Below are 54,869 nucleotides of genomic sequence, written 5' to 3'. Positions count from 1 at the left end.
TTGAAAGAGTGCGTAATAGCTCACTGGTCGAGTGACTCTGCGCCGAAAATGTAACGGGGCTAAACACACCACCGAAGCTATGGCTTGATGCTTATGCATCAGGGGTAGGGGAGCGTTGAATGCGGGTTGAAGGTGTACCGTAAGGAGCGCTGGACTGCATTCAAGTGAGAATGCCGGTATGAGTAACGAAAAGATCTGTGAGAATCAGATCCGCCGAAAGCCTAAGGGTTCCTGAGGAAGGTTCGTCCGCTCAGGGTAAGTCGGGACCTAAGGCGAGGCCGATAGGCGTAGTCGAAGGACAACAGGTCGAAATTCCTGTACCACCGTAATCCGTTATGAGCGATGGGGTGACGCAGTAGGGTAGTGACGCGGACTGATGGATGTCCGTCTAAGCAGTGAGGCTGGTGTGTAGGCAAATCCGCACATCGTTAAGGCTGGGCTGTGATGGGGAGCGAAAATTGTAGTAGCGAAGGTCATGATCTCAGACTGCCAAGAAAAGCCTCTAGCCAGGAGAAGGTGCCCGTACCGCAAACCGACACAGGTAGGCGAGAAGAGAATTCTAAGGCGCGCGGAAGAACTCTCGTTAAGGAACTCGGCAAAATGACCCCGTAACTTCGGGAGAAGGGGTGCCTCGGTAGGGTGAATAGCCCGAGGGGGCCGCAGTGAAAAGGCCCAAGCGACTGTTTAGCAAAAACACAGGTCTGTGCGAAGCCGCAAGGCGAAGTATACGGGCTGACGCCTGCCCGGTGCTGGAAGGTTAAGGGGAGTGGTAAGCCCTTCGGGGCGAAGCTATGAACCGAAGCCCCAGTAAACGGCGGCCGTAACTATAACGGTCCTAAGGTAGCGAAATTCCTTGTCAGGTAAATTCTGACCCGCACGAATGGCGTAACGACTTGGGCGCTGTCTCAACGAGAGATCCGGTGAAATTTTAATACCTGTGAAGATGCAGGTTACCCGCGACAAGACGGAAAGACCCCATGGAGCTTTACTGCAGCTTGATATTGAATTTGGGTACGATCTGTACAGGATAGGTGGGAGCCGTTGAATCTTGAGCGCCAGCTTGAGAGGAGGCATCCTTGGGATACCACCCTGATCGTATCTAGGTTCTAACTTGGTACCGTGATCCGGTGCGAGGACAGTGTCAGGTGGGCAGTTTGACTGGGGCGGTCGCCTCCTAAAGAGTAACGGAGGCGCCCCAAGGTTCCCTCAGAATGGTTGGAAATCATTCGAAGAGTGCAAAGGCAGAAGGGAGCTTGACTGCGAGACCTACAAGTCGAGCAGGGACGAAAGTCGGGCTTAGTGATCCGGTGGTACCGCATGGAAGGGCCATCGCTCAACGGATAAAAGCTACCCTGGGGATAACAGGCTTATCTCCCCCAAGAGTCCACATCGACGGGGAGGTTTGGCACCTCGATGTCGGCTCATCGCATCCTGGGGCTGAAGTAGGTCCCAAGGGTTGGGCTGTTCGCCCATTAAAGCGGTACGCGAGCTGGGTTCAGAACGTCGTGAGACAGTTCGGTCCCTATCTGTCGTGGGCGTAGGAAATTTGAGAGGAGCTGTCCTTAGTACGAGAGGACCGGGATGGACGTACCGCTGGTGTACCAGTTGTTCCGCCAGGAGCACCGCTGGGTAGCTATGTACGGAAGGGATAAGCGCTGAAAGCATCTAAGCGTGAAGCCCCCCTCAAGATGAGATTTCCCAATTAGTAAGACCCCTTGAAGACGACGAGGTAGATAGGTTGGGGGTGGAAGTGCAGTAATGCATGGAGCTGACCAATACTAATCGGTCGAGGGCTTATCCTAAGCATAAAACGCAATGAGTTTCGGATCCAGTTTTCAGGGTGTAACCTTGAAGGTATGTACAAGTGACATACGACAAGCGCATGGCTATTCATTCACACGATAAGTGATGAACCGAATAACCATACGGTAGAATTTGCTCAACAAATTCATGTTTGGTGGCGATAGCGGAGGGGTTCCACACGTACCCATCCCGAACACGACCGTTAAGCCCTCCAGCGCCGATGGTACTTGGACCGCAGGGTCCTGGGAGAGTAGGACGTCGCCAAGCAGAGTTTTATGATTAATATTCCCTGATAGCTCAGTTGGTAGAGCACTCGACTGTTAATCGAGTTGTCACAGGTTCGAGTCCTGTTCGGGGAGCCATATGGAGAGGTGTCCGAGTTGGCCGAAGGAGCACGATTGGAAATCGTGTAGGCGCCAAAAGCGTCTCGAGGGTTCGAATCCCTCTCTCTCCGCCATAATTATTTTATTGTATGGCCCGTTGGTCAAGGGGTTAAGACACCTCCCTTTCACGGAGGTAACAGGGGTTCGAATCCCCTACGGGTCATAAGTAGTATGGAGGCTTAGCTCAGCTGGGAGAGCATCTGCCTTACAAGCAGAGGGTCGGGGGTTCGAGCCCCTCAGCCTCCACCATTTATTTAAATAGCAGTCCCTAATATTATCGCGGGGTGGAGCAGTTCGGTAGCTCGTCGGGCTCATAACCCGAAGGTCGCAGGTTCAAATCCTGCCCCCGCAACCAATTAACTTTTGAATGTAAACTGCTATGGAACTGTGGTGTAGAGGCCTAACATGCCTGCCTGTCACGCAGGAGATCGCGGGTTCGAATCCCGTCAGTTCCGCCATTTTTACAAAGTTATATTACCCTGTTGGGAGCCATTAGCTCAGTTGGTAGAGCACCTGACTTTTAATCAGGGTGTCGAAGGTTCGAGTCCTTCATGGCTCACCATTCATGAACTTATATGTCATGGATATAATGATATTGCGGACGTGGCTCAGCGGTAGAGCATCGCCTTGCCAAGGCGAGGGTCGCGGGTTCGATTCCCGTCGTCCGCTCCATATTTGCGCCCTTAGCTCAGCTGGATAGAGCGTTTGACTACGAATCAAAAGGCCGGGAGTTCGAATCTCTCAGGGCGCGCCATTAACTTCATAAGCCGGTGTGGCGGAATTGGCAGACGCGCGCGACTCAAAATCGTGAGGGAAACCGTGGAGGTTCGAGTCCTCTCACCGGCATCTATTTCGGGATGTAGCTCAGCTTGGTAGAGCACCTGGTTTGGGACCAGGGGGTCGCATGTTCAAATCGTGTCATCCCGATTCAAAAGAAAAGTCGCTGGAAGCAGCGGCTTTTTTGTTATATTAATATCTTTTTGTATAAATCAGTAATCGTCAGGTCACACTAACACAAAAAGTGGGACGGAAGGGATTACTGTGAAGCGATTAAGTTGGAAAAAACAGATGAAACGGCGCTGGAAACAGTGGAGAAGAACAGTGTGGGCTTGTAGCATTTTTGGTGCGGCTTGTTTGCTGGCAGGGTTGGGTATTCTGTTTTCGAATTATTTGCAGGCTATGTTGTCACAGCCACTCGCTACTACCGTCATGGCAGAGGAGAGCGTGGAGGAGGCTTCACATCTCAGTCCAACTGAAGATCACTCTTCACAGACGCAACTATTGCAAAGTATTCGTGCTTCCGGTATAAGCAGGAAGACCCGTCTATTAACCACCTACGTATGTGGTACGGAAACACTTTCCTTGGGAACACTAAGTTCACAGCAGCTAGAGACCTTACTGAAGCAACATCCCGATTGGAAGGGACGACTTAATACCAAAGGAGAGGTGTGGCTGGAGCGCAGGGTGGAAGACTTGTCAGAGTCATGCAAAGAGCGTGGATACATGGGTTTGAGCACTGACGGCCAGCTTACATTGTATGAAGGGCTACCTAAAAGAGAAAAAGTTATCCGCACTTTTTTTCAATTGGATGTGGGTTCCATGGAGACGGCCTTGCCAGAAGGGGTGTATAAACAACTTCAGCAGGGGATCCGTGTACAGGATATAAATGAGTATAACAGTGTAATCTCCACTTTTAGTGACTTTGCCGTGGAGCGAACACAAAGGGTATTAAAGCAGCACTATTGATTACAACTACGGAGACGTTAGGCATTGCCCATGAGGTGAGGCTTGAAGCGTCTCTTTTTATGTTTTTACTCACGTTTAAATTTTTTCCTCTATTAGATACAAAGTTTTGTTATAATGAAAAGAACGACACATATGTTCGCTTTATATGGTATTTGGCTATGATTATATGAAGAATAACGTCTGGCTATTGTTTAGTTACGCCATGTTTGAGCGATAGGGGAGAGATTTTTTTGCGTTTTTTAGGAATTGATCCGGGCATTGCCATTGTGGGCTTCGGATTTGTAGACAAGATTGGCAGCAAGGTAGTTCCTGTACAGTATGGCTGCATCCAGACGGAGGCCCATACACCGGAAGAAGAAAGGCTGCTTCATGTGTATGAAGGCATGTTGCAATTAATAGATAAATATAAACCTGATGCAGTAGCACTGGAAAAGCTCTTTTTTAATCGCAACGTTACAACCGCTATGTCTGTAAGTCAGGCACGTGGGGTGCTGGTACTAGCTGCAAAACAACGTAATTTGCCTATAGGTGAATACACGCCGATGCAGGTAAAGCAGGCTATTGTAGGGTATGGAAAGGCTGAGAAGAAACAGGTACAAGAAATGGTTAGAATGTTTCTAAAGCTTCAAATTGTGCCCAAACCGGACGATGTAGCGGATGCTTTGGCGGTGGCTATTTGTCATGCGCATTCTTATGGACTAAATTCAAAATTAAATGAGGTATTGCGAAAATGATAGATTTCTTGCGTGGTTCTGTAGCCCATTTGGAAAATGAATATGTCGTTTTAGATGTGCAGGGTGTAGGGTACCGAGTATTTTGTCCGAATCCTTACGCGTTCGCCAAAACTGAAGGTCCAGTGGTTATTTACATTCACCATCATGTAAGGGAAGATGCTATTTTACTGTTCGGTTTTCCGACCCGTGAGGAGCAGCAGCTGTTCCGTAAACTGATTGATGTATCTGGTATTGGACCGCGTGTTGCGCTTGGTATTTTAGGAGGCGGTACGCCTGCTCATGTGGTAACGGCGATTTATCAGGAGAATATCACATTTCTCACCAAGTTACCGGGGATCGGTAAAAAGACGGCACAACGTATGATTCTGGATTTGAAAGACAAGCTGGACGGTATTGGCTCGTTGGGAATGGCAACCGGATTGTTTGCTGAGCCTGTCGTAGAAGAAGGCGAAGGTTCATATTGGGGCGAGGCCCGTGAGGCGCTGAAGGCGCTGGGTTACACTGATGCTGAATTGGATAAGGTATGGAGCAGAATGAAGAAAGATGCGAAACCTGATGAATCTGCTGATATTTTGATGAAGCGGGCTTTGCAACTGTTGTTTGCCGGATAGGACGATGATGTCCGTTAACAAATGTCTGGTGGAAAGAGGAGCGATGGAATATGGATGACCGGATTATTTCCGCCAATTTGATGATGGAAGACCAGACGGCGGAGCTAAGCCTTCGCCCCCGTTATCTAAATGAATATATCGGGCAAAATCAGGTTAAGGAAAATCTGAAAGTATATATTGAAGCGGCCAAAATGCGTAAAGAAGCGTTGGACCATGTACTGTTATACGGACCGCCGGGGTTGGGTAAAACAACTCTTGCTAACATTATCGCCAATGAGTTGGGGGTTAATCTGCGTACAACTTCAGGTCCTGCAATTGAAAGACCGGGAGATTTGGCAGCGTTGCTGACCAATCTTCAAGAGGGTGATGTTTTGTTCATTGATGAGATTCATCGCCTTCATCGTACGGTGGAAGAAGTCATGTACCCTGCGATGGAGGATTTTGCGCTGGACATTATGATTGGTAAAGGCCCGAGTGCACGCTCGGTCCGTCTGGATTTGCCACCCTTTACCCTTATAGGGGCCACTACGCGCGCTGGGCTGCTCTCTGCGCCATTGCGTGACCGGTTTGGTGTTATTAGTCGTTTAGAGTTTTATACGACAGACGAGCTGGCTTACATCGTGTCCAGGAACGCGGATATTATGGAGATTGAAATTGTCGGTGATGCGGCAGAGGAAATCGCATTGCGTTCACGGGGGACACCGCGTATTGCCAACCGACTGTTAAAAAGGGTGCGTGATTTTGCCCAGGTTGCCGGAGACGGTATTATTCATTCTGAGTTAGCTGCAGAGGCGCTAAAGAGGCTTCAAATAGATCCACTCGGGCTTGATGAAATTGATCATAAAATGCTTAAGGCCATGATTCATTCATTCCGAGGCGGACCTGTAGGATTGGACACAATTGCTGCAACTATTGGTGAAGAGAGTCAGACAATTGAGGATGTGTATGAACCCTATTTGTTACAAATTGGTCTTTTACAAAGAACACCTCGGGGACGAACAGTGACTCCGGCGGCATATGCCCACCTTGGAATCCCGATGCCAACGGATCCACGGTGATTAGGAAACATGATTCACTTTTAAAAAAAATCATTGCATGGTTACACGCAAGTATGATGAATACGATATCGGCTGACGGATGATTGAGGGAAGTGAGAGTGTAAGTAAGATTCGAGCGGGTTCATATTTTGGTTTATTCCGCCGATGTATTTAGAGGGACAGACAAGGGTCGAGATCCCAATAAATTACGCAATATAAGTGCTAGACAGCTAGATTGGGGGAGCCAGAAATGAGTGGAGAAGCATTTAACCGAAAAAGTATTTTCGGTGCATGGATGGGCCGGGCCAAACGAGCAGCAGCGATTATGGTATTAGCTACAGTGTGCATACCTTGGTCTTCGGGCGTTCACGCTGCTGCCGCCCAAGAGGATATTCGAGTAGTGATTTTTGCGGATCTAGGTAGCAAATATAAAGCGACCGTCCCCGCTGTAACCTTGAAATCATCAGGAGGTCTGAGTGTTGGACAGAACAGTGGAGGCAGTTTTCAAACTTGGATGGGACTGCCAGACAGTACCGCTCGTTTTAGTGTAGACAGCTATCGGGTGAAGGTACTTGAAGGAAATGAAGCAGCGGCGATAAAAGCGGCCCAAGCCCTGCAAAAGACTAATGATAAACCTACGGTTTTTATCGGTTCAAAAAATGGTAGCTCTGTGTATCAAGTGTACGCGGGAACATATGCTAGTGAACAATCTGCGCAGGCTGCTGTACAGCGGATTTCCTCCGCAACCGGAGCGCAGCCCGAGGTTAAGGGAAACAAGCATTGGTCCACAGGAAGCTACGGAAGCGAGCAGGAAGCTAATCTCGTTCGAACGACAATTGCTGCGGCAGGCTTTGATGCTTTTACTGTGATTCAATCAAGGGGCCAGTATGCTGTATGGGTTGGAGAAGAAAGTAATGACAGCAAGCTGTCGGCTTTGAAAACAGAGCTGGAGAGCAAGCAACCAAGACTCACGCTGTCCAAAGTTAATGCTACTCAAACCGGCCTCATTATAAGACAGGAAGCAGGAGTCACGACCGGCTCGCAGGTGATGTCTCATTACATGCTAAGTGGTTCTGATAATAGCAAGGTAACTGTCAATGGCGGTAATAATGGAATACAAGTGATGGAGAGATCACAGCGTACATATCGCGGCCAGATGGAGATTGGCATGACGTCAGGCCAGCTGGCGCTTGTGAACGAAGTTCCTTTGGAGCAGTATTTGTATTCCGTGGTAGGAGCAGAGGTCTATTCCTCATGGCCAGATGAAGCGCTCAAGGCTCAAGCGGTAGCGGCTCGTAGCTACGCGCTTGCCCAAGGCAATCGGTTTCAGATCGGAAATGTAGTAGATGGTACGTTAAGCCAGGCTTACAACGGTAAGAGCTCGGAACATGCCAATGTCAATGAGGCTGTAGATGCAACAGCTGGTGAAGTCATTAAAAGTGGCGGCAAAGTGGTCGAAGCTGTATTTTCATCTAATGCGGGCGGTGTCACAGCAGATGCTTCCGAGGTGTGGAACAGTGGTGGCGAAGCCTTTGCCAGCGTAGACAGCTCGGGGGATACTTCGGCACAAAAAGGAGCACAGGAATGGTATCATGTACTTCTCTCCAGTGGCAAGACAGGTTATATTCGTGAGGATAATGCTAAGGAACTGGAGGGTGTCACAGAAGCGGGGTTAGACAAAATAACCGTCACTGCGGAAAATACAAATGTGCGTCCTATTCCCCAAATCCAATCGACAGTTACACCAATAGCCAAGGCGCAGCCGGGCGAAGAGATAATTGTATTGGAAAAGGTGCCTCAGTCCGGAGACTATGCATGGGTGCGGGGGCCCTTTACGTCAGCTCAGCTTGCTAAATCCCTGCAAGGGAAAGTCACGGGCACAGTGCCTTCCTCTATTAATCACCTCGATGTCACTAAACGTGGTCCATCAGGGCGAGTGTTGGAGGTTGAAGCGAACGGATCCCCTTTGAAAGTGAAATATCCGGATATGTTTCGCTCAGCGATGGGCGGACTCCCGAGCACACTGTTTGATATTGCGAGTACCGGAAGTTATACTGTATTAGGCGCTGATGGGGCTACTTCTCATGTAAGTGGTACACAAGGCACTCAAATCCTGTCCGCATCTGGCAGCAGTACTTCAAGTGGTAACGGGGTGATCGTCATGAATGAAGATCGTCATGCACGGGTCATTGACAAAACACAAAGCTTTATTTTTACAGGTAAAGGAAATGGTCATGGTTTGGGCTTATCCCAATGGGGTGCCAACGGTTTGGCCGAGCAGGGGTATGATTACAAGAAAATTTTGCAACACTATTACAAAAATGTGGATATAGTTAAGGACTGACCAATATATGAACGTAAACGACTACGATTTTGAACTGCCTGAAACATTAATTGCACAGACACCTTTGCTGGATCGGAGCGCTTCCAGATTACTGACGTTAAACAAAAATAACGGTGAAGTGGGTCATCATACGTTTTCGGATATTGTGCAGTATCTTCAACCAGGGGATACGCTGGTGTTAAACGATACGAGAGTGATTCCTGCACGCTTGTTTGGCATCAAGGAAGATACGGGAGCAAAGGCTGAAGTTTTACTGCTTAAGCAACTGCAAGGGGACCGATGGGAAGCATTGGTGAAACCTGGTAAAAAGCTGAAAAAGGGTGCTGTTATCGTTTTCGGTGATGAGCTTAAAGCAGTAATTGAGGAAGAAGGAGATATGGGCGGAAGGGTACTTTCATTTTCATATGACGGTATTTTCCAGGAGATCTTGGACCGTCTGGGGCAGATGCCGCTTCCGCCGTATATCAAGGAACAACTGGATGACCGCGAGCGTTATCAGACAGTTTATGCTCGGCATGAAGGTTCTGCTGCGGCTCCAACGGCAGGGCTGCACTTTACAGAAGAATTGCTGGACCAGATTAAAAAGAAGGGCGTTACCGTTGCCTTTATCACACTTCATGTTGGCTTAGGGACGTTCAGACCGATGTCTGTGGATACGATTGAAGAACATGTGATGCATGAAGAATACTATTCATTGTCACAGGAAACAGCGGATGTACTCAATGAAACCAAGGCGCGCGGCGGAAGAGTCGTGGCGGTGGGGACGACCAGTTGCCGGACGCTGGAAACGGTGGGCAATAAATTCCTAGATGGAGTATTAGAGGCCAGTAGTGGCTGGACACAGATTTTTATTTATCCAGGCTATGAATTCCGTGTGGTGGATGCGATGATTACGAATTTTCATTTGCCTAAATCCACCTTGGTTATGCTGGTCAGCGCACTGGCGGGCAGGGAGAATATTATGCATGCTTACCAGGAGGCGATTGACCGACAATATCGGTTTTTCAGCTTCGGGGACGCAATGTTCATTTATTAATTAAGGATGGTAGAGAAAATATGGCACCAGCAATAAGATACGAACATATTAAAACCTGCAAGCAATCGGGAGCCCGTCTTGGGCGTGTACACACACCTCATGGAGTTATTGAGACACCAACCTTTATGCCTGTGGGAACTCAAGCTACTGTTAAAACGATGAGTCCTGAGGAACTGAAAGCGATGGATGCTCAAATTATTTTGAGTAACACGTACCATTTGTTTCTTCGTCCCGGCCACGATATTATTCGTGAAGCGGGTGGACTGCACAAGTTTATGAATTGGGATCGCCCTATTTTAACGGACAGCGGTGGATTCCAGGTGTTTTCCTTAAGTGAAATGCGCAAGATTTCAGAGGAGGGTGTTCATTTTCGCTCTCATTTAAATGGAGATAAGAAGTTTCTTTCGCCTGAAGTGGCGATGGAAATACAAAACTCGCTTGGCTCAGATATTATGATGGCCTTCGATGAATGCCCGCCATTTCCGGCTGAATATGAGTATGTGAAAAAGTCACTGGAACGTACCAGCCGTTGGGCTGAGCGTTGTTTGGAGGCACACGCGCGTCCTCATGATCAAGGGCTGTTTGCCATTGTACAAGGAGGCATGCATGAAGATCTACGCAAGCAAAGCGCTGCGGATTTGACTTCCATGGATTTCCCGGGGTATGCTATTGGTGGACTGAGCGTAGGTGAACCGAAACATTTGATGTATGAAGTGCTAGATTACACGCTTCCTCTGCTTCCCACCAACAAGCCAAGATATTTGATGGGCGTAGGTTCTCCGGATGCCTTGATTGAAGGCGCTATCCGTGGTGTGGATATGTTTGATTGTGTACTTCCAACGCGAATTGCTCGCAACGGGACAACGATGACCAGCCAAGGTCGTCTTGTCGTTCGCAATGCCCAATATGCAAGTGATTTTGGCCCGCTCGATCCCGCTTGTGATTGTTATACCTGTCGCAATTATTCACGTGCTTACTTGCGGCATTTGATTAAAGCGGATGAAACCTTCGGGCTCCGACTGACAACGTATCATAACTTGCATTTCTTAATACAATTGATGCGTAATGTCAGACAAGCGATTATGGATGACAGGCTGCTTGATTTCCGAGATGAATTTTTTGAGCAGTATGGTCTTCATGATAATGATAAAGGCTTTTAAGTTTTAGGTAGAGTATACGAAAGGGGGATTTAACATGTTTCATTTTGCTACAGCCGCTGCTGCACCCGGTGGAACTGGCGGACTTTTTCAAATGATCTGGCCACTGGCTCTGATGTTTGTAATCTTCTATTTCTTGCTGATTCGCCCGAATCAGAAAAAACAAAAGCAGCGTCAAACGATGCTTCAAGCTTTGAAAAAGGGAGATAAAGTAATTACGATCGGAGGTCTTCACGGTACAATTGTGGAGATTACGGATGATGTAGTAGTTTTGCGTGTGAATGATGTCACGAAGCTGACCTTTGACCGCAGTGCAATTAGTAATGCGATTGCAAAAGACACGGCATCTGAGGAAGTTGTTTCCAAATCGTAAAATACTTCTGACCGTTATGCAAAAACCGAGCCTTTGAGGAGGCTCGGTTTTTTTGTGTTGTTTTATTACATGGATACAAACATTTTGATTACTTGCTGAGATTAATGCCAAACATCCCACCACCTGCACCTATGACAAACGCGAAAGCTAAGTGTAACAGGTCCTTGCCGTTCATGCCCGCATCCAATGCCAGAAAACCGACCAGCAAAACGATTAGTCCATACAGGATGCCTGTAATACCGCCTTGATACCAGCCTTTGTTTGTGGATCTTTTACCGGCGACGAAGCCGCCAGATAGCATGGCGAATGCGTGGACGATGTACGTATACAATGATAAGTCCTGTTCCTGCATCTGTGTCAGCCACAAGAGTAGTGAAAGAATCAATGCGCCAAGCAGCATCCATGCAAAAGCATAAAATAAGCCGGATAAAATGGGATGGGCCAGACGAAACGAACACCAGCGGCGAATGAGCTCCATTGATAATTCCTCCTGTACCAAGGTTTGAACTATTATCATTCTATGGCCAAGCCTCCCTGCTTAGTACCAAGTCGCAAGCAGTCTTTCTCTTTATTTCAATAATTTAGCCTTTTGTTTTTTGTATGAGCCAAGTGAGGAACGGTCAGAATACGTGTACAATGAACGACTAATGTCTTATTGCAAGTACAGGGGAGGAGGCGAACATATTGAGTCACGATATTTTTGCTCATATTTTTCGGACGCTGCTCATGTATTTTATTGTATATCTGGTGATGCGCTTGATGGGTAAAAGGGAGATCGGCAAATTGTCTGTTTTCGATCTCGTCATATCGATTATGATTGCAGAAATTGCTGTATTCAGCCTGGAGGATATAAAACGTCCTCTTTATGAAGGGCTGATTCCTTTAGGAGTGCTGTTAATTTTGCAAATCGGGATTTCATTTTTCAGTCTGAAAAGTCGGCGACTGCGCTTACTATTTGATGGTAGGCCCAGTGTATTGTACTCCAATGGACAATTAAACAAGGACGAAATGGTGAAACAACGTTACAATTTAGATGACTTGCTGTTACAACTTCGTGAACAAAATATAGAAAGTCTGGATGAAGTCGAATATGTTATTTTGGAAACGACAGGTAAGCTAACGGTTATAGGTAAGGATGATAACGATGGAGTGGAACACGGAAAAATAAAGCAAGAATTAAACGGAACAGATGTGATAAACAAAGAGCAACAGGTGAATAAAGTTCATCCTTCTCCACAAATCGGTGGAAAGTTTAGATATGAGGGACTGCCTATTCCATTAATCATGGATGGCAAGGTGCTGGATCGAAATTTGGAACGGATGGATATGAACCGTTTTTGGCTTAAAAATCAGATTCAAGCAAAGGGACACAAAGATTTTAAAGATGTTTTTTTATGCTCGGTTAACCATAGAGGTGATGTGTATATTACACCACCGGCCTATGGAAAATCTTCGGATTAGATTTCTTACGCTTTAAACCATCTTCTCAGGAGTGGAATGCGTGTAAGGTTGTCCCAATCAATCATTTTGATCAAGGTCATTAGGAAAAGGTACAGTATAATTCCCAAACCTGCGGCAAAAATAAACTGAAGCCACATTTGGTCGAACATCGTTAGATGTCTGTAGGTATATAATACTGCTGCTGCCATGATGATCATACCTATCCCGGTCTTCCAGAAATCGAGCAAACGTACGCGGAAGCGAAGCAGTCTGCTGACACTGAAGCCATGAAGGAGTGTAACAATGGCACTGTTAATACAAATGGCAATGACAGCTCCGTAGATACCGTACTGAGGTTGGGAAGCAAGCCAGACGATTAGCGCAATTTTGATAACGGCTCCGATAAAGGTATTTAATAAGGCACTTCCAGGACGGTCTAATGCCTGAAGTGCTGCCTGAAGCGGGGCCTGAATGTACATAAAAAGTGCAAAAGGTGCCATGAGCTTAAGCATGCCTGCAATATCGCCATTATTATAGAGTAGCAGACACAGAGGTTCTGCCAAAACATACATGATTACGGCAAATGGGGCTCCTGCAACCAAAGCGAGCCGAAGCGATTGATGTAGACGTTTGTGAATGGCAGTAATATGCCCCTTGGCTGCTGCTTCGGATAACGAAGGAACGAGTGAAACAGCTAGTGAACTGGTAAGAACTCCAGGTAGTAATAATACAGGAATGACCATGCCCTGCATGGCTCCATATTGTGCGGTTGCCACGCCAGTTGCTATGCCTGCTACGGCGAGGCTACGCATGCACAAGATAGATTCGAGCAAATAGGATAAGGAACCAACAAGCCTTCCAGCAGTAACGGGAACGGATATAGACATAAGACGTGACAAAACGGATGATTGCTCGGGATGAACCTCAGAGGAGGGGATAGGCGACTTCGGCTGAAGGATGCGATCTTTTCGATGGTTACACACGTATTGCCATAGCAGCACAATCATGCCAATGAATTCCCCCGCCAGAGCACCGAGCATGGCACCTGCAGCAGCGTAGGCTACCCCATGGGGAAGTAACAAGTAAGCAAACCAAATGACACAAAAAATGCGCATAACGGTCTCCGCAATGGAGGAGGTGGCGGAAGGAATCATATTTTGCTTTCCCTGAAAATAGCCCCTATAAGCTGAGGAAACCGCTACAATGACAATCATTGGGCTCATGCTCACGAATGTATAATACACGCGGCTGTCGGTCAGGAGATGGCTTGTGATCCAAGGCGCGAACACAAGACAGAGCACCATGGCGATTAGACTGAGTGTGATGGTGAAGCGCAGGCTGGTGTGCAAAATACGTCGCGACATTTCGGGCTGTCCCGCCGTTTCTGCTTCTGCTACAAGCTTGGCTACAGCAAGAGGGATACCCCCTGTAATAAGCGTCACCAGAACGATAAAAAAGGGATACCCCTGTTGGTACAAGCCAACTCCTTCGGGGCCGATGATACGCGGGAGTGCGATTCGGGGAATAAAACCTAGTATCCGGTTGATAATTCCTGCTGCCAATAAAATAATTGCTCCATGGATGAATGTCTGCTTTTTCAATCGCAACTCCCTCTTCCCCAAAATGTAATTCTGCGTCTATACATTACTTTAGAAGATATGCTGGACCTGTCCATCTTCATGACAAGCTTTTCCGTTCAGAAACAAAGTGATTTAGACAACAAGAGGGAGAGTGGTGAATTCTGCTATTGACGAGCGAAATGAATGCATATATTGTTGATTTAAGGCTATTTTCAACGAAAAGAAGGGTTTTCCAGGATCAGGACAGAAATGTTCTACAAAGCAGTCAATGACCCCGCTAATTGCTGATCTGCGGAACCGGTAGTCGCTGGGAGGAGGAACGGCCATCGTGGGTATGGAAGAGCTGGATGAGCAGGATTGGGATGACGCAATTGAGATGCTCTGTCAAAGTAAGGCGGACGAGTTGATTCTCGTAGGCTATGAGCATGTCACAAGTAAGGACGTGTGGAATTGCGTCAGCCATAAATATGAAAAGGAGGGTATCCCTCCGCTGCACAAGCTCGTTAACGATATACTTTCCCTTAAAGCGACGAGCTTTATGAACTATTTGACTATGTCCGCATTACGGGGCTCCACTTTCGAATAGAAGGGGGTCTTTTTTTGCGTTCAAATTGACTGCTTTTTGAGGGGTAGCTATAATAGGAATATTGAGAATGAAAGGGGAACATGGGACGGAATGAAGAGAATTCTAAGTTTCATCGTGGTCGTGCTCATAACTACTGGTGTTATGATCGGGACAAGCCCGGGCCTACTGAACAGTTTAAAATTAGGCCTCGATTTAAAGGGAGGCTTTGAAATTTTATATGAAGCCCAGCCTTTGGAAGCCGGGCAGAGTGTAACCAGACAGTCTCTTATACAAACAGCTCAAAGTCTGGAGAGACGGATTAATGCGCTCGGTACGACTGAGCCGGAAGTAACAACAGAGGGGAGCAACCGTATTCGCGTGCGGCTTGCTGGTGTCACTAATGAGGCAGAAGTCCGCTCCATGTTGAAAAAACCTGCAGAATTAACGTTCCGCAGTGCAACGGCAGCAGATGCTAAAAAGCCAGGCCAATACAGCAAAATTGAGCTCCGCGGTAATGATTTTGTGGAGAATGGTGCTGTTGTCGGCTTTGACCAGCTGAACCAACCTGAGATTAGTATCAAAGTGAAGGACAAAGCTAAATTTGCAGAAATCACAAAGCGACTTCTGAATAAAGAATTAGCTATTTTCCTGGATCAGGAATTGCTGTCTGCACCTACAGTACGTGGGGAATTAACGGACGGTAGCGCGTCAATCACAGGTAGCTACACTCGTGATGAAGCGAATAAACTGGCGGATACGATTAATTTGGGTGCCCTTCCGCTCAAACTGACGGAAAAATATTCTCAGAGTGTAGGTGCTACGCTGGGTCAATTGTCACTGGATCAAACGATTCGTGCTGGGTTGATCGGCTCGATCATTATTCTTGTATTTATGATTGCGATGTTCCGTGTACCGGGCCTAGTGGCCAGCTTCTGTCTGATCGTTCATACTTGGCTGGTACTCGCGATCTTCTACTTGGGTGGATTCGTACTCACACTCCCAGGTATCGCCGCCTTCGTGCTCGGGATCGGGATGGCAGTCGATGCCAATATTATTACGTATGAACGGATTAAAGAAGAAATTAAGACAGGCAAAACGATTCGTTCTTCCGTTATCGCAGGTAGTAAGGCTTCGTTCCGTACCGTTATGGATGCCAATATTACGACAATTATAGCGGCAGCGGTTATGTTTGGTCTCGGAACAGGCTCCGTTAGAGGTTTCGCTCTGGTGCTTATCGTTGATATTGTCACCAGTATCTTGACGAATATCTTCTTCTCCCGCTTCTTGCTCAATCTGCTGGTTAAAGCGGATGCTGTGAAGAAGCCCAAGTATTTTGGTGTGAAGGAGAGTGATATTAGTGCGCTTTAATTGGGACTATAAATATATCAAGATGAGCAAGTGGTTTTACACGTTCTCGATTATTATCACACTGCTTGGTATTCTGAGCTTGTCGATATTCGGCTTGAATTACGGGGTAGACTTTCGTTCCGGTTCCAATGTGGATGTCAATTTGACTAAAGTCGTTACACAGAAACAGATCCAAACTTTGCTGGACAAGCAGGGGATCGGTAAAGAGGTGGATTATACACCGGGTAAAGAGCGTTTCGGTATTCGCTTCTCACAGGTTTTGACGGATCAGCAAGTGAATGATTTTAAGATTTCTTTTAATAAACAGCTGGATCCGAAGGCTTCCTTTGAGGTCAATACAGTGGATACGGAAATGGCGCAAGAACTGGAGCGGAATGCAATATGGGCGATATTGCTAGCATGTGTAGCCATCGCAGTCTATATTTCAATCCGGTTTGAATGGCGGTTTGCCATTGCAGCCATCGTTTCGTTGTTGCATGATGCCTTCCTCGTTATTAGTATTTTCTCGATTTTCCGTCTTGAGGTGGATTTGACCTTTATTACGGCAATTCTGACGATTGTCGGTTTCTCCATTAATGATACCGTCGTTATTTTTGACCGTATTCGGGAAAATCTACGATTTGCGAAGAAGAAGTCCAGGGATGACTTAGAGCAGGTAGTTGATCACAGTATTGCGCAGACAATGACTCGTTCACTTGCAACCGTGTTTACGGTGTTTATTGCCTCCTTATGTTTGTTCATATTTGGCGGCGAATCGATCCGTATGTTCTCCCTTGCGATGGTCATTGGTTTGTTGTTTGGTGCTTATTCTTCCATTTTCATTGCCAGTCCGCTGTGGGTGGCTTTGAAAGGAAAACAAAAATCTCCGACAGCTGGCGGGGGCGCGGCCAAAACTGCAAAGTCTTAAGTTACGCAAATACCAGTAGTATAAATTAAAGAGAAAGCCGCGTCTGCTTGGGCGCGGTTTTCTAAGGTTTTGAGATTTACCTTGAGTAAGGCACAGTAGTGGACACTTAAATGTGAATGGTTTTTGTTTGTTAGAAATTCGGTTATTTTAGAATGGAGCTTTATTGGGAAAGGGTTAGTTCAGGATTGAGGGGGAAACGTTGTGAATAGCGAACGCAGCCGATCATTGGAAACTGCGGCGTTGAGTGGGATTGTAGGTAATCTCGCGCTGGCTGTTCTAAAGGGAACCGTCGGTTATGCGGCAAACAGCAAAGCGTTGATGGGGGATGCACTGCACACGGCTGCGGATAGTGCTTCCCGTTTGCAGGAGCTTCTGTTTTCCAAGGGGGCTACAGGGCACGGAATGCTGGCACGGTTGCGGAATGGTGAAAAAGTTCGGACGGTCATATCTGTGGTGCTGGCTATTTTAGTGCTGATGAGCGGTCTTCAGCTAGCTATCTCGGCGGTTCGTTCATTAAGCAGTTCGGAACCGCAGGCTCCCGGTCTGTATGCATTAATTACCGTATTTATTGCGTTGGTGTTGAGAGAAGCGCTATTTCAGTTTCAATATCGCTACTCGATTAAACATGGTCATAAAGCGGAAGCAGATCGTTACGCTAACCATGAACGTTACTCGCTGTATGCATCGTTGATTGCATTGATCGGCATGATCGGTGCAATGACTGGCGAAGCAATGGAATGGCCTGCATTATTATATCTTGATCCAACCGCAGCTTTGCTGGTAGCCTGTCTGGTGTTGCGTAAAGGGTATTTGATGGTAATGAATACCGCTTACCAGGTTCCTGCACAGCCCTTGCAGGAGGAAGACTCCCGACGCTTTATGGAGACGATTCAACGGGTGTATGGTATTGTAACGGTTGAACACTTACATGCCCAGGAAACAGGCCATTTCATAACGGTGGATGTAACGATAAGTGTAAACCCGCGGATTACGGTACAGGAAGCGCAGGAAATCGCCGATCGAGCAAAAAATTTACTGTTAGCCCGTTTTCCACAGGTGACCCATGTACAAATGCAGTTCATTTCTTATCAAGCCGGATATCCTTACAAATCCAATCATGAACTGCCAGATAATGATGTGTCGTCGTTGCTTCAGTAGGGGCAGGACGACTATGAAAGAAAGGTGAATAGGATTGCTTCATTCGCAGTACAGATGGAAGACCCCAGAAGCTAACCTGGAAGCGGCTCAGCTGTTGACAGAAGAACTGGGGATTTCACCATTGTTGTCCCGGCTTTTAGTGAACCGGGGCGTCACTACCGCCGGGGAAGCAAACCGCTTTTTGTACGGAAGTGTGGACGATGTACACGACCCTTTTCTGCTTCTTGGTATGAAAGAGGCCGTGCCGAGAATTCGCCAGGCTCTGGAACGTGGCGAGCATATATTAATCTATGGCGATTATGATGCAGACGGCGTATCCAGTACATCATTGATGATTCAGCTCATGCGTTTTCTGAAGGCTTCTTATGATATTTATATTCCCCATCGTTCTAATGAGGGGTATGGTCTGCATAACCATGCCCTTGATTGGGCTCATCAGCAGGGAGTTACACTGGTCATTACGGTAGATACGGGAATTAGTGCAGTAGAACAAATTGCTTATGCAACTTCCTTGGGGATAGATGTTATTGTGACGGATCATCATGAGCCGCCTGCTATACTTCCCGAGGCATATACTTTGATTAATCCGAAGCTACCCGGTTGCCCATACCCATTTAAAGGTCTTGCAGGTGTTGGTGTTGCCCTCAAGCTCGCTCAGGCGTTGTTGGGTGAGGTGCCGGTGGAATGGTTTGAAATCGCCGCTATCGGCACGGTAGCCGATCTGATGCCACTACATGGTGAAAATCGGACGATGGTACGCAGAGGGATTCAATCCATGAGAAACTCTGCATTTCCGGGTATTCGTGCGTTGCTCCATGTAGCGGGCGTGGATATATCTACAGTGACTTCAGTCAACATCGCATTTGCATTGGCTCCGCGGATTAATGCCAGCGGGCGCCTGGATCATGCGGGACGAGCAGTTTCTCTGCTGACGACAGAAAATGAGGAAGAAGCAGACCAACTTGCGCATGCGCTGGACCTGCTCAATCGTGAGCGTCAACAGGTGGTCGAACGTATTGTGGAGCAAGCCGAGCAGCAATTGGCATCCAAACTGAATGGAGGCAAGCTACCATCAGTTATTGTGTTGGCTGGTGAAGGCTGGAATGTCGGCGTTGTCGGAATTGTGGCCTCCAAGCTATTGGATCGCTATTATCGACCGACCATTATTCTTGGGATAGATGCTGAGACAGGTACATGCAAAGGTTCTGCCCGTTCTATTCCTGCATTGGATATTTACAGTGCTCTTACGGACAGCCATGAGCTTATGGAGCATTTTGGGGGTCATCCTTCGGCTGCGGGTATGACGCTGTCCCGTGACAATCTGGAATTGTTTGAAGAGCAGCTGAACCGCTATGCGGGTTCCATTCTGACACCAGAAGATCTCATTCCTGTAGCTGAAGCTGATATGGTCTGTCGTTTGGACGAGGTATCTTTGCAAGTGGTTGAAGAACTGGAGTTACTTCAGCCTTTTGGTATGGGGAATCCTTCTCCACGATTCGTATTAGAGGGTCTGCAATTGCGCGAGGCTCGTAAAATGGGACGTGAGAAAAATCATGTGAAGCTCTTGCTGGATCAGAAAGGTTTATCGCTGGACGCGATTGCCTTCCGTCGTGGCGATTTGGCTGATTTTTTACAGCAACAAACGGAGATAGATCTGCTGGGTGAATTGTCAATTAACGAATGGAACGGTAAAAGGTCTCTCCAGCTAATGATGCAGGACATTCGAGTGCAGGCACCGCAAATTTTTGATTATCGTGGAGTGTCGGACCCTTTTGCCGAATTAGAGCGGGGACTCAAGATCTTTCATCCACGCATAGAGGAAAGAAAGAAAGACGTTGCGGTGTTGATCCACCCGTCATCTAGGCTTCGTTCCTCGGGCTCCGTGGACGCTGAATCCTTATGGTTGTACGATAAAGAGGGCAGCGTTATTCCCAGTGATGGTCAAAGAGATGCACAGCACTCTGTGAAGTCGCTGTTCGTACTGGAGCCGCCGGATACACCGGATCAGTTTCAGGCATTATGGTCTACCTTTGAGAATGTAGAGAACGTATTTCTCCTTCATTCGGTCAGTGAGCGTGGCGGTCGACTCGTAAGCCCCGATAGAGAGCTATTCAAGCGTATTTACGTTGTGCTTTCCCGAATGGGGACACAGCCTATTGATGAAAAGGCAATGCTGCCTGCTCTTAGCCGACAGTGTTCCTGTTCAGTACGCATGTTATCCAAAGTATTGGACATCTTCGAAGAACTTGAGTTTATGACGCGTACAGATGGTCAATTCCGTTTTGTATCCAATCCGCCTAAGAGGGATTTAACAGCTTCTCCACGCTATCAGGAATTGTATAATATGGCTGAGATGGAGAAGTACTTGTTGGATGCGGACACTACCCAGATGACGAGCTGGATTATGTCGCTTATGAAGGGTGCGTCTTGAGATACTATTTCTCAATTTATGTTGTAAAATGTATATACTAATTTGAAGTTTACAGTAGGAGGAACTAAGTTGGACTACAAAGAATATATTCGGGTGATTTCCGATTTTCCACAACCAGGGATTAGTTTTAAGGACATTACGACCTTGATGAAAAATGGTGAACTATACCGCAAGGCTATCAACGATATGAAGGAACTGGTATCGGATTTGAAAATTGATTTGATCGCAGGGCCAGAAGCACGTGGGTTCGTTGTTGGTGCCCCTTTGGCTTATGCGCTTGGTGTTGGTTTTATTCCCATCCGTAAAAGTGGCAAGCTCCCTGGGGAAACCATTGAGGAAGCATACGGTTTGGAGTATGGTAAAGATACGCTGGCGATGCATAAGGATGCTATAGAGCCAGGCCAAAATGTTTTGATTGCTGATGACCTGCTTGCTACAGGTGGAACTATTGCTACATCCGTTAACTTGGTACGCCAGCTTGGTGGTAATGTGGCAGGGGCTGCTTTTCTTATCGAGCTGTCTGACTTAAACGGCCGGGCGAAACTGACTGATGTAGATGTATTCACCCTGATTACGTATTAAGTATTTTGAAACCCGGGTTTCCCGGGAAATAATTATGTGCGGATCGCCTAAATAGTCCGATGGAACATCTCTTTAACTAAAGAGTTGCTCCATCGGACTATTTTGTTTAGCAGTGTTTTAAGTTTGACATTGTTTGATTGGCCTAAACCACCAACCACTTAGTTGGGGATAGGTATGAAAAAAATTTCAAAAATGTCGATGAACAATAAAAAAAGGAGCAGAGGTGGTCATAAGGAGCATAGTGGTCATACTAATTTCAATTAATTTTTGTTTTATTTTTTGCTAAGCAGAAGCTAGATACGGAAATAAGTCAAAATGCTGCTCGTTGCTTATCGAGGGTGAAAGCGGTTATTGCAACTAACTTGAATGGGGTGCTCTGGAGATGGATGAAGGAGTATCTATTTAAAAAAGGTCGTGCATAAAAAAACGCCGACACCATGGGAGACGGATCCTTACACGCTTATCTTAACAGCTCAAGCGTATTGATCCGTGACCTCATGGAGCGGCGTTTTAAAGTTTAAAAACAGATATCAATCTGGTGTTTTCTCGGTTAGAGGTTCCTGCGATTTATCGTTGGACCAGCCGAGCACGTCAACCAGCTTGAAGAACAAGCTGAGGATGATGCCGATGATTGTAGCCAATGCCATACCTTTCAAGGTTACAGCGCCCCAAGTGAGCGTAGTACCGCTGATTCCGACAACAAGCACGATGGTCGCAAGCAGCATGTTGGTTGGCTTGGCGAAATCCACCTTTTGCTCAACGAAGATTCTTAGACCGGAGGCAGCGATGACACCGAATAATAGTAAGGATACGCCGCCCATAACTGGAGCTGGAATATTAGAAACAATCGCTGAGAACGTGCCTGAGAAGGACAGCAAGATGGCAATGACAGCCGCTCCGCCAATGACCCATACAGAGTACACTTTAGTTAATGCCATGACACCAATATTTTCACCATAAGTCGTATTAGGTGTAGAACCGACAAAACCGGAAATGACGGTGGAAATACCGTTACCCAGCAGTGAGCGATGAAGACCAGGATCTTTGGACAACTCGCGCCCGACAATGTTGCTAGTCACAAGTAAGTGACCAATATGCTCTACGATGACAACCAGAGCAACAGGAAGAATCGTCAGCATAGCAGAGGTATTAAAAACTGGAGTGGTAATTGCAGGATGTCCGAAAAAAGGAGCGTCTGCAATGGCCTGTGTATTGACCATGCCCATAAAATAAGCAAGCACATAGCCCACTACGATACCAATCAGAATATGAATGATTTTGGCAAACCCGCGAAACAACACCGCACCGAGAACAGTGACCCCGAGTGTAACGAGCGAAAGAGTAATCGTTTTGGGATCTGGAGACCAGGCTTTAGTAGGATCGGCATTGATAATGCCTGCCATGCCTGCTGCAACCGGAACCAGTTCCAGACCGATTAAGGCTACGATGGAGCCCATAACAGCTGGAGGGAAAACGACGTCCAGCCAACGGGTTCCGGCATATTTGATCACCAGTGCGACGAGGCAGAAAATAATACCTGTAACGATGAAAGCACCGAGAGCCATAGCATAGCCGTTGCCGCCGGGATTGTTTTTAAGCACAAGACTGACGGGAGCGATAAAAGCGAAGCTGGAGCCGAGATAGGCGGGAATTTTGCCGCGGCAGATCCATATGTACAACAATGTGCCAATACCGTTCATTAGCAAAATCATGCCGGGATCGACGCCGAAAATATTCGGCACCAGCACAGTGCTGCCAAACATGGCAAACAAATGCTGTACGCTGAGCAGGAACCCGGGTCCTGCCGGTAGCTTTTCATTAACTTGAATTTCGCGTTGCAACGCAGTTCACTCCTTAGTTCTTTCAATTATTCTTATATACATTAATTACTTTTCGTAATTTTTTCAATATAATTCGTTTCATTTCGTCAACAATCCTCATTTTACTTATCCATGTGTGACAGAATAATGCGACAATGCCAAACCTGTAATAGTTGACGTGCGACGTGCTAACCGTCATAATTGTAGGAAATCACTTTTAAAAGGGAACCTTTGCGCGACATTGATCGGCGGGTTCCATTTTGCATAGAAAGGACACGGAATAGAGCAGAATGGGGATAGAGCAATTACTTAAAAAGGCCGGGGCCTATACCAGAGAAGCAGATCTTATCCGCATCAGGGACGCCTATGATTTTGCCGAGCAGGCCCATTCCGGCCAGACTCGTAAGTCCGGTGAACCTTATATTCTGCATCCGCTTGCGGTTGCTGATATCGTCGTTAATATGCAGATGGATACCATCTCCATTATCGCCGCTCTTTTACATGACGTTGTGGAGGATACGACGGTGTCTTTGGCGCAGATTCGCGAGCATTTTGGCGATACATGTGCGATGCTTGTCGATGGTCTGACGAAGCTGGAGCGTATCCAGTTTCGTTCCAAGGAAGAACAACAGAACGAAAATTATCGAAAAATGTTTATTGCTATGGCGCAGGACATTCGTGTCATCGTCATTAAGTTAGCAGATCGTCTGCATAACATGCGTACTTTGAAATATCAGTCAGAGGAAAGCCAGCGTCGGATCGCTTATGAAACACTAGAGATTTTCTGTCCGGTTGCAAACAGACTGGGTATTTCAGCGATTAAATGGGAAATGGAAGATATTGCTCTACGCTATCTGAATCCTCAGCAGTATTATCGCATCGCTAATTTGATGCATAAGAAGCGGGCAGAGCGGGAGCAGTTTATTGATAATGTCATACAGCGTATCAGAGAGAAGCTGGAAGAGATGGGCATTCAGGCTGATCTGTCCGGACGCCCTAAACATATTTACAGTGTGTTTAAAAAAATGACGACGAAGAACAAGCAATTCAATGAAATATATGATTTGCTGGCGATTCGAATTATTGTCGATAACATTAAAGACTGTTACGCCACACTTGGGATTATCCATACGTTGTGGAAGCCGATGCCGGGGCGGTTTAAAGATTATATCGCTATGCCTAAGGCCAATATGTATCAGTCTCTTCATACAACAGTAGTAGGTCCCAACGGGGAGCCTACCGAGGTACAAATTCGCACAGTGGATATGCACCGTACCGCTGAATTCGGGATTGCGGCCCATTGGGCCTATAAAGAAGGCAACGGAGCAAACAACACTAACTTTGAGGATAAAATCACCTTTTTTCGAGAAATTCTGGAGCTGCAAAATGAAGCGAAAGATGCGTCGGAATTTGTGGAATCGCTCAAAATGGACTTTTTCTCAGACCTTGTGTTTGTGTTTACTCCTAAGGGAGAGGTCATTGAGTTGCCGGCCGGATCCGTTCCGCTGGACTTTGCTTTCCGTATTCATACCGAAGTTGGCAATCGAACGATTGGCTCTAAGGTAAATGGAAGAATCGTACCTTTGGATTATCGGCTTAAAACCGGTGATATTGTCGAAATTATGACGTCTAAGCATTCTTATGGACCTAGTCAGGACTGGCTCAAAATTGCTCAGTCCTCTCACGCGCGCAGTAAAATCAAACAATGGTTCAAGAAAGAAAAGCGTGAGGAGAATGTTGAAAAAGGCCGCGAAAATCTGGAACGTGAGCTAAGAAAACGTGATATCGAGCCATCGGTGTGGATGAGCGACGACAAGCTTCAGGAAGTGGCACAGAAGTTCTCTTTTAACGATTCCGAAGATATGCTTTCTGCGATTGGCTTTGGTGGTATAACCGCAGCGCAGGTCTGTACACGTTTGACAGAGAAGCTGCGTAAGGAACAAGAAGAGGCACGGTTGATCGAATTGACGACCGAGGTCAAGGAGTACAAGCCGCAGGGCGAACGGAAAAAAACACCGACCAACGGTGTCAGCGTCAGAGGCGTCGATAATTTACTCGTTCGTTTTGCACGATGTTGTAATCCCGTACCGGGAGATGACATCATTGGCTATGTAACACGTGGACGCGGCGTATCCGTTCACCGGACGGATTGCCCGAATATTCCTTCGGGTACGGGCGAAGACCAGGCGCGTGTGATTGAAGTGGAGTGGGAAGAAGCAGCGGAAGTCAATTACAGCGTCGATATTGAGATTACGGGGCATGATCGTAACGGTTTGCTGAATGAAGTGCTTCAGGCCATTTCTGAGAATAAAACCAGCTTCTCGGCCGTTACAGGTCGTACAGATAAAAATAAAATGGCGATGATTCACATCACGATTCTCATTCGCAACACGGATCATTTGCATTCTGTTGTTGAACGGATTAAACGGGTGAAGGATGTATACACTGTGCATCGGATCATGCAATAACCTTATTAAGCGTACAGATAGGTTTATAGCCTTTGTAACACATCTTGGGTAGAAAGACCCATAGGCTGCTAAAAGAGCCGTAATACGGCTGTGAGCACCTTTTAAAAGGGAAGGTTAAAGGAGATATCGGATAGGCGATGAAGATCATTATTCAGCGCTGTAAAGACGCTCAGGTAACGGTGAATCAAAAGTTGGTCGGCAAGATTGGAACCGGATTAATGCTGCTGGTTGGTATTGGTCAGGGAGATACAGCAGCCGATGCCGTTTATTTGGCGGATAAAACAGCGGGATTACGTATATTTGAGGATGCTGAAGGTAAAATGAATGACAGCGTTCTGGATGTCGGTGGAGCCATTTTGTCTGTCTCTCAATTTACGTTGTATGGTGACTGCCGTAAAGGAAGAAGGCCTAACTTTATGGGGGCAGCCAAACCTGAGGAAGCGGAGAAGCTGTATGATTTCTTCAACAGTCAGCTTCGAGCCAAGGGCCTGGAGGTAGAAACGGGAATTTTTGGGGCTATGATGGATGTTTCATTGACGAACTGGGGCCCAGTGACACTGATTTTGGATACCGAACGTTCGTAACTATGCGTTCATGGCGTGATCTGAGTAGAATAAAATAGCTGTTCAGAGGGACCATAATGTCATCCCGATTGGTGATTAGCCAGGCGGATAGCCTAAGGGTGACAGGAGAGACGAAGCTATGCGTCAAACCCCAAAAATGGACGGGCATCGAAGCACTGTGCTGCTTTTTCCCGGTAGTATGCAGGAGGCAATCAGCCTTACTCGTAATGCTGATACGTTATTACAGCATGTTGCAACAGCCATCGACAAGCCGGGACGCGGTGCTTTGCCGCGCAGGTAACATCGTGTTAAATGTAGCGTTAATGAGGGGCTACCCGAAAGCAGCACAAAGAGGTCAAAAATAAAATATGTAGCATCGAATTAGTGCAGGAGCCGAAAGGCTCCTTTTTCTTTTCCACCGCTGCGAATTGTTATAAAAACTGATCAAGCGGGTAATAACAAAGCGTGCTAGACAAACAAACTTAATTTTAAACTTGTTTTGAGGATAACCGGAAAGGAGATCTGAACATTAATGAGTAAAATTGCATTTTTATTGGCTGACCAATTTGAAGATTCCGAAATGAAGGTACCTTATGATGAATTAAAAAAGGCTGGACATGAGGCAGATATTGTTGGGCTGAAGCAAGGTGAGAAAGTGAGCGGTAAGCAAGGTAAAGCAAGCTACACTATTGAAAAAGCCATTGCAGATGTGAAATCAAGTGATTATGATGCAGTTGTTATTCCCGGCGGATCCTCCCCGGAAAATCTACGACTGGATGCAAATGTTCTGAAATTTGTGACTGAAATTAATGAGTCCAAAAAAACGATAGGCGCTATCTGTCACGGGCCACAAATTTTGGCGAGTGCTGATTTGTTACAAGGCCGGACGATTACAGCTTATCCTCCATTGAAAGATGACTTGATTAATGCGGGTGCTCATTTTGAGGATCGAGAGGCGGTTGTGGACGGTAACTTTATTACGTCTCGGACCCCTAAGGATGAGCCAGCCTTTGTGCGTGAGTTATTAAAAGTATTGTAATTTGAACGCAAATATTTTCTTAGATTAATGCCAGTACAATTCCCAAACGAGGAGGATTTGATATGGCAAAACAGATTCAGGCTTATTTTCGCACAGAAGATGAAGCTGAGGGTGCCAGAGCTTCGCTTCAAGCTTATAGAACTGAACATTTGGAAGTAGGTGCTTTGGATGATGCGCTCGGCCGGGAGACAAGAGTTATAATTCCGCTGGTCCCCTATAACAATACAGGCTCTGTGAGCACAGGAGGCTCTGCGGGCGCGGCAATCCCTGCGGCGGGTGTTTATGGCGAGAATATTCTACCAGATGTGAAGGATGGCCAGATTAACTCTGGCTCAGCCCAAAGGGATCTGGATGAAGATCGGAACGGAACAACGAATCATGACGGAGGGTTGCTCCGTGCGACAAATGTGTATATTAACGGTGATCAAGATGAATTGCGGTATGTATTATCAGCAAAGGTGAATGATGCCGATTATGATGAGGTCATTTATAAGCTACGTTCCAATCGTGGATATGTATCGCAGTTGGATTAAAGCTGAGAGCGCCCCACAAGATTGTCGATACTTGAGGGATTTAGCCACAAAAGAGTGACTGTAATACAATTGTAATATTCGAAACATCATTCCTTAATATTCGTTGTTTATAATAACAGCATGACCCCCTTTTGATATATCTTTTTTTAAACCTGCGGACCGTTTCCGCAGGTTATTTTCTTTTTATAAGCCTTATTTGTCCGATTATAGGGAGAATGTCTTGACTTTGTCGAAGCGGTTCATTAAAATCATAAAATAATGAAAAATGATTTGATGACGGGACCAAGTACTCCGAACCCACAAGCGCAGAGAGGAATTTCCAGGCTGTAAAAATTCCCTTGATGAGCGGATGAATGACCTCCCCGAGAACAGGCGGCGAACAATTGAGGAAACCCTACTGAAAGTACATTGCAACTGTGCCGACAGTGGATGGTCCTGCATAATAGCCGTACTGCGCGTTACGGGCGTTATACGTATGAGCGGAGTCAGTATAATGCTGACGGGCAATGAGTGATTCTTATGCTGGTTGTCTGGGCAAACTCCGGAATGTGGGTGGTACCACGGGTGATTGTAAACGACAATCCCTCGTCCCTGTTAATGTTAACAGGACGAGGGATTTTTTGTTTTATATTGAAAGTGGAGCAAGAGGAAAGTGCACAATACGAAATACAACGATGGGGGGATACGTTAATGGCCTTTCAAAAACCGACAGGAACACAGGATTTGCTGCCGGGCAGTGTAGAAAAGTGGCAAGTTGTCGAGGAAAAAGCCCGTGAGATTAGCCGCCGCTTTAATTACCGAGAGATTCGTACGCCAATGTTCGAACAAACGAATTTGTTCGTTCGAGGTGTGGGTGAAACGACGGATGTGGTGGAAAAAGAAATGTATACTTTTGAGGATAAAGGGAAGCGCAGCATGACTTTGCGTCCGGAAGGAACGGCAGGGGTTGTCCGCTCCTATGTGGAGAACAAACTATACGGGGAGCCGGATGTAACTAAGCTGTATTATATCGGCCCGATGTTCCGGTATGAGCGTCCACAGGCTGGGCGTCAGCGCCAGTTTCACCAATTTGGAATTGAAGCATTTGGTGCGGTCGATCCGGCGTTGGATGCAGAAGTTATTGCTTTCGGGTATCAATTCTGCCGTGAGCTGGGCTTGAAAGGAGTACAGGTGGAGATTAACTCCGTCGGTAATGCAGCCAGCCGGGCAGCTTATCGTCAGCATCTGGTGGACTTCTTGATGCCAATTAAGGATACGTTGACCAAGGAGAGCCAAGCACGCATTGAGCGTAATCCGCTGCGAGTGCTGGATAGCAAAGATGACCAGGACAAATTTGGAGGTGCACCTTCGATTTTGGATAGCTTGGACGAGGAATCTCGCACACACTTTGAGAAAGTGAAGCAAAATTTGGATGCCATGGGCGTGGAATATACAGTTAACCCGCGTTTGGTACGGGGGCTGGATTATTATACGTTGACAGCGTTCGAATTCAAAGCTGAAGGAATTGGTGCCATAGACACGATCGGTGGAGGCGGCCGCTACAACGGATTGGTTGGAGATCTGGGCGGACCAGATCAGCCGGGCATTGGTTTTGGCATTGGACTGGAGCGAATTCAGCTGATCCTGGAGCATCAAGGTGTCAAACTGAACGAAGCCAAGCCGTTAGATATCTATATGGTAGCGCTGGGAGAAGCAGCAGAAATGGAAGTAACCAAACAACTATTCAAGTTGCGTCAAGCCGGATTTTCCGCAGAACGAGATTATCTGGGGCGTAAAATGAAGGCACAGATGAAATCAGCCGATCGCTTTAAAGCAAGGTATACTGCGATTCTGGGTGAGGATGAGCTGGTTCAAGGTGAAATTGCACTGAAAAACATGGAAACTGGCGAGCAGCGTACCGTTAAGCTGGATCAGCTGGTGGAAGAATTAGGATAAACAAAATGATGTAACATCAATCAGTGGAGCTTCTTCTGGTTGTCATATAGCATTAACTACTAAACATAAACAGGAGTGTGTATTATGAAAAGGAGTCATGAGTGCGGCGCATTGACCCATGCGCATATCGGAGAAACAGTTACATTGAACGGTTGGGTACAAACCCGTCGTGATTTGGGGGGCGTGCTTTTTATTGACCTGCGCGACCGTAGCGGAATTGTACAAATCGTGTTTAATCCGGCATATTCCGGTGACGCACTGCAAATTGCGGATCGTGTTCGTAGTGAATATGTGCTTGAAGTTACCGGTACTATTGTTAAGCGTGATGCAGAAACGATTAACCCGAACCTGCCTACAGGTGAAATTGAAGTGCGTGTCACTGAAATCGAAGTATTGAATGCGTCCAAAACACCTCCGTTCTTCATTGAAAATGGTGTAGAAGTGGACGAGTCTCTGCGTTTGAAATACCGTTATTTGGACCTGCGTCGTCCGGAAATGTACCAGACGTTGAAACTGCGCTCCAAAGCAGCAAAAATATTCCGTGACTTCCTGGACGGAGAAGAGTTCGTCGAGGTGGAAACACCAATTTTGACGAAAAGCTCCCCAGAGGGCGCACGTGATTATCTGGTACCTAGCCGGGTGCATGAAGGTGAGTTTTTCGCCTTGCCACAATCGCCACAACTGTACAAGCAATTGCTGATGGTGGGTGGCCTGGAGCGCTACTACCAAATTGCACGTTGTTTCCGTGATGAAGATTTGCGTGCTGACCGTCAGCCTGAATTTACGCAGGTCGACATCGAGACCTCCTTCATGCAACAGGATGACTTGCTGCCAATGATGGAGCGTCTTATGGTGAAATTGTTCAAAGAAACCGTTGGGGTAGAACTGGAAACACCGTTCCAACGGATTACACATGCCGATGCGATGGACAAATACGGCTCGGACAAACCAGACCTGCGTTTTGGCATGGAGTTGATTAAAGTCAATGATATCGTGGCAACTAGTGGTGTAAAAGTATTCGCTTCCGTAATTGAAAAGGGTGGCGAAGTAAAAGTCCTCAATGCCAAAGGATGTGGCACTTGGAGTCGTAAGGACATTGATGACCTGGGTCCTTATGCTGCACGCTATGGAGCTAAAGGCTTGGCTTGGATTCAAGTGAAGGAAGGCGAATTCAAGGGGCCTATCGTTAAATTCTTCACACCGGAAGAAATCGAAGCATTGAAGGAGCGCACAGGAGCCGAGGAAGGCGATCTGTTACTCTTCTCTGCGGATAATAAAAAGGTAGTTGCTGATGTATTGGGCGCACTTCGTTTGAAAATTGGCCGTCATTTAGGTCTCATCGACGATAACAAATTTAAATTTGCTTGGGTTGTAGACTTCCCGCTTCTCGGCTATGACGAAGAACAAAAACGTTATGTGGCGGAACACCATCCGTTCACTCGTCCGAAGGACGAAGACCTTGGCCTCTTGGATACCGATCCAGGTCAAGTTCGTGCTCAAGCTTATGACATCGTACTGAACGGCTACGAAGTGGGCGGCGGCTCGATGCGGATTTACAAACGTGATGTTCAGGAAAAAATGTTCAAAGCTCTCAACCTGGCGCCGGAAGAAGTTACTGATAAATTCGGCTATCTGTTGGATGCGTTCGAATATGGTACGCCTCCACATGGTGGTATTGCCTTCGGTTTTGACCGCCTTGTGATGTTGCTTGCAGGTCGTACAAACCTGCGCGAAACGATTGCATTCCCGAAAACAGCTAGTGCGACAGACCTGCTTATGGATGCACCAGCCAAAGTAGATCAAGCTCAATTGGAACAGCTTCATATCCGTATTGCTCCAAAGCCTGTTGCTCCTAAAGCTTAAGACGTTTGCAAGTGCCATCCATTGGCATGTGATTAGCTTATAGAATGCCATGAACCCGTTACCCTCATATGGATAATGGGTTCGTGGTTTGTATGCTGGGAGTTCAAGCGTAGAGTTTAAATCAGTGAGGGAGGATATACCATATTGTTGCATCAATTTTCACGAACGGAACTGGCTATCGGAACTGAAGGTCTAGAGGTTATGAAAAATAGCACGGTGGCCGTGCTGGGTATCGGCGGTGTCGGTTCGATTGCAGTGGAAGCACTGGCGCGCACGGGTGTTGGACGTATCATTCTGATTGATAAAGATGTTGTAGATATCACCAATATTAATCGCCAGATACATGCGTTGACAACGACGGTAGGCCAAAAAAAGGCTGATCTGATGGTAGAGCGTGTGAAGCTGATTAATCCTGAATGTGAAGCGATTGCACTCAACATGTTTTATACGGAAGAAACATATGAGGAGCTGTTCAAGTACGAACTGGATTATGTGCTGGATGCTTCGGATACGATTATTTACAAAATTCATTTGATTAAGGAATGCCTGAAACGGGGGATTCCGATGATCTCCAGTATGGGGGCTGCGAACAAAATGGATCCGAGTCGTTTTCAAGTTGCGGATATTTCCCAGACGAGAATGGACCCGATTGCCCGTGTCATCCGCACCAAGTTGCGCAAGGAAGGTATTACCAAAGGCGTCAAGGTTGTATTCTCTGATGAAGAACCAATGAAGCCACGTGAAGAAATTACAAAAAAAATTGTACCTGCAAACGCACCTGAAATCCGGAAGGCTAAGCAGCCGCCTGCAAGCAATGCATTTGTACCTCCGGTAGCAGGACTGATCATGGTTAGTGTAGCCGTGAAGGATTTGTTAGAACATGCTGGTGTGTAAGTTGCAAAAATAGCATGGCAGTGCATTCGTTACATCAGTATGTATTCACTTTAAGACCTGTAGTTCTGTGCATCACATCCTTTGTGTCACAGTTGCTACAGCTCTTTTTTGTTTTGAAAAAGCGCAGCTTACTGCAAACAGATTGAACAACTTGCTGGAGGGTTTTGGTATGAAGGATGGACTGTGGTCCAGAAGTCTCGGTTTCAAGCCCGAGCATCATTGGAAAAAGGAATTAGCCGCTGGGGCCATTTCTTATTTTTCCGTTGTATACATTGTTATGGTTAATGCAACTATTTTGGCAGATGCCGGGATTCCCCTCCAAGGGGCGATGCTAGGGACACTGCTGACATCAATGATTGGCTGCCTGCTTATGGCTTTTGGTGGGAAATCTCCAATGGTCGTTGTACCAGGGATGGGGATTAATGCCTTTTTCACTTATACGCTCGTACATTCTATGAAGCTGAGTTGGCAGGAAGCGTTAATGGTGGTTGCCATCACAGGGATCTTATTCGCCATTGTGGCCTTTACATCATTATACAAGCTGATTAGCCAAGCGATTCCCCATAATTTGCAGCACGGAATTACGGTAGGCATTGGGTTGTTTTTAACCTTTATCGGATTGCAAAAAAGCGGCATCGTGATTGCTCATCAGACGACTTTTGTGGCTATTGGCCATTTTAATGATCCCAAGGTAATTACGGCTTGTGTAACGTTACTGCTCGCTATTGTATTGTTTGTGCGTAACGTTCAGGGAGGTTTACTAATTAGCATTTTGGCGGGAACTGGGCTTGCTTATATACTGGGAGCTGTAGAGCCTACAAGCACGGTACGAACCTCTGAAACGGTGCGACAGTATGGGCAATTGTTTGGAGAGCTTTCCTTTTCAGGCATTGTCTCGGTAGCTTTTTGGATCGCTGTCTTTTTGCTCCTACTCATTGTACTATTCGAGAATATTGGTATGATTACTGCACAAACCAACATGATCGGAAGACCGGATTTATTTAAAAACAGCTTGCGTGTGTTGGCTGTAACCAATATCTTTGCCGGTATTTTGGGCAGCAGTCCGGCGGTAGCCGCTGCGGAATCGACGGCTGGTATTGCAGCGGGGGGACGCTCGGGAATGACACCGCTGGTAACTGCTATTTTATTCGGGGCGACGTTTTTCTTTATTCCACTGTTGGCTTATATTCCTGACAGTGCCATTGCGCCCGTGTTGATCATCATTGGGGGTCTAATGGTGCAAAATGTGCGAGAGATGGATTTCAGTGATTTTACTGAAGCGTTTCCTGCATTTCTGATCATGGTGATGATGCCCTTTACTTACAGTATTGTAGACGGGATGGCTTTTGGTTTTATTGCATACCCCGTAGCCAAGCTGGCAGCAGGACGGGGCAAGGAAGTGCCTGTCGCATTATATATCATTTCTGTACTGTTTGTGGCTAACTTTGTACTTCATTCTCTGGTGTAGTAAACTCGAAGATAGATTGTACTGTTCATACCCGCGCAGAGCGCGGGTGTTGTTGTTTGAACAAGAATGGTCAGACAGGAAGCGAGGTTGATGGTATATGGAAAAAGAACATCATATACACCAAGATGAGCAGGAGGACCGGATGAAGGAAAAGCCAGGTAAAAGACCCGATAAGGCTGGCATGGGGCGGTTTATCAAATTGATTGCGAGTGCGCATCCGCCCAAGGCCATTCTGATCATCGCCCTGATTCTGACCCTGATTCAGACCATTGCTGGTTTAATCGTACCCATGATGACTAAAGGGTTGATTGATGGCTTAACCTTTTCTTCATTAAACCGTATGGTCATTGTTGGTCTGCTTGGGGCTTTTGTGCTTCAAGCGGTGGCTTCGGCGGTTTCTATCTATATGTTGAACTATGCCGGGCATAAGATTGTGGCTAATTTGCGCAAACGCTTATGGCATAAAATCTTATCTCTACCTATCCCTTACTTTGATCGAAATCGGTCAGGAGATACGATGAGTCGTGTCACTAATGATACAAGCCTGATTATGAACTTAATTACGGAGTATCTAGTCAATCTGATTTCTAATGTGATTGCAATTATCGGTGGTATTGCATTGTTGTTTTATCTGGATTGGGTGATGACGCTCATTATTATGGCAATTGTTCCGCTAACAGCCCTGATTTTATTTCCGGTAGGCAGAAAAATGTACCGTATCTCCAAAAAACAGCAGGATGAGATGGCAGATCTGACCTCGGTGTTGAGTCAGGTTATCGGCGAAATCAGACTGGTGAAGGCCTACGGAACCGAAAGCAGAGAGGCTCAGGCCGGTGAGGATCGTATTTACCGGATGTTCCGCTTCGGTTTGCAAGAGTCACGCATCCTGGCTCTTGTAGGTCCCATTTCTACCTTCTTGTTGACTGCAGTGCTGGTCATTATATTGGGTGTTGGTGGTGTTCGTGTCGCATCGGGTGTGCTGACCGCCGGGGATTTGGTGGCTTTTATTTTGCTACTGTTTCAGGTGATTACACCGATGGCACAATTCACGACCCTGTATTCACGTCTACAAAAGGTGGTTGGGGCTACTGAACGGATTCAGACTATTTTAGATCATGAAGAGGAACCGCTCGAGTTGAAGCAGGAAGCGGCAAAAGAGAGCAGAGATATTATACTTCGTGATGTTGCCTTTTCTTATACCGAAGGTGAAGAGGTCCTTCATAATGCGAACTTGGTCATTCCGGCTAACCGGACGACAGCATTCGTGGGTCCGAGCGGGAGTGGGAAGTCCACCTTGTTTTCATTGTTGGAACGCTTTTATGTGCCAGATACAGGGGAAATTCGTTATGGAGACGAACCGATATCGTCATATACACTTTCCTCCTGGCGCTCCAAAATTGGTTATGTATCGCAGGAAAGCTCAATGATGACCGGAACGGTCAGAGATAACATTACATATGGCTTGGGACGCGAAGCTGACTTGGAAGAAGTGAGACGAGCAGCCACGATGGCGTATGCGGATACATTTATTATGGATCTACCTCAAGGCTACAATACTGAGGTGGGAGAACGGGGAATGAAGCTGTCCGGAGGGCAGCGTCAGCGGATCGCTATTGCGCGTGCGCTTCTTCGTAGCCCTGACATTCTCATGCTGGATGAGGCTACATCTAGTCTGGACAGCTCATCTGAGCATGAGGTACAGAAGGCCCTAGCGAACTTGATGGAAGGACGCACGACGATTGTCATTGCTCATCGTTTGTCTACGGTGGTTCACTCCGATCAGATTATCGTGTTGGACAAGGGCAAGGTGACCGGTGCAGGAACTCATACTGAGTTATTAGAGTCCCATCAGGTGTACCGTGAGCTGGCTCAAAAGCAGTTTGTGGAGATGGGGGAGAGGAGTATGGAGCATTAGAGGCCGCTGCGCGGGTGATTTGATCCTCCGATCGCTCCGCTTCTTCGGATTCAAATCACCCGCTCCATTGGTGCCGAAAAGCTTCATACTTTTGTGAAAGAGTAGGGAAATAGGTGTATTAGGAAATAAGGTTGGATTTTTATGGTTAAATGTGTTACGCTTACTTTCCTTTTTTTGTGTCGGAGCAAGTGAATGCGATGCAGAAATCGAGACTTGATATTCTTAGGAGGTAACTGAAATGGAGAATGAGTTTCAAAGTGCCTATCAAGAAGAACAGCATAGGCTGTCGCTTGCTATGGAGGAAATTGATCGGAGATTGGAACGGCTTCGCAATACGCCGGTGTACACCGGGCATGATTTTACGGAGCAAGTGCTGGAATCGGCACGGGAGGAAAAACGCCAGGCTTTGGCCAAAAGCTCGCAGGAGCCTTATTTTGGTCGTATGGATTTTGACGAGCGTGGCAGAGGGCAGCGGAAGCCACTTTATATCGGTAAAATTGGAGTGGAGCGTGAAGAAACGTCAGCGTATCCGCTGGTGATTGATTGGCGTGCACCGATTGCCAGCTTGTTTTATTCGTTTACAGGTGGTGAAGAAACCGCGTCCTACGAAGCTCCTGAGGGAACCATTGAGGGCTTGGTCTATCTGAAGCGTAATGTTGTCATTCGGAAAAAAATCCTGGAACGGGTAGCCGATACATATAATCGTGAAAGCGACGAGCCTGCCGTTTCCGATGAGTTTCTCGTTTATCGTTTGGGAGAAAACAAGGATAACCGTTTACGGGATATCGTATCTACCATTCAGGCGGAGCAGGATCAGATCATCCGCGCGGCTAAAAATACAGCCCTCGTTATTCAGGGGGTAGCGGGTAGTGGCAAGACGACAGTAGCGCTGCATCGTCTCGCATTTTTGCTGTATCAATACAAGGATCAGGTATCAGCGGACAAAATGGTAATTTTCGCACCAAACCATATGTTCCTTGACTATATTTCAGATGTACTTCCAGAGCTGGGGGTCGGGAATATTCAGCAAAGTACATTTGCAGACTGGGCACTGGACTTATTGGGTTTGGATTTACCTTTGGCTGATCCTGCCGAAACATTATCTTATTGGTTTGAGAGTGACAGTCTGAGAAAGGAATCCATGGATGAGGCGCCGGGAAGATTCAAGGGCTCGGTTCACTTTATGGAGTTGCTTCAAGCTTTTGTTGAACGACTGGAGCCCATCTCTGTGCCCGAGGGGGATTTTTCACCATGGGATGGAGCGGTGCTGCCACAAGCTGAGATTTTGAATTGGTTTAATGAGGAATATAAGCCTTATCCGCTCGCGAAGCGGAAGGAGCGTGTGCTGGCAAGAGTCCACCGCTGGATTGAAATGGAACTGAAAAAGTCGCCTTCAGCGGCAGCGCTCAAGGAACGCAAGAAAAAGGCAGGGACACGGGAAAAGGCATATGCTAAAAAATGGCCACAATATGACGCACTGACGCTCTATAAGCAGCTTTTTCAGGCAGCTAAAGGGTTACCCGCAGATACGGCTGCGGAGATGAAGTCTTCTCTGCCAACTGCTATTTTTAAGACCACACAGTCGGACCTGCGAAAACAGATTATCCGTGAAGAAGATCTGACTGCGTTAGTGTATCTTCACGTGCTGATTCATGAGGTAGAGTCATCTCAACGTTTTGACCATGTGGTCATTGATGAAGCGCAGGATTTTTCACCTTTTCATATCGCATTGCTGGATTTGTTCGTGAAAGGGCATTCCTTCACTATACTGGGCGATTTATCGCAGGGCATTCATGAATACCGTGGCGTACATGCGTGGGAGGAAATGAGTTCTCTTTTTGAGCCGGAACATACAGGGTATTTTGCACTTACGCGGAGCTATAGATCAACCTTGGAAATTATAGAATTTGCAAACACGATTTTGGAGCAGGGAGTTCGCGGCGGTATTACGGCAGTTCCGGTATTTCGTAGTGGCGATCCGGTGCGCACTATGTCTTACGATTCATCGGTGCGTGAGCAGAGTTTGCTCACCGCTCTAAAAGAGCTGTCCTCCAAGGAGTATCGTACTGTTTCTGTGCTGACCCGTACCTTAAAAGAGGCTGTGGAGCTACATGAGGTTTTCACAAGCGCGGGGTTGGATGTGAATTTGATTGACGGTGGTAAAAAGCAATATGAAGGCGGTTTGTCGGTACTGCCTGTGTACCTATCCAAAGGTCTGGAGTTCGATGCAGTTATTGTGGCGGATGCCGACCATGAGCATTATGGGGAACGGGCATGGGATGCCAAGCTGCTGTATGTAGGATGTACTCGTGCGCTGCATGAGCTGTGGCTATTGCATGATGGCTCACTTCCTAGTTACGTACAGGCACAGACGGAGTAAGCAGGAAAAGCGTTGTAAAGCATCGCCTGAGTTGTTGTATTCCTTTTTGTTTACTGTTTATCTTAGTGATGGAAATTAGGAAGTCATGTTAGTCGAAGAACAGCCACGAAATTCATCTTTCGTCTAAGGCTGTTCTTTCTTTTTTGTGGGCGACTGACTTGGAGATCTACAGCCGTGCCATGACCATGCTATCTGCAACTTGTTAACGGATATGGTAGAATAAGAGGCGGTTTACACTGTATCAGGATTATAGATGACTTGAATTTTCATGATTTTCAACCGTATGAGCGAACATAATATAGTAGGTTTTCAAAGAAAAAGAGAAAGTGTTCGTTCATAAACCATAAGGAAGTGAATGAAATGGACTTATTTTCATATTCCCAAGAGTCAACGCCAAGCAATCGGTTGCTTGCGGATCGCTTGCGTCCGACTTCGCTGGATGAATATATTGGACAGGAGCATGTTGTGGGTCCAGGTAAGCTGCTGCGAAGAGCTATAGAGGCAGATCAGGTCTCTTCTATTTTGTTGTACGGACCACCGGGGTGCGGCAAAACAACGCTGGCACATATCATCTCGCAACACACGCAAGGCGATTTTGTACGTCTGAATGCTGTAGAAGCATCTGTGAAAGACGTAAGAGAAGTCATTGACCGTGCACAGACGAATAAATCGATGTATGGCAAAAAAACTATTTTGTTTCTCGACGAGGTACATCGTTTTAACAGTTCACGTCAGGATGCACTATTGCCTGCGGTGGAAAAGGGCACGATCGTGTTTATTGGTGCCACGACTGAAAATCCCTTTCACTACGTCAACGGCGCTTTAATGAGCCGTTCTACGCTGTTCCAGCTTGAAGCGCTAACGCAGGAGCATTCGCTGGCTGCTATGCGCCGCGCCTTGAGTGATGCGGACAAAGGGCTCGGCTACATGCAGCTTCAGGTCGATGAAGCTGCACTGGCTCACATAGCGTCCATGGCGAACGGTGATATCCGCCGCGCTTTGAACGCGCTGGAACTGGCGGCGCTCACGACGCCTCCACTGGCAGACGGCACGATTCACGTGACACTGGAAGTCGCGGAGGAATCCATCCGCCGCCCGATTGTCAAAGCAGATGAATCCACACAGTATGACGTGCTGTCGGCCTTTCACAAAAGCATACGCGGCTCCAGCGACGCCGCGCTGTTCTGGTTCCTATACGCCGTAGAAAAGCTCGGCATGGACCCGATGACCTTTATCCGCCGCCTCATCGCGGCGAGCAGTGAGGACATTGGCCTAGCGAACCCGCAGGCAATGGTGCAAGCGGTTAGTGCGCTTGAAGCTTATCGCAATAACGGCTGGCCCGAGGCCAAGCTGAACATTGCACAGGCCATTTTGTTCGCCGTGGAAAGCCCCAAATCGAATGCCGTATATACGGCGATTTCACGGGCCATGTCGGCTATGGACGATATCAAATCAGCCGAGGTGCCACTCCATTTGCGTGACGCACACTACAAAGGCTCGGAAAAGCTCGGGCATGTTGGCTATCAATATCCACATAATTATCCGAATCACTATGTGAAGCAGCAATATTTGCCCGATTCGATAGCAGACCAAACCTTCTACCAGGCTACTGAGCAGGGGAATGAGTCAAAAATCAGGCAAAACCAGCGTTGGCGGGATTCACAGTCTTAATATATGTGTGACTTAATATACAGAGTGTGTAACGATATCGTCACGTTACACCATGATCGTGCAAGAGCGAAGAAGGGGATAAAAAGATGAAAGACGTGTTATTCGTTGCCGCGGGCGGAGCGCTTGGAACCTCTACCCGTTATAGCCTGCAATCGCTGCTGCCTGCGGCGGGTGCGGATTTTCCACTTGGTGTGCTGCTAATCAATTGGATCGGCTGCCTGTTTCTTGGTTGGTTCTTTACGGTAACCTTGCGATCATGGCGGATCAAACCGCGATTGCGACTTGCCATCGGAACAGGCTTTACAGGGGGCTTTACCACTTTTTCCACTTTTGCAGTAGATGCTGTACGTCTTACGGTTCATGATCGTATGCTGACGGCTGTGTTGTACCTGCTGCTTAGCGTAGGCGGAGGGCTGTTTTTGACATGGACAGGTATCCGCCTAGGTACAAAAATGACGCAGGCTGATCCCAAGGAGGAACGCTTATGATCTGGTGGGCGGCAGCAGGCGGGATTATGGGTACACTGGCGAGATACGGGCTTGGCATGTGGGCAGGAAAGAGGTTCGGTACCGTATTCCCGTGGGGGACGTGGATCATTAACATCAGTGGTTCATTGCTGCTAGGCTGGCTATATGGCGAGTTTACGCAACACCATCTGTCTCCTGCACTCTGGATGCTGCTAGGAACCGGTTTTTGTGGCGGTTACACCACCTTTTCCACATTCGGCTATGAATCTCTTCAACTGATGGAGCGTAAAGAATACCGACGCATGGCTACGTATGTACTGTCCTCTGTCGTGGTAGGAGTTGTAGCTGCGGCTATCGGGTACAGAGTCAGTTAAGCTTTATACATTTTCGAGATAACACGTAAAAATGCAATAAAAAGCTTCCAATCCCGACTCAAGGCATTCTCAGCCGTGATAAGGTTTTGGAAGCTTAGTGCTGTACCTATACAACTATTTTTTATCTCGTTCTTTGTACAATTCAGGTAAAAGGGATTCAAGTTCAGGTCTTGGATCAGGATCAGACAACTTCATTTCCTCCAGTGTTTGGACGGCAATCCGTAGCACGGTATAATCCCTATACCAACGGTTGTCTGAAGGAACGACATACCAAGGTGCTTGTTTGGTTGCACTTAGCTCTAGTACATCCTCATAATACTGGGTATACTGCTTCCAAAATTTGCGTTCCTGCAAATCACTCGGATCGAGTTTCCAGTTTTTGTGAGGCTTTTCAATCCGATCGATCAGCTTTTCTAACTGAAATTGCTTTGAAATATGTAAAAAGATTTTAACCACCTTTACACCATTATCCAGCAACAACTGTTCAAAATGCTTGATATGCTTAATATTCCGTTTGGCCTGCTTATCGGATATCTGTCCGTGAACACGTGTAATCAGCACATCCTCATAATAAGAACGGTTAAATGCTGCAATATATCCACGTCCTGGGGTAACGCTATGAGCACGCCACAAGAAATCATGACTTAATTCCTCAGCCGTAGGTGATTTAAAGCTGTGGACAGTTACCCCCGCAGGGTTAAGATTGGAAAATACCTGCTTGATGACGCCGTCTTTGCCGCTGCAATCCATACCCTGAAATACAAACAAAACGGATTGTTTTTTCTCTGTAAATAATTTGCTTTGTAATTCCGTGAAGCGTTCCTTCAATTGATCTGTTTCCTGTCGGATTTCTTCTTTATTTTGGATATTCTTCGTATCCTTGGGGTCCCATTCTTTCAAAGAAACTTTTTTACCCGGTGTCAGCATTCCTAATGAATCAGACATAAAGGCACGCTCCTTTTCAATTGAAGTATGATCTTGTCTACATCATATACCCAAATGAGGATGTTATCAAAAGTTCCTTATGTATTAATGATCTTTCTAGTTAATTCAAGAGACGTGCATAAACCATGGAAAATTTTTGCAAGAAATGTTTGTCCAGCATGACAGACATCATAAAGAGCAGATTATGAATTCTTTACAAGCCATTAAATAAAAACATCTTTCATAAAAAAAGTCGTCCCTCCCAAATCTGGAGAGACGACTTTTTTTAAGTCCTGCTATATCAATGAAGAATGGTCACTCATTTAAACCGTTTCAGGCTGAAGTTTTTCAACCTTATCAATGGTTCCGCCACCCAGACAGCGTTCCCCGTCGTAAAATACAACAGCTTGTCCAGGTGTAATGGCCTTCTGATGTACATCGAATATGACATGCACGGTTCCATCCGCAAGCCATTGTAAAGTTACTTGCTGATCAGGTTGGCGATAACGGAACTTGGCTGTGCAACGGAATTCGCCGGTCGGACGAGTATCTGCGCCTTCAATCCAGTTCACGTCCGTTGCAATCAGGCTGGTAGAATACAGGCTGTGGTGACGATCACCTTGTACCACATACAGAATATTCTTCTCCAGATCCTTATCCGCTACGAACCACGGTTCACCTGAACCTGAGCCGCCAATGCCCAAGCCTTGTCGTTGACCCAGTGTATAGTACATCAGACCATCGTGGCGTCCTTTGACTTCACCAGTAGCGATATCCACCATATCTCCACCTTTTGCAGGCAGATATCCACTCAGAAACTCCTTGAAATTACGCTCGCCGATAAAGCATACGCCTGTACTGTCTTTCTTCTTGGCCGTATACAGTCCTGCAGCTTCCGCAATTTTACGCACTTCTGGTTTCGGCAGATGACCGATAGGGAACATGGCTCGGGACAACTGTGTTTGGCTTAATGCATTCAGGAAATAAGTCTGATCCTTGTTGCTATCCACACCTCGCAGCAAAGTAAAGTGGCCGTCTTCTTCCACAACCCGTGCATAATGTCCAGTAGCAACATAATCTGCTCCTAAATCCAGCGCTTTATTTAGAAACTCGCCGAATTTAATTTCACGGTTACACATGACATCCGGGTTGGGTGTGCGTCCAGCTTTATATTCATCAAGAAAATAGGAGAATACTTTATCGAAGTATTCTTTCTCAAAATTGACGGTATAGTAAGGAATGTCGATCTGTTCACAGACACGGCGCACATCCTCCGCATCCTCCTCAGCCGTACAACGGCCAAATTCATCCGTGTCATCCCAGTTTTTCATGAAGATGCCGATTACGTCATAGCCCTGCTCCTTCAGCAGCAGCGCGGTAACGGATGAGTCGACGCCACCGGACATCCCGACGACGACACGGGTTTCATGATTGGCTTTAGCCATGGTCATCACCCAATTCTTTCAATATTGTTGTAGAACCCACCTATTGTAACATAAACGATAATAAGATACGATGTTTGGACGATCAAACGACACGGCGAATGATGGAAGAAAGCTATATAAAATGGGCTAAAGCTGTTCCAAATCGCCCGAAAGCAACTTTTTTTAAGATTGTTACCGTAATGTTTCCCTTTACCTGCCCTAATATGTTAACATAAGCTGAGGGTTAGGATCGGAATAGAGAGGTTTACAACACCAGTTATTCCGCGTGTTTAACGGAATTGTTACTATAAGTGAGGTGGCACAATTGAAAATATCAACGAAGGGCCGTTACGGCCTGACCATTATGATGGAGCTTGCAGCCAGGTTTGGCGAAGGTCCAACTTCTTTGAAAAGTATTGCCGAAAAAAATCAGCTGTCAGAGCATTACCTGGAACAGCTCATCGCGCCTTTGCGTAATGCAGGTTTGGTAAAAAGTATCCGTGGTGCTTACGGCGGTTATATTTTGGCGAATGAACCGGCAGGAGTGACAGCGGGAGACATCATTCGTGTACTGGAAGGTCCGATTTCTCCGGTCGATTTCACGGAAGAAGACGATCCGGCAAAACGTCAGCTGTGGCTGCGAATTCGTGACAGCATCGCTGAAGTGTTGGATTCTACTACACTTAAGGACTTGATCACATACCAAGAACATGATGAATTGGACAATTACATGTTCTACATTTGAGGTGGATTAACATGAACAGAATTTATCTGGATCATGCCGCATCGACTCCTATGCATCCTGAGGTTGCGCAGACTATGATGGACATCATGACCGGCCAATTCGGCAACGCTTCGAGCGTTCATGCCTTTGGCCGCGATGCCAAGCGCACCGTCAGCGCTGCTCGGGATGCCGTTGCGGCCTCTTTGGGCTGCAAGCCTGAAGAAATTATATTTACGAGCGGAGGGACAGAAAGCGATAATCTGGCCCTGTTTGGGACGGCTATGGCAGACGGCCGTACTTCCGGGCATATGATTACAACCGCGGTTGAACATCACGCAGTGCTTCATGCTTGTGATGAGCTGGAAAAAGCGGGGTATGAGGTAACTTATGTCCCGGTCAACGATTTTGGACGCGTGAACCCTGCGGATATCGAGGCTGCCATTCGTCCGGACACTTTTTTGATCAGTATGATGTATGCCAACAATGAGGTGGGCGTCATTCAGCCAATTTCAGAAGTAGGGCAGATTGCGAGAGAACATGGCATTGTATTCCATGTAGATGCGGTTCAAGCTTTCGGTCATATATCCATCGACTGCCGGAATCTCCCGATTGACTTACTGAGTGTGTCGGGCCATAAGATTAACGGACCGCAAGGAGTGGGTGCATTATATATTCGCCAAGGTACACGCATTCAGCCGCTAATGCATGGGGGACTTCAGGAAAAGAAACGCCGTGCCGGAACAGAAAACATCGCCGGTATTGCGGGTCTGGCTAAAGCCGCAACTCTTGCTAATGCTTCTATTGAGGAGCATGGGGCGCACGATATGGTTCTTCGTCAAACGTTGCTTAAAGGGTTGGAAGACACTCTGGGTAGCCAAAATTTTGTAATTAACGGTGATCCTGATCATTCTTTACCTAATGTCCTCAATATTAGCTTTCCGGACATTGGTACTGAGACCATGCTGATGAACCTTGACATGGAAGGAATCGCAGCAGCAAGCGGATCAGCCTGTACTTCCGGATCTCTAGAGCTATCGCATGTATTGCAGGCGATGGATCTCCCTGAAGATGTTTTACATTCAGCGATTCGGTTTAGCTTCGGTTTGGGTAATACTACGGAAGAAATGGAATACACGGCCAAGAAAATTGAAACCATATGGAAGCGGCTGCGTACTAGGTACTAGGGATTTCTCCGCATTTTAATAAGAAGGGAGGGGCGGTTTTCCATTTCATTGCATGAACGGAAGCAAGGTCTGACAGGCATGTAGGAAAAGGACCGCACCTTCGTTCGGATTGCAGAATGAGGAGGTACCCTATATATGAAGCTTCAAGATATGATCGGACTTGCCGTTTTCGATGTGGAGGACGGGAAGCAGATTGGTAAAATACATGACTTTATGGTGACAGCTGATTGGCGAATCACAGGGATTGAGTTGGAAGGAAAAGGGCTTTTTTCTTCTCACGTGAAAATGATTGCTTGGGATGACATCGTTGCTTACGGTGAGGATGCGATCATGATTCGCAATCAGCAGGCTGTCCGTAAAACGGAGGCCCATGATATACAACATACGTACTTGCTTGGACCCGGTAAACTGAAGGATCTATCCGTGCTAACAGAGGAAGGGCTTATGCTCGGGCACATCTCGGATGTTTATTTTGACCAGGAAATGGGCAATAACATAATAGGCTTGGAAATCAGCGATGGTTTTGTATCGGATATTATAGAAGGGCGGAAATGGCTGCCCTGCACCGAAGATATGTCCATCGGGGAAAATGCTGTTATGGTTCCCCCGCTAAGCGAGCAGCGTCTGGAAAAAGCCATATATTCTGTTAATGGATAGGGTGAGTTTATTGAGATGTCCGAATTGTAATTCCAAAGATATCGGCAAAATCGGCTCCCATCAATTTTATTGCTGGGGATGCTTTATCGAACTTCAGGTGAATGGTGAAAAAATGTCTGTCTACCAAGTGGAAGAGGATGGAACGCTCAGTTCGCTGGACGACCTATTCTTTGGAGATGAGATGGCACAACAGGACTTGCCGCAAATTCACGCTTCTTCCTAGGCTTGACTCCAAAAGTGGACAGGCTGCTTACTAAGAGGTGTGATCTACATACGGCTTAGTAGGTTGGATAATGCTTGATAAAAACAACGAAGAGGGTGCCCCGAACGGCCATATTGGCTGGGGCACCCTCTTTTGTATACCGTTTTTGTGAAGATGATTAGTTCTACAATTTAAAGCGTTTGACCTCTTCCAATAAAAGATCTGCATGAGAATCGAGTTTGGCAGAAAGGTCGGCAATATTGTTCATGGCATGACCTTGTTCTTGCACAGAGGAAGCTACTTCCTCTGTAGATGCTGCACTTTGTTCAGAAACAGCGACAACGCTGGAAATGACATCGGAAATATGTCCAGCATTCACACGGAGATGATCTGTGGCGGCGGTAACGTCCTCAATTTGGGCAAGCATATGCTGAGAAGCCCCACGAATGGATTCAAACGCCTGTCTCGTTGCAATGGCAGCATGCTCCTGTTCTACGGTTACAGCAAGAGCCTTCTTCATTTCCTCCGCGCTTTGTACTCCTGCAATTTTAATTTCTTCCAGCTTACTCATGATACTGTCACTGGAACTGCCCGCTTGCTCAGCCAACTTTCTCACTTCTCCCGCGACGACGGCAAAACCTCGTCCGTGTTCTCCGGCCCGTGCTGCTTCGATGGATGCATTGAGGGCCAGCAGGTTTGTTTGTGCGGCGATATCGTGGATGGCCCCGGCCAGCCGCTCAATATCCTGAGTTTTCATCGCCAGTGAATCTACGGCTTCTCCTGCCGCAGTTGTCGTTTGTCTGGACTCGGCGGCCAGTTTCGCTTGACGTTCTGCTGTTTCATACCCTGCAAGCACGGCAGAATCTGTTTCAAATACGGCAGTTTGGGTCCGTTTAACACTTTCGCCAATTTGGTCGATGGAGCCTGTCATGTGAGTCAGCTTCTCAGAGCCGGAAAATACAGCCTCAGCTTGATCGCTCGCTCCTTGGGCAAGCTCCTGAACTGCACTGGAGATTTGTGACGCGATGGTTCCAGTATCCTTAGCGTGCTGATGCATATCATGGGAAGCTGAACTGACATCTCCCGCCGTATCTGATACCTTGCGCAACAGGTGAGTGAGATTATCAGACATGATATTAAAATCTGTCCCCAGGCTGGCAATTTCATCTTTACCCTTAACATCCACACGAGCGGTCATATCGCCTTCAGCTATACGTTTGACATTCGCTTGGAGTCTGCGAATCGGCTTAATAAAGTTGTTTGCCGCCCAGATTGCCAGTAGCATAGCGACGACCAAGATGATAGCAACCGTAATAATCAACATATTACGAGTGGAGTAATACTCCTGAAAAGCAATATCTTTGGAAATAGACAACCCTACAATCCAGCCTGTGCTAGGCATCTTTTTAAAATAAAGCTGATGGTCACTACCATTATAGCTATAGTCTGTTTCTCCCGAAGCTGCGCTCAGCAGGGCCGCGGTTGATGAACCCAACTCGGGATTGTCCTTGAGGTTTTTGCCAGCCAGCTTGTTGTCTGGGTGCGCGATCACGGCTCCATTTTGGTCAATCAAAAATGCGTAGCCCAATCCGTTCAAGTCTATGCTTTTAATTATTTTTGTCATATCGTTGAGCATTATATCCTCGCTGACCACACCAGTGACGGAGCCATTCGAATTTTTGAGAGGCTTCGCAATAGAAATGGTGAAATTCGTACTATTTGCATCAATGTACGGGGACGAGTAATACATTTCTCCCTTGGTTTTGGCATCCTTGTACCACGGTCGAGCGCGAGGATCATAACCTGCTTCAAACCAGCCAGATCCATCCCAGTAGGTTCCATCTTCAAAGCCTGCGTAAATATTGGAAATGTTTTGATCTTTATAGTTTTGAAAAGCTGCTTTCAGAGATACGGCTTTGGCATCTGATGAGATATCGCTGGATTCCAGACCTGCAGCCAATGTTTCAATAATTTTGGCATTACCACCTATCCATCCGTCGAGCTGATTGACGGTTTCGGAGGTTTTGCTGTTCATAAGCTCTTGGATATCATGGTTGGCCTGATTTTTAACGCTTGTCATGCTAATGATCGACAATGGCCCAGCTGCAACGATAACAATGCAAGTGAAAAGGAGAATAAGCTTGATTTTTAAGTTCATGTAACGACCCCCGATGTTTCAGAAATGTGAAAGCTTAAAGTAGTGCTTTGTACTTATATCGTCAGATGGAATGACTTTGTTAATTGTTTTCATCCGTTTTCATCATTTTTTTACAATGGTAATCTATGGGGCATTCCAGCCTCGCGGGAAGGATTAAAGTAGAGGTACAGGCATATACTTAAAGGAGGCTAGTCCAGTAAGGGGGCACGAAATGGAGCAATTAACGAAAAGTAGACTGTTCCGGTACGGAATATGGACGCTGCTGGGACTTGTCATTCTATATTTTATCTGGCTGCTACGACCTTTGTTTTTGCATTTGTATGAATTTCTGAAAACAATCATTGCTCCGTTTGCGGTAGCGATGATCATCTCCTATGTACTTAATCCCGTTGTCAGTATGCTGGGCGGTCGCAAGGTGCCTCGAAGTGTGGCTGTGCTGCTCATCTATGCTGTATTTTTAGCCAGTCTCGTTGTGATTCTGATGAACCTGATTCCGATGTTCATAGAACAACTGGATGAGCTGAATGAGCATCTGCCTGAGCTGACCATGCATGCACAAGGATTAATGACGAATATGGATAGCGGCATTTTGCCCCAAGGGGTGCGAACGGGTATGAATCAATGGTTTTTTCAACTAGAGAATCGGATGGCAACAGGGATTTCTACCTTTATGGATAACATCGGTGGGATGATCAACATGCTGTTCAATGTATTCATTGTTCCGTTCCTCATTTTTTATATTTTGAAGGATTTTGATGTGTTCGAGCGGACGATTGTGTCTTACCTCCCGCGTTCTCGTCGCAAGGCGATTGTAACGGTACTTAAGGAAATTGATCAGGCGCTTGGCAACTATGTCAGGGGACAATTACTGGTATGCGTCATTATTGGAGTGATGGCTTATCTCGGATATATGTTAATTGGCATGCCTTATGCGCTGTTGCTGGCAGGAGTGGTTGCGGTTTTTAACATCGTTCCGTATTTGGGCCCCTTTTTGGGAGCCGCTCCGGCAGTAGTCATGGCTTCTACGGTCTCCTTAAAAATGGTACTTTTGGTCGTGGTCGTTAACACCTGTATTCAAGTGTTGGAGAGCAATGTAATTTCTCCCCAGGTGGTGGGACGAACGTTGCATCTGCATCCGATAGCCATTATTTTCGCTCTGTTAGTGGGTGGGGAAATTGCGGGAATTACCGGCTTGATTTTAGCGGTTCCCGTGATGGCAGTTTTAAAGGTAGGACTTCAGCATTTTTTTGCTTATTACGTGAAGCGGAAAACAATCTGATTTTGTCCATACACCGTATGTATCTTGTCTGAAATCGCGTTGACACGGCTAAATGACACGGATATACTGAGTTGAGTATGTTTAAATGTGTTTATCCAGTAGGGAAAGCTCATTTCCAAGTGCGGGCTGAACCCGCCGGGATGCTCCCGTTACCAGTGAAAACAAGGCGATCGATCGTCCGTTAAGCAAATGTTGGTGTGCAGCTTGCGCATGGGCATTTCGTACAGAGGGGACGGCGTTAACCAGGGTGGTACCGCGATACAATCGTCCCTGATCCGTTCAGGGGCGTTTTTCTGTTTTTTATGGCCTGTGCCAGGAACCAGTGACACCATAATTAGGAGGCTACTTATATGAAAGCTAGTGAAATCCGCTCCAAATGGCTGGAGTTTTTTGAAAGCAAGGGACATGTGATTGAACCAAGCGCGCCGCTTGTTCCACATAAAGATCCTTCCCTGCTGTGGATTAATGCGGGTATGGCACCGCTTAAGCCTTATTTTGACGGACGTGTGAAGCCAGAGAATCCACGTATTGCCAATTCGCAAAAATGTATCCGGACGAACGACATTGAGAATGTCGGTAAAACGCGCCGCCATCACACCTTTTTCGAAATGCTCGGCAACTTTTCCATTGGTGACTATTTTAAGGAAGAAGTCATTACATGGGCATGGGAGTTTCTGACGGATCCAAAATGGATTGGTTTTGATCCGGAACGTCTGGCTGTAACTGTGTATCCTGAGGATGAGGAAGCGTACAAGCTGTGGAACGAAAAAGTTGGACTTCCTGCCGAGCGTATCATCAAACTGGAAGATAACTTCTGGGATATCGGTGAAGGGCCTTGTGGACCTTGTACGGAAATCTTTTATGATCGTGGCGAAGCCTACGGTAGCGACATGACGGACCCTGAAATGTATCCGGGGGGAGAAAATGAGCGTTATCTGGAAGTGTGGAACCTCGTATTCTCACAATTCAACCATAACAAAGACGGCAGCTATACGCCGCTTCCAAACAAAAATATTGATACAGGGGCTGGATTAGAGCGTTTTGCATCCATTTTGCAAAATGTGGATTCCAACTTTGATACGGACATCTTCCAGCCACTAATCCAAAAAACAGCGGCGATGGCAGGAGTAAAATATAACGAAAATGTGGACAGTGACGTGGCTCTCAAGGTTATAGCTGACCATGTCCGCACCGTAGCTTTTGCAATTGGTGACGGTGTGCTGCCTTCTAATGAAGGACGGGGTTACGTGATTCGCCGTTTGCTGCGCCGGGCTGTGCGCTATGGAAAAATGCTGGGCATGAACCGTCCATTTATGTTTGAGCTGGTGGAAACCGTTGGGGATGTCATGGGTGTGTATTACCCTGAGGTAGTGGACAAGCGTGATTTCATCATTAAAGTGATCAAAACGGAAGAGGAACGCTTCCATGAAACACTGACAGATGGATTGGCAATTTTGTCCGATATCAGTGCTCAGGCAAAGGCTGAAGGTCGCAATGTCATTAGCGGAGCAGATGCTTTTAAACTGTATGATACGTACGGGTTCCCATTCGATCTCACAGAGGATTATGCGGACGAGCAGGGCTTGAAAGTAGACCGTGAGGGTTTTGATGAAGCGATGCAGGAGCAACGCAAACGTGCCCGTGATGCTCATCAGGACAGCGCGAGCATGAAGATTCAGGGTGGAGCTTTGTCCGATCTGGCGGTTAAAAGTGAATTTGTTGGATATAATGACCTCGTAACTGAGTCTAAAATTGTGGCGATTGTATATGAAGATGTACTGGTGGACAGTGTTAGTGAAGGGCAGTCTTGTCAGGTCGTGCTTGATGTGACTCCTTTCTATGCCGAAAGCGGAGGGCAAGTCAGTGACCAAGGCTTGCTGCGTGGAGGTACGGTAACCGCGAAGGTCGAAGGACTGTTTAAGGCGCCACAAGGTCAGCATGTGCATCAGGTTGTTGTAGAAGCCGGTGAGTTGAACGTGGGCGATACGGTGAAAGCAGAAGTAGATCAAGCTTCCCGTGGAGAAATTGAGAAAAACCATACGGCTACACATTTGCTTCACAAAGCGCTTAAAGAAGTGCTGGGTGACCATGTCAATCAGGCGGGTTCTTTGGTTGAGCCTGGGCGTCTGCGTTTTGACTTCTCCCATTTTGGAAGCATTACACCAGAAGAGCTGGCGGATATTGAACTGCGTGTAAACCGTGCCATCTGGAGCCAACTAGACGTTAATATTGAATTGAAACCGATTGATGAAGCCAAGGCTCTCGGAGCAATGGCGCTGTTCGGTGAAAAGTATGGAGATATCGTACGGGTCGTTAAGGTAGGCGATTACAGCATTGAACTATGCGGTGGCTGTCATGTCAGCAATACTTCGCAAATTGGCTTGTTCAAGCTTGTCAGCGAGAGCGGCATTGGATCAGGTGTACGTCGTATTGAAGCGGTGACCGGGCGTTTTGGCTTTGAATATATGGAAGGTCAATTAGAGCTGTTGAAGGTGTCGGCTGGGCTTGTAAAATCCAAGCTGTCTGAGGTACCAAAGCGTATCGAATCTTTGCAGCAACAAATTAAAGACCTCAGTCGTGAAAATGAATCGCTGCAAAGCAAGCTGAGTGTTATTGAGGCGGGCCAGCTGACCGATCAGGTCGTGCAAGCAGGCGGGGTGCAGCTCTTGGCTGCACGTGTGCAGGCTTCAAGCATGGACGCGTTGCGTGCGATTGCTGATGAACTGAAAGGGAAGCTTCCGGCTGCTGTATTGGTGCTCGGCGCTGCAATGGACGACAAAGTTAATTTTGTCGTAGCAGTTCCGGCAGAGCATACCAAAGCTGGACTTCATGCAGGCAAGCTCGTGAAAGAAATTGCTGCTGTATGCGGTGGCGGTGGTGGCGGACGACCTGACATGGCGCAAGCCGGTGGTAAAGATGCCAGCAAGCTGGACGAAGCACTTCAACGTGCGCATGAACTGGTGTCGGCAGCCTCACAAGGATAAAGTTCGATAATTTTTGCGGATTTTTGGGAAAAAACGGGCTTAGATATTTCCTTGTAGGGCTTTGCTTATGGTATGATGTAAAAGAATAAGCTGGCATAAACATGTACACATGTTTTGTGGAAGCGAGGTGTCAACAATGGATTCCATGGACAAAACGGTCAAATTTAATGTCAAGGCAGATGAGAAGGAAGCTTCTGCTCAGGAGATTTTGTTGACCGTATATGATGCGCTGGTGGAAAAAGAATACAATCCGATCAATCAAATCGTCGGCTATTTGCTATCCGGTGATCCGGCTTATGTGCCACGGCATAATAATGCCAGAAGCCTGGTACGTAAAAAAGAACGCGATGAGTTGATTGAAGAGTTGGTTCGTTTCTATCTCGCCAAGCACCGTTAGGAGACAGGCATGAAAGTAATGGGATTGGATTACGGGGATCGCCGAATTGGGGTCGCCGTAAGTGATGCCTTCGGCTGGACCGCCCAAGGATTGGAAGTCATAGAACGACGCGGTGACGACAGCGAGTTCGGTAAAATTGCAAATTTGGTTCGTGACAATGAGGTCGGCGAGATTGTTGTAGGCTTGCCGAAAAACATGAACGGAACCGTGGGTCCACGCGGTGAGATTTGCATCGAGTTTGCGAACCGACTCAAGGAGTTACTGGGTTTACCCGTTCACCTTTGGGATGAACGGCTGACGACGCGTTCGGCGGAGCGTGCGCTTCTGGAGGCCGACGTCAGCCGAAAAAAACGCAAGCAGGTGGTAGATAAACTGGCCGCAAGCCTGATCTTGCAAAACTATTTGGACGCACACAGTACAAGGTGAGGGGGATTTCGTAATGGCTGAAAATCAAGTGGGTATGGAAGAAGAGCCGGAAATTATTTATATTGCCGATGACGAGGGCAACGAGGAAGAGTTCGAGGTCATTATGAAGTTTGAGGTAGATGGTTCCGAAGCGAAGTACATGATGGTTGCGCCAGTGGACCCTGAAGCTGATGAGTCCGATGTGTACGCCTTCCGTTACGAGGAAGAAGGCGATGATATTAAATTGTTTGTGATCCAAGACGATGCCGAATGGGAAATCGTCGAAGAGACCTTTAATACATTTGTAGAAGAAGAGGAAGAGGAAGACGGGAAATGACGATCTATTCACGTGAAGACCTGAGTTGGACCTCTGATTTGAAGGAAACGTTCGACGGCGGTGTAGAGCTGCAGGATGAACAGGGCCATGCGATTCGCATGGAATTGGAAGCAGAGTTCAAGGTAGGTGAGCAACGGTACGCCGTATTGCGTAGACCCGGGGCTGCTGTTGGCGAACATGAGCTATATCATGTAAGCTCATCCACAGACGGCGAAATCTCCATCACCACCATTGAAGATGATGATGAGTGGGAAGATATTTCCGAGCTGTACGACGAATGTACGTTGCCGGAAGAACTGTAAGTCTGGATAACGATGAGATCAAACCTGAAAGGGCGGACCAGTCCGCCCTTTTTGGCTGTGAAGGAGTTGGGTGGATGTGAAGCGAAGGACGAGGATGTTTACATTGTTTCTACTGCTTATCATTATAGCAGGAGGGGCAGCCCTCTATATTTGGAGTGCCATGCAGCCTGTTCAACCCCAAACACAACCCGTTGCTTTTACGGTGGTGCAGGGAACAGGAACATCGGCTATTGCAGATACGCTGGAGCAAAAGGGACTTATACGTAATGCGCTCGTGTTTAAGGCTTATGTAAAATTTAAACAGCAAGGAAGCGGATTTCAGGCCGGAAAATATGAGGCGAAGCCTGGCGCAACCTTTGATCAGTTGATTACTAAGTTATCGGCTGGAGATGTTGTCAAAGAGGAAATGATTCGTTTTACAATCCCGGAAGGTTTTACGATTAGACAGATGGCTGATAAGCTGCAAAAGGAAGGACTGGCAGACCGGCAGCAATTTTTGCAGCTGGCCAACGATCCGTCCGCTTTTGACGTCGCGCTAATGCGGGACATTCCAAAGCAGGCGGGGCTTCGCTATGCGCTGGAGGGCTATCTTTTCCCAGAAACCTATGAGCTGAAAAAGGGCAGCACAGCCAAAGATATTATACAGGCGATGCTAGAACAGACGCAAAAACGGCTGGAGACTGTTTCCGATTTGGATGCCAAGCTAAAACAACGGGGTGAAACGCTGCATCAACTGCTGACGGTTGCTTCTCTAGTAGAGCGTGAGGTAGTTGTGGATGATGAGCGGTCTGTAGTAGCTGGCGTCATTTATAACCGAATCAAACAGGATAAGAAGCTGGAAATTGATGCTACAGTTCAATATATGCTGGATAAGCAAAAGGAACGGCTGTATTACAAGGATTTGGCTGTGGAAAGCCCTTATAATACGTATATGCATCAGGGACTTCCACCAGGGCCGATTGCAAGTCCCAGTCTGAAATCAGTGATAGCAGCTTTACAGCCGAAAGCTACAGATTATTTGTTTTATGTGACCAAAAAAGATGGAACACATGAACATTTGTTTGCCAAAACGTATAAAGAACATTTGCATAACATTCAGGTAAGTAACCGTAAGACAAATTAGGAGGTGAGCCTATGGCTTACAAACCCGAACTACTGGCAACTGCCAGCTCTCCGGAGGATGCCCGCCATATGCTGGAGGCTGGAGCTACTGCATTACTTATTGGAGATGACCGCTTTGGAATGCG

The 54,869-nt window shown here is 46.9% G+C and carries 47 protein-coding genes, 11 tRNA genes and 2 rRNA genes (2 of these 60 cut by a window edge); 54 read left to right on the top strand and 6 right to left on the bottom strand.

All coding sequences use genetic code 11. The features are described 5' to 3' along the window. From KAI37_RS19760 to yajC, 21 genes are all read left to right on the top strand, one after another. Positions 1-1,802 (top strand): 23S ribosomal RNA (locus KAI37_RS19760); it begins 1,129 nt to the left of the window's first position. A gap of 151 nt (positions 1,803-1,953) precedes the next feature. Continuing rightward, positions 1,954-2,070: ribosomal RNA gene (rrf, locus tag KAI37_RS19755) — 5S ribosomal RNA — on the top strand. Between the two features lie 19 nt (positions 2,071-2,089). Beyond that, positions 2,090-2,165 (top strand) — tRNA-Asn (locus KAI37_RS19750). Between the two features lie 3 nt (positions 2,166-2,168). After that, positions 2,169-2,260 (top strand) — tRNA-Ser (locus KAI37_RS19745). 17 nt (positions 2,261-2,277) lie between these two features. Then, positions 2,278-2,349 (top strand) — tRNA-Glu (locus KAI37_RS19740). A 10-nt stretch (positions 2,350-2,359) separates the two neighbouring features. After that, positions 2,360-2,435 (top strand) — tRNA-Val (locus KAI37_RS19735). Positions 2,436-2,464: 29 nt separating this feature from the next. Continuing rightward, positions 2,465-2,541 (top strand) — tRNA-Met (locus KAI37_RS19730). A 26-nt stretch (positions 2,542-2,567) separates the two neighbouring features. Beyond that, positions 2,568-2,644 (top strand) — tRNA-Asp (locus tag KAI37_RS19725). 28 nt (positions 2,645-2,672) lie between these two features. Next, positions 2,673-2,748 (top strand) — tRNA-Lys (locus KAI37_RS19720). A gap of 35 nt (positions 2,749-2,783) precedes the next feature. After that, a tRNA-Gly gene (locus KAI37_RS19715) sits at positions 2,784-2,858 on the top strand. A 5-nt stretch (positions 2,859-2,863) separates the two neighbouring features. Beyond that, positions 2,864-2,940 (top strand) — tRNA-Arg (locus KAI37_RS19710). Between the two features lie 12 nt (positions 2,941-2,952). Continuing rightward, positions 2,953-3,032, top strand: a tRNA-Leu gene (locus KAI37_RS19705). Positions 3,033-3,039: 7 nt separating this feature from the next. Next, a tRNA-Pro gene (locus tag KAI37_RS19700) sits at positions 3,040-3,113 on the top strand. Between the two features lie 114 nt (positions 3,114-3,227). Further along, positions 3,228-3,932: a BofC C-terminal domain-containing protein gene (locus KAI37_RS19695; protein ID WP_071642557.1), complete on the top strand. Its 705-nt coding sequence runs from the start codon at positions 3,228-3,230 to the stop codon at positions 3,930-3,932. A gap of 230 nt (positions 3,933-4,162) precedes the next feature. Further along, the gene (ruvC, locus tag KAI37_RS19690) at positions 4,163-4,666 is read left to right on the top strand and encodes a crossover junction endodeoxyribonuclease RuvC (protein ID WP_220030071.1); all 504 of its coding nucleotides are present in this window, start codon (positions 4,163-4,165) and stop codon (positions 4,664-4,666) included. Continuing rightward, positions 4,663-5,277 carry a Holliday junction branch migration protein RuvA gene (gene ruvA / locus KAI37_RS19685; protein ID WP_076294393.1) on the top strand — a complete coding sequence of 205 codons (615 nt, stop codon included), beginning with the start codon at positions 4,663-4,665 and terminating at the stop codon, positions 5,275-5,277. The genes ruvC and ruvA overlap by 4 nt, the downstream gene beginning before the upstream one ends. A 50-nt stretch (positions 5,278-5,327) precedes the next feature. Beyond that, positions 5,328-6,335, top strand: a complete 1,008-nt coding sequence (gene ruvB, locus KAI37_RS19680) for a Holliday junction branch migration DNA helicase RuvB (protein ID WP_013372650.1) — start codon at positions 5,328-5,330, stop codon at positions 6,333-6,335. A gap of 229 nt (positions 6,336-6,564) precedes the next feature. Next, the gene (locus KAI37_RS19675) at positions 6,565-8,658 is read left to right on the top strand and encodes a SpoIID/LytB domain-containing protein (protein ID WP_220030070.1); all 2,094 of its coding nucleotides are present in this window, start codon (positions 6,565-6,567) and stop codon (positions 8,656-8,658) included. 7 nt (positions 8,659-8,665) lie between these two features. Further along, on the top strand, positions 8,666-9,694 hold the full coding sequence (gene queA, locus KAI37_RS19670; protein WP_028542424.1) for a tRNA preQ1(34) S-adenosylmethionine ribosyltransferase-isomerase QueA: 1,029 nt from the start codon (positions 8,666-8,668) through the stop codon (positions 9,692-9,694). A gap of 20 nt (positions 9,695-9,714) precedes the next feature. Beyond that, positions 9,715-10,854 carry a tRNA guanosine(34) transglycosylase Tgt gene (tgt, locus tag KAI37_RS19665; protein WP_013311575.1) on the top strand — a complete coding sequence of 380 codons (1,140 nt, stop codon included), beginning with the start codon at positions 9,715-9,717 and terminating at the stop codon, positions 10,852-10,854. 34 nt (positions 10,855-10,888) lie between these two features. Next, complete coding sequence (gene yajC, locus KAI37_RS19660) at positions 10,889-11,224, top strand: preprotein translocase subunit YajC (RefSeq protein ID WP_013311574.1); 336 nt, start codon at positions 10,889-10,891, stop codon at positions 11,222-11,224. A gap of 88 nt (positions 11,225-11,312) precedes the next feature. On the opposite strand, the gene KAI37_RS19655 is transcribed toward yajC, so the two are convergent. After that, entirely contained in the window at positions 11,313-11,702 is a 390-nt protein-coding gene (locus KAI37_RS19655; RefSeq protein ID WP_023989933.1) for a TIGR04086 family membrane protein, read from the bottom strand. Between the two features lie 206 nt (positions 11,703-11,908). Between KAI37_RS19655 and KAI37_RS19650 the strand changes: the two genes are divergently transcribed. Beyond that, positions 11,909-12,685: a YetF domain-containing protein gene (locus tag KAI37_RS19650; RefSeq protein ID WP_220030069.1), complete on the top strand. Its 777-nt coding sequence runs from the start codon at positions 11,909-11,911 to the stop codon at positions 12,683-12,685. Positions 12,686-12,690: 5 nt separating this feature from the next. Here the strand turns inward: KAI37_RS19650 and spoVB are convergent, their stop codons facing one another. Next, positions 12,691-14,265, bottom strand: coding sequence for a stage V sporulation protein B (gene spoVB / locus KAI37_RS19645; protein WP_220030068.1), 1,575 nt, complete (start codon positions 14,263-14,265; stop codon positions 12,691-12,693). 307 nt (positions 14,266-14,572) lie between these two features. On the opposite strand from spoVB, the gene KAI37_RS19640 reads away from it, so the two are divergent. The 6 genes from KAI37_RS19640 (at position 14,573) to KAI37_RS19615 (ending at position 21,255) form a co-directional block, all read left to right on the top strand. After that, a complete protein-coding gene (locus tag KAI37_RS19640) occupies positions 14,573-14,830 on the top strand; it encodes a post-transcriptional regulator (RefSeq protein ID WP_013311570.1) in 258 nt (85 codons plus the stop codon). A 90-nt stretch (positions 14,831-14,920) separates the two neighbouring features. Then, positions 14,921-16,177, top strand: a complete 1,257-nt coding sequence (gene secD / locus KAI37_RS19635) for a protein translocase subunit SecD (protein ID WP_071642546.1) — start codon at positions 14,921-14,923, stop codon at positions 16,175-16,177. Beyond that, a complete protein-coding gene (gene secF, locus KAI37_RS19630) occupies positions 16,167-17,084 on the top strand; it encodes a protein translocase subunit SecF (protein ID WP_076294389.1) in 918 nt (305 codons plus the stop codon). Before secD ends, secF begins: the two co-directional genes overlap by 11 nt. 201 nt (positions 17,085-17,285) lie before the next feature. Then, positions 17,286-18,242, top strand: coding sequence for a cation diffusion facilitator family transporter (locus tag KAI37_RS19625; protein WP_071642544.1), 957 nt, complete (start codon positions 17,286-17,288; stop codon positions 18,240-18,242). A 34-nt stretch (positions 18,243-18,276) separates the two neighbouring features. Beyond that, positions 18,277-20,673 carry a single-stranded-DNA-specific exonuclease RecJ gene (gene recJ, locus KAI37_RS19620; RefSeq protein WP_220030067.1) on the top strand — a complete coding sequence of 799 codons (2,397 nt, stop codon included), beginning with the start codon at positions 18,277-18,279 and terminating at the stop codon, positions 20,671-20,673. Positions 20,674-20,742: 69 nt separating this feature from the next. Beyond that, entirely contained in the window at positions 20,743-21,255 is a 513-nt protein-coding gene (locus tag KAI37_RS19615; protein WP_028542428.1) for an adenine phosphoribosyltransferase, read from the top strand. Between the two features lie 530 nt (positions 21,256-21,785). Here the strand turns inward: KAI37_RS19615 and uraA are convergent. Next, on the bottom strand, positions 21,786-23,096 hold the full coding sequence (gene uraA / locus KAI37_RS19610) for a uracil permease (RefSeq protein WP_025720227.1): 1,311 nt from the start codon (positions 23,094-23,096) through the stop codon (positions 21,786-21,788). Positions 23,097-23,365: 269 nt separating this feature from the next. Here uraA and KAI37_RS19605 point away from each other — a divergent pair, with 269 nt between their 5' ends. The 14 genes from KAI37_RS19605 to crcB (KAI37_RS19540) all read left to right on the top strand — a co-directional run bounded on the left by KAI37_RS19605 (position 23,366) and on the right by crcB (KAI37_RS19540) (position 40,645). Then, positions 23,366-25,543, top strand: a complete 2,178-nt coding sequence (locus tag KAI37_RS19605) for a RelA/SpoT family protein (RefSeq protein WP_025720225.1) — start codon at positions 23,366-23,368, stop codon at positions 25,541-25,543. 137 nt (positions 25,544-25,680) lie between these two features. Next, positions 25,681-26,127: a D-aminoacyl-tRNA deacylase gene (gene dtd, locus KAI37_RS19600; RefSeq protein WP_220030066.1), complete on the top strand. Its 447-nt coding sequence runs from the start codon at positions 25,681-25,683 to the stop codon at positions 26,125-26,127. 118 nt (positions 26,128-26,245) lie between these two features. Next, positions 26,246-26,407: a hypothetical protein gene (locus KAI37_RS19595; RefSeq protein WP_023989922.1), complete on the top strand. Its 162-nt coding sequence runs from the start codon at positions 26,246-26,248 to the stop codon at positions 26,405-26,407. A 231-nt stretch (positions 26,408-26,638) separates the two neighbouring features. After that, positions 26,639-27,145: a type 1 glutamine amidotransferase domain-containing protein gene (locus tag KAI37_RS19590; RefSeq protein WP_013311559.1), complete on the top strand. Its 507-nt coding sequence runs from the start codon at positions 26,639-26,641 to the stop codon at positions 27,143-27,145. A 62-nt stretch (positions 27,146-27,207) separates the two neighbouring features. After that, on the top strand, positions 27,208-27,678 hold the full coding sequence (locus KAI37_RS19585) for a hypothetical protein (protein WP_220030065.1): 471 nt from the start codon (positions 27,208-27,210) through the stop codon (positions 27,676-27,678). 690 nt (positions 27,679-28,368) lie between these two features. Continuing rightward, positions 28,369-29,613, top strand: a complete 1,245-nt coding sequence (gene hisS / locus KAI37_RS19580; RefSeq protein ID WP_220030064.1) for a histidine--tRNA ligase — start codon at positions 28,369-28,371, stop codon at positions 29,611-29,613. An 84-nt stretch (positions 29,614-29,697) separates the two neighbouring features. Next, positions 29,698-31,476 (top strand): aspartate--tRNA ligase, encoded by a 1,779-nt coding sequence (aspS, locus tag KAI37_RS19575; protein ID WP_220030063.1) that lies wholly within the window; start codon positions 29,698-29,700, stop codon positions 31,474-31,476. Positions 31,477-31,620: 144 nt separating this feature from the next. After that, the gene (locus tag KAI37_RS19570) at positions 31,621-32,370 is read left to right on the top strand and encodes a tRNA threonylcarbamoyladenosine dehydratase (RefSeq protein WP_013311554.1); all 750 of its coding nucleotides are present in this window, start codon (positions 31,621-31,623) and stop codon (positions 32,368-32,370) included. Between the two features lie 169 nt (positions 32,371-32,539). Further along, the gene (locus tag KAI37_RS19565; RefSeq protein WP_023989918.1) at positions 32,540-33,838 is read left to right on the top strand and encodes an NCS2 family permease; all 1,299 of its coding nucleotides are present in this window, start codon (positions 32,540-32,542) and stop codon (positions 33,836-33,838) included. Positions 33,839-33,935: 97 nt separating this feature from the next. Then, on the top strand, positions 33,936-35,753 hold the full coding sequence (locus KAI37_RS19560; protein ID WP_071642536.1) for an ABC transporter ATP-binding protein: 1,818 nt from the start codon (positions 33,936-33,938) through the stop codon (positions 35,751-35,753). 238 nt (positions 35,754-35,991) lie between these two features. Next, a complete protein-coding gene (locus KAI37_RS19555) occupies positions 35,992-38,133 on the top strand; it encodes a HelD family protein (RefSeq protein ID WP_220030062.1) in 2,142 nt (713 codons plus the stop codon). Between the two features lie 360 nt (positions 38,134-38,493). After that, positions 38,494-39,804: a replication-associated recombination protein A gene (locus KAI37_RS19550; RefSeq protein ID WP_023989915.1), complete on the top strand. Its 1,311-nt coding sequence runs from the start codon at positions 38,494-38,496 to the stop codon at positions 39,802-39,804. Between the two features lie 86 nt (positions 39,805-39,890). Beyond that, positions 39,891-40,292, top strand: a complete 402-nt coding sequence (crcB, locus tag KAI37_RS19545; RefSeq protein WP_071642480.1) for a fluoride efflux transporter CrcB — start codon at positions 39,891-39,893, stop codon at positions 40,290-40,292. After that, entirely contained in the window at positions 40,289-40,645 is a 357-nt protein-coding gene (crcB, locus tag KAI37_RS19540; RefSeq protein ID WP_071642478.1) for a fluoride efflux transporter CrcB, read from the top strand. Before crcB (KAI37_RS19545) ends, crcB (KAI37_RS19540) begins: the two co-directional genes overlap by 4 nt. A gap of 114 nt (positions 40,646-40,759) precedes the next feature. Here the strand turns inward: crcB (KAI37_RS19540) and KAI37_RS19535 are convergent, their stop codons facing one another. Beyond that, complete coding sequence (locus KAI37_RS19535) at positions 40,760-41,590, bottom strand: PPK2 family polyphosphate kinase (RefSeq protein ID WP_071642477.1); 831 nt, start codon at positions 41,588-41,590, stop codon at positions 40,760-40,762. Between the two features lie 302 nt (positions 41,591-41,892). Continuing rightward, the gene (gene mnmA, locus KAI37_RS19530) at positions 41,893-43,014 is read right to left on the bottom strand and encodes a tRNA 2-thiouridine(34) synthase MnmA (RefSeq protein ID WP_220030061.1); all 1,122 of its coding nucleotides are present in this window, start codon (positions 43,012-43,014) and stop codon (positions 41,893-41,895) included. 304 nt (positions 43,015-43,318) lie between these two features. Between mnmA and cymR the strand changes: the two genes are divergently transcribed. From cymR to KAI37_RS19510, 4 genes are all read left to right on the top strand, one after another. Beyond that, on the top strand, positions 43,319-43,738 hold the full coding sequence (cymR, locus tag KAI37_RS19525; protein WP_013311532.1) for a cysteine metabolism transcriptional regulator CymR: 420 nt from the start codon (positions 43,319-43,321) through the stop codon (positions 43,736-43,738). A gap of 11 nt (positions 43,739-43,749) precedes the next feature. Continuing rightward, the gene (locus tag KAI37_RS19520) at positions 43,750-44,901 is read left to right on the top strand and encodes a cysteine desulfurase family protein (protein WP_220030060.1); all 1,152 of its coding nucleotides are present in this window, start codon (positions 43,750-43,752) and stop codon (positions 44,899-44,901) included. A 135-nt stretch (positions 44,902-45,036) separates the two neighbouring features. Next, positions 45,037-45,558, top strand: coding sequence for a PRC-barrel domain-containing protein (locus KAI37_RS19515; RefSeq protein WP_220030059.1), 522 nt, complete (start codon positions 45,037-45,039; stop codon positions 45,556-45,558). Between the two features lie 10 nt (positions 45,559-45,568). Further along, positions 45,569-45,781 (top strand): hypothetical protein, encoded by a 213-nt coding sequence (locus KAI37_RS19510; protein ID WP_013311529.1) that lies wholly within the window; start codon positions 45,569-45,571, stop codon positions 45,779-45,781. 163 nt (positions 45,782-45,944) lie between these two features. Here the strand turns inward: KAI37_RS19510 and KAI37_RS19505 are convergent, their stop codons facing one another. Beyond that, positions 45,945-47,918 carry a methyl-accepting chemotaxis protein gene (locus KAI37_RS19505; protein ID WP_071642471.1) on the bottom strand — a complete coding sequence of 658 codons (1,974 nt, stop codon included), beginning with the start codon at positions 47,916-47,918 and terminating at the stop codon, positions 45,945-45,947. Positions 47,919-48,129: 211 nt separating this feature from the next. On the opposite strand from KAI37_RS19505, the gene KAI37_RS19500 reads away from it, so the two are divergent. The 8 genes from KAI37_RS19500 to KAI37_RS19465 all read left to right on the top strand — a co-directional run. Then, positions 48,130-49,197: an AI-2E family transporter gene (locus tag KAI37_RS19500; RefSeq protein ID WP_025723897.1), complete on the top strand. Its 1,068-nt coding sequence runs from the start codon at positions 48,130-48,132 to the stop codon at positions 49,195-49,197. A gap of 350 nt (positions 49,198-49,547) precedes the next feature. Further along, the gene (gene alaS, locus KAI37_RS19495; RefSeq protein WP_071642469.1) at positions 49,548-52,181 is read left to right on the top strand and encodes an alanine--tRNA ligase; all 2,634 of its coding nucleotides are present in this window, start codon (positions 49,548-49,550) and stop codon (positions 52,179-52,181) included. Positions 52,182-52,317: 136 nt separating this feature from the next. Further along, entirely contained in the window at positions 52,318-52,578 is a 261-nt protein-coding gene (locus KAI37_RS19490) for an IreB family regulatory phosphoprotein (protein ID WP_007431624.1), read from the top strand. A gap of 9 nt (positions 52,579-52,587) precedes the next feature. Next, complete coding sequence (ruvX, locus tag KAI37_RS19485; protein ID WP_013311524.1) at positions 52,588-53,004, top strand: Holliday junction resolvase RuvX; 417 nt, start codon at positions 52,588-52,590, stop codon at positions 53,002-53,004. A 13-nt stretch (positions 53,005-53,017) separates the two neighbouring features. Further along, positions 53,018-53,320 carry a DUF1292 domain-containing protein gene (locus KAI37_RS19480; RefSeq protein WP_013311523.1) on the top strand — a complete coding sequence of 101 codons (303 nt, stop codon included), beginning with the start codon at positions 53,018-53,020 and terminating at the stop codon, positions 53,318-53,320. Further along, positions 53,317-53,622, top strand: coding sequence for a DUF1292 domain-containing protein (locus tag KAI37_RS19475; RefSeq protein WP_071642467.1), 306 nt, complete (start codon positions 53,317-53,319; stop codon positions 53,620-53,622). Before KAI37_RS19480 ends, KAI37_RS19475 begins: the two co-directional genes overlap by 4 nt. 94 nt (positions 53,623-53,716) lie before the next feature. Then, complete coding sequence (gene mltG, locus KAI37_RS19470; protein ID WP_071644376.1) at positions 53,717-54,745, top strand: endolytic transglycosylase MltG; 1,029 nt, start codon at positions 53,717-53,719, stop codon at positions 54,743-54,745. Positions 54,746-54,756: 11 nt separating this feature from the next. Then, positions 54,757-54,869, top strand: partial view of a peptidase U32 family protein gene (locus tag KAI37_RS19465; RefSeq protein WP_220030058.1) — the beginning only. The gene runs 817 nt beyond the window's last position; only the first 113 of its 930 coding nucleotides appear in the window; the start codon lies at positions 54,757-54,759; its stop codon lies beyond the right edge, outside the window.

Origin of the sequence: Paenibacillus sp. S25 (assembly GCF_019454085.1) — a bacterium.
Taxonomy (GTDB): Bacteria; Bacillota; Bacilli; order Paenibacillales; family Paenibacillaceae; genus Paenibacillus; species Paenibacillus polymyxa_B.
Note: the sequence above shows the minus strand (reverse complement) of the source record. Positions and strands in the feature narration are given on the sequence as shown.

Coding starts and splice junctions, on each gene's coding strand:
- ruvA (WP_076294393.1), top strand. CDS start 4,663: ATGATAGATTTCTTGCGTGGTTCTGTAGCCCATTTGGAAAATGAATAT.
- ruvB (WP_013372650.1), top strand. CDS start 5,328: ATGGATGACCGGATTATTTCCGCCAATTTGATGATGGAAGACCAGACG.
- KAI37_RS19675 (WP_220030070.1), top strand. CDS start 6,565: ATGAGTGGAGAAGCATTTAACCGAAAAAGTATTTTCGGTGCATGGATG.
- queA (WP_028542424.1), top strand. CDS start 8,666: ATGAACGTAAACGACTACGATTTTGAACTGCCTGAAACATTAATTGCA.
- tgt (WP_013311575.1), top strand. CDS start 9,715: ATGGCACCAGCAATAAGATACGAACATATTAAAACCTGCAAGCAATCG.
- yajC (WP_013311574.1), top strand. CDS start 10,889: ATGTTTCATTTTGCTACAGCCGCTGCTGCACCCGGTGGAACTGGCGGA.
- KAI37_RS19655 (WP_023989933.1), bottom strand. CDS start 11,702: ATGGAGCTCATTCGCCGCTGGTGTTCGTTTCGTCTGGCCCATCCCATT.
- secD (WP_071642546.1), top strand. CDS start 14,921: ATGAAGAGAATTCTAAGTTTCATCGTGGTCGTGCTCATAACTACTGGT.
- KAI37_RS19605 (WP_025720225.1), top strand. CDS start 23,366: ATGGGGATAGAGCAATTACTTAAAAAGGCCGGGGCCTATACCAGAGAA.
- dtd (WP_220030066.1), top strand. CDS start 25,681: ATGAAGATCATTATTCAGCGCTGTAAAGACGCTCAGGTAACGGTGAAT.
- KAI37_RS19595 (WP_023989922.1), top strand. CDS start 26,246: ATGCGTCAAACCCCAAAAATGGACGGGCATCGAAGCACTGTGCTGCTT.
- KAI37_RS19590 (WP_013311559.1), top strand. CDS start 26,639: ATGAGTAAAATTGCATTTTTATTGGCTGACCAATTTGAAGATTCCGAA.
- KAI37_RS19585 (WP_220030065.1), top strand. CDS start 27,208: ATGGCAAAACAGATTCAGGCTTATTTTCGCACAGAAGATGAAGCTGAG.
- hisS (WP_220030064.1), top strand. CDS start 28,369: ATGGCCTTTCAAAAACCGACAGGAACACAGGATTTGCTGCCGGGCAGT.
- aspS (WP_220030063.1), top strand. CDS start 29,698: ATGAAAAGGAGTCATGAGTGCGGCGCATTGACCCATGCGCATATCGGA.
- KAI37_RS19565 (WP_023989918.1), top strand. CDS start 32,540: ATGAAGGATGGACTGTGGTCCAGAAGTCTCGGTTTCAAGCCCGAGCAT.
- KAI37_RS19560 (WP_071642536.1), top strand. CDS start 33,936: ATGGAAAAAGAACATCATATACACCAAGATGAGCAGGAGGACCGGATG.
- KAI37_RS19555 (WP_220030062.1), top strand. CDS start 35,992: ATGGAGAATGAGTTTCAAAGTGCCTATCAAGAAGAACAGCATAGGCTG.
- KAI37_RS19550 (WP_023989915.1), top strand. CDS start 38,494: ATGGACTTATTTTCATATTCCCAAGAGTCAACGCCAAGCAATCGGTTG.
- crcB (WP_071642480.1), top strand. CDS start 39,891: ATGAAAGACGTGTTATTCGTTGCCGCGGGCGGAGCGCTTGGAACCTCT.
- crcB (WP_071642478.1), top strand. CDS start 40,289: ATGATCTGGTGGGCGGCAGCAGGCGGGATTATGGGTACACTGGCGAGA.
- KAI37_RS19535 (WP_071642477.1), bottom strand. CDS start 41,590: ATGTCTGATTCATTAGGAATGCTGACACCGGGTAAAAAAGTTTCTTTG.
- mnmA (WP_220030061.1), bottom strand. CDS start 43,014: ATGGCTAAAGCCAATCATGAAACCCGTGTCGTCGTCGGGATGTCCGGT.
- KAI37_RS19520 (WP_220030060.1), top strand. CDS start 43,750: ATGAACAGAATTTATCTGGATCATGCCGCATCGACTCCTATGCATCCT.
- KAI37_RS19515 (WP_220030059.1), top strand. CDS start 45,037: ATGAAGCTTCAAGATATGATCGGACTTGCCGTTTTCGATGTGGAGGAC.
- KAI37_RS19505 (WP_071642471.1), bottom strand. CDS start 47,918: ATGAACTTAAAAATCAAGCTTATTCTCCTTTTCACTTGCATTGTTATC.
- KAI37_RS19500 (WP_025723897.1), top strand. CDS start 48,130: ATGGAGCAATTAACGAAAAGTAGACTGTTCCGGTACGGAATATGGACG.
- alaS (WP_071642469.1), top strand. CDS start 49,548: ATGAAAGCTAGTGAAATCCGCTCCAAATGGCTGGAGTTTTTTGAAAGC.
- KAI37_RS19490 (WP_007431624.1), top strand. CDS start 52,318: ATGGATTCCATGGACAAAACGGTCAAATTTAATGTCAAGGCAGATGAG.
- ruvX (WP_013311524.1), top strand. CDS start 52,588: ATGAAAGTAATGGGATTGGATTACGGGGATCGCCGAATTGGGGTCGCC.
- KAI37_RS19480 (WP_013311523.1), top strand. CDS start 53,018: ATGGCTGAAAATCAAGTGGGTATGGAAGAAGAGCCGGAAATTATTTAT.
- KAI37_RS19475 (WP_071642467.1), top strand. CDS start 53,317: ATGACGATCTATTCACGTGAAGACCTGAGTTGGACCTCTGATTTGAAG.
- mltG (WP_071644376.1), top strand. CDS start 53,717: ATGTTTACATTGTTTCTACTGCTTATCATTATAGCAGGAGGGGCAGCC.